Source organism: Pseudoduganella aquatica, assembly GCF_020865585.1.
Lineage (GTDB): Bacteria > Pseudomonadota > Gammaproteobacteria > Burkholderiales > Burkholderiaceae_D > Rugamonas > Rugamonas aquatica_A.
Genome location: NZ_CP086370.1, coordinates 4,103,774 through 4,161,444, shown reverse-complemented (window position 1 = coordinate 4,161,444; position 57,671 = coordinate 4,103,774). Strand labels below are relative to the sequence as shown.

The 57,671-nt window shown below is 66.2% G+C and carries 40 protein-coding genes (2 of these 40 running past the window's edge); 17 read left to right on the top strand and 23 right to left on the bottom strand.

Annotated elements, in window-relative coordinates:
* Both KT882_RS18440 and KT882_RS18435 read right to left on the bottom strand, forming a co-directional pair.
* Window positions 1-362, bottom strand: partial view of a M20 metallopeptidase family protein gene (locus tag KT882_RS18440; RefSeq protein WP_228892962.1) — the 5' end (the start) only. The gene continues 1,009 nt to the left of window position 1, outside the view; 362 of the gene's 1,371 nt are visible here — the first part of the coding sequence; its start codon is at window positions 360-362; its stop codon lies off the left edge, out of view.
* Window positions 363-549: 187 nt separating this feature from the next.
* The gene (locus KT882_RS18435; RefSeq protein ID WP_228892961.1) at window positions 550-795 is read right to left on the bottom strand and encodes a type II toxin-antitoxin system prevent-host-death family antitoxin; all 246 of its coding nucleotides are present in this window, start codon (window positions 793-795) and stop codon (window positions 550-552) included.
* A gap of 194 nt (window positions 796-989) precedes the next feature.
* Here KT882_RS18435 and KT882_RS18430 point away from each other — a divergent pair, with 194 nt between their 5' ends.
* On the top strand, window positions 990-3,395 hold the full coding sequence (locus KT882_RS18430; protein ID WP_228892960.1) for a TonB-dependent receptor domain-containing protein: 2,406 nt from the start codon (window positions 990-992) through the stop codon (window positions 3,393-3,395).
* A 55-nt stretch (window positions 3,396-3,450) separates the two neighbouring features.
* Here the strand turns inward: KT882_RS18430 and KT882_RS18425 are convergent, their stop codons facing one another.
* The 4 genes from KT882_RS18425 to KT882_RS18410 form a co-directional block, all read right to left on the bottom strand.
* Window positions 3,451-6,201, bottom strand: coding sequence for a TonB-dependent receptor (locus tag KT882_RS18425; protein ID WP_228892959.1), 2,751 nt, complete (start codon window positions 6,199-6,201; stop codon window positions 3,451-3,453).
* A gap of 201 nt (window positions 6,202-6,402) precedes the next feature.
* Window positions 6,403-7,794 carry a right-handed parallel beta-helix repeat-containing protein gene (locus KT882_RS18420; protein ID WP_228892958.1) on the bottom strand — a complete coding sequence of 464 codons (1,392 nt, stop codon included), beginning with the start codon at window positions 7,792-7,794 and terminating at the stop codon, window positions 6,403-6,405.
* Window positions 7,795-7,997: 203 nt separating this feature from the next.
* Window positions 7,998-8,609, bottom strand: coding sequence for a hypothetical protein (locus KT882_RS18415; protein WP_228892957.1), 612 nt, complete (start codon window positions 8,607-8,609; stop codon window positions 7,998-8,000).
* Complete coding sequence (locus KT882_RS18410; RefSeq protein ID WP_161071133.1) at window positions 8,525-8,836, bottom strand: hypothetical protein; 312 nt, start codon at window positions 8,834-8,836, stop codon at window positions 8,525-8,527. Before KT882_RS18410 ends, KT882_RS18415 begins: the two co-directional genes overlap by 85 nt.
* Window positions 8,837-8,867: 31 nt before the next feature.
* Between KT882_RS18410 and KT882_RS18405 the strand changes: the two genes are divergently transcribed.
* On the top strand, window positions 8,868-9,065 hold the full coding sequence (locus tag KT882_RS18405; protein ID WP_161071134.1) for a hypothetical protein: 198 nt from the start codon (window positions 8,868-8,870) through the stop codon (window positions 9,063-9,065).
* Window positions 9,066-9,088: 23 nt separating this feature from the next.
* On the opposite strand, the gene KT882_RS18400 is transcribed toward KT882_RS18405, so the two are convergent.
* From KT882_RS18400 to KT882_RS18355, 10 genes are all read right to left on the bottom strand, one after another.
* On the bottom strand, window positions 9,089-10,525 hold the full coding sequence (locus KT882_RS18400) for a DUF3370 family protein (protein ID WP_161071135.1): 1,437 nt from the start codon (window positions 10,523-10,525) through the stop codon (window positions 9,089-9,091).
* 99 nt (window positions 10,526-10,624) lie between these two features.
* The gene (locus KT882_RS18395; RefSeq protein WP_161071136.1) at window positions 10,625-11,494 is read right to left on the bottom strand and encodes an aldose 1-epimerase family protein; all 870 of its coding nucleotides are present in this window, start codon (window positions 11,492-11,494) and stop codon (window positions 10,625-10,627) included.
* Window positions 11,494-12,588 (bottom strand): ABC transporter ATP-binding protein, encoded by a 1,095-nt coding sequence (locus KT882_RS18390; RefSeq protein ID WP_161071137.1) that lies wholly within the window; start codon window positions 12,586-12,588, stop codon window positions 11,494-11,496. The genes KT882_RS18395 and KT882_RS18390 overlap by 1 nt, the downstream gene beginning before the upstream one ends.
* Window positions 12,589-12,600: 12 nt before the next feature.
* Window positions 12,601-14,187: an FAD-dependent oxidoreductase gene (locus tag KT882_RS18385; protein WP_228892956.1), complete on the bottom strand. Its 1,587-nt coding sequence runs from the start codon at window positions 14,185-14,187 to the stop codon at window positions 12,601-12,603.
* On the bottom strand, window positions 14,184-15,677 hold the full coding sequence (locus KT882_RS18380) for a DUF4127 family protein (protein ID WP_228892955.1): 1,494 nt from the start codon (window positions 15,675-15,677) through the stop codon (window positions 14,184-14,186). Before KT882_RS18380 ends, KT882_RS18385 begins: the two co-directional genes overlap by 4 nt.
* Window positions 15,674-18,238: a glycoside hydrolase family 38 N-terminal domain-containing protein gene (locus KT882_RS18375; protein ID WP_161071140.1), complete on the bottom strand. Its 2,565-nt coding sequence runs from the start codon at window positions 18,236-18,238 to the stop codon at window positions 15,674-15,676. The genes KT882_RS18380 and KT882_RS18375 overlap by 4 nt, the downstream gene beginning before the upstream one ends.
* A gap of 5 nt (window positions 18,239-18,243) precedes the next feature.
* The gene (locus KT882_RS18370; RefSeq protein ID WP_161071141.1) at window positions 18,244-19,086 is read right to left on the bottom strand and encodes a carbohydrate ABC transporter permease; all 843 of its coding nucleotides are present in this window, start codon (window positions 19,084-19,086) and stop codon (window positions 18,244-18,246) included.
* Window position 19,087: 1 nt separating this feature from the next.
* Window positions 19,088-19,954: a carbohydrate ABC transporter permease gene (locus KT882_RS18365; RefSeq protein WP_228892954.1), complete on the bottom strand. Its 867-nt coding sequence runs from the start codon at window positions 19,952-19,954 to the stop codon at window positions 19,088-19,090.
* Window positions 19,951-20,877, bottom strand: a complete 927-nt coding sequence (locus KT882_RS18360; RefSeq protein WP_228892953.1) for an ROK family protein — start codon at window positions 20,875-20,877, stop codon at window positions 19,951-19,953. The genes KT882_RS18365 and KT882_RS18360 overlap by 4 nt, the downstream gene beginning before the upstream one ends.
* Window positions 20,874-22,121, bottom strand: a complete 1,248-nt coding sequence (locus KT882_RS18355) for an ABC transporter substrate-binding protein (protein WP_228892952.1) — start codon at window positions 22,119-22,121, stop codon at window positions 20,874-20,876. The genes KT882_RS18360 and KT882_RS18355 overlap by 4 nt, the downstream gene beginning before the upstream one ends.
* 203 nt (window positions 22,122-22,324) lie before the next feature.
* Here KT882_RS18355 and KT882_RS18350 point away from each other — a divergent pair, with 203 nt between their 5' ends.
* Both KT882_RS18350 and KT882_RS18345 read left to right on the top strand, forming a co-directional pair.
* Complete coding sequence (locus KT882_RS18350) at window positions 22,325-23,053, top strand: GntR family transcriptional regulator (RefSeq protein ID WP_161071145.1); 729 nt, start codon at window positions 22,325-22,327, stop codon at window positions 23,051-23,053.
* The gene (locus tag KT882_RS18345; protein ID WP_161071146.1) at window positions 23,050-23,745 is read left to right on the top strand and encodes an N-acetylmannosamine-6-phosphate 2-epimerase; all 696 of its coding nucleotides are present in this window, start codon (window positions 23,050-23,052) and stop codon (window positions 23,743-23,745) included. Before KT882_RS18350 ends, KT882_RS18345 begins: the two co-directional genes overlap by 4 nt.
* 76 nt (window positions 23,746-23,821) lie before the next feature.
* On the opposite strand, the gene KT882_RS18340 is transcribed toward KT882_RS18345, so the two are convergent.
* Complete coding sequence (locus KT882_RS18340) at window positions 23,822-28,345, bottom strand: phosphodiester glycosidase family protein (RefSeq protein ID WP_228892951.1); 4,524 nt, start codon at window positions 28,343-28,345, stop codon at window positions 23,822-23,824.
* A 54-nt stretch (window positions 28,346-28,399) separates the two neighbouring features.
* A complete protein-coding gene (locus KT882_RS18335) occupies window positions 28,400-29,362 on the bottom strand; it encodes a carbohydrate kinase family protein (RefSeq protein ID WP_228892950.1) in 963 nt (320 codons plus the stop codon).
* Window positions 29,363-29,563: 201 nt separating this feature from the next.
* Here KT882_RS18335 and KT882_RS18330 point away from each other — a divergent pair, with 201 nt between their 5' ends.
* The 4 genes from KT882_RS18330 (at window position 29,564) to KT882_RS18315 (ending at window position 36,111) form a co-directional block, all read left to right on the top strand.
* On the top strand, window positions 29,564-31,033 hold the full coding sequence (locus KT882_RS18330) for a glycoside hydrolase family 10 protein (RefSeq protein WP_161071149.1): 1,470 nt from the start codon (window positions 29,564-29,566) through the stop codon (window positions 31,031-31,033).
* 91 nt (window positions 31,034-31,124) lie between these two features.
* Complete coding sequence (locus KT882_RS18325) at window positions 31,125-33,950, top strand: TonB-dependent receptor (protein ID WP_161071150.1); 2,826 nt, start codon at window positions 31,125-31,127, stop codon at window positions 33,948-33,950.
* Between the two features lie 14 nt (window positions 33,951-33,964).
* Complete coding sequence (locus KT882_RS18320; protein WP_228892949.1) at window positions 33,965-35,176, top strand: DUF5009 domain-containing protein; 1,212 nt, start codon at window positions 33,965-33,967, stop codon at window positions 35,174-35,176.
* A 17-nt stretch (window positions 35,177-35,193) separates the two neighbouring features.
* Window positions 35,194-36,111 carry an alpha/beta hydrolase gene (locus KT882_RS18315; RefSeq protein WP_161071152.1) on the top strand — a complete coding sequence of 306 codons (918 nt, stop codon included), beginning with the start codon at window positions 35,194-35,196 and terminating at the stop codon, window positions 36,109-36,111.
* A 166-nt stretch (window positions 36,112-36,277) separates the two neighbouring features.
* Here the strand turns inward: KT882_RS18315 and KT882_RS18310 are convergent, their stop codons facing one another.
* Together KT882_RS18310 and KT882_RS18305 are read right to left on the bottom strand one after the other, a co-directional pair.
* On the bottom strand, window positions 36,278-37,663 hold the full coding sequence (locus tag KT882_RS18310) for a YfcC family protein (RefSeq protein WP_161071153.1): 1,386 nt from the start codon (window positions 37,661-37,663) through the stop codon (window positions 36,278-36,280).
* Between the two features lie 7 nt (window positions 37,664-37,670).
* Complete coding sequence (locus tag KT882_RS18305) at window positions 37,671-38,801, bottom strand: succinylglutamate desuccinylase/aspartoacylase family protein (RefSeq protein WP_161071154.1); 1,131 nt, start codon at window positions 38,799-38,801, stop codon at window positions 37,671-37,673.
* A gap of 161 nt (window positions 38,802-38,962) precedes the next feature.
* Here KT882_RS18305 and KT882_RS18300 point away from each other — a divergent pair, with 161 nt between their 5' ends.
* The 5 genes from KT882_RS18300 to KT882_RS18280 all read left to right on the top strand — a co-directional run bounded on the left by KT882_RS18300 (window position 38,963) and on the right by KT882_RS18280 (window position 48,799).
* Window positions 38,963-39,901, top strand: a complete 939-nt coding sequence (locus KT882_RS18300; protein ID WP_161071155.1) for a MurR/RpiR family transcriptional regulator — start codon at window positions 38,963-38,965, stop codon at window positions 39,899-39,901.
* A gap of 85 nt (window positions 39,902-39,986) precedes the next feature.
* Window positions 39,987-42,731 carry a TonB-dependent receptor gene (locus KT882_RS18295; protein ID WP_228892948.1) on the top strand — a complete coding sequence of 915 codons (2,745 nt, stop codon included), beginning with the start codon at window positions 39,987-39,989 and terminating at the stop codon, window positions 42,729-42,731.
* A gap of 54 nt (window positions 42,732-42,785) precedes the next feature.
* Complete coding sequence (locus tag KT882_RS18290) at window positions 42,786-44,072, top strand: cyanophycinase (protein WP_228892947.1); 1,287 nt, start codon at window positions 42,786-42,788, stop codon at window positions 44,070-44,072.
* Window positions 44,073-44,375: 303 nt separating this feature from the next.
* On the top strand, window positions 44,376-46,064 hold the full coding sequence (locus tag KT882_RS18285; protein WP_228892946.1) for a serine hydrolase: 1,689 nt from the start codon (window positions 44,376-44,378) through the stop codon (window positions 46,062-46,064).
* 149 nt (window positions 46,065-46,213) lie between these two features.
* Entirely contained in the window at window positions 46,214-48,799 is a 2,586-nt protein-coding gene (locus KT882_RS18280; RefSeq protein ID WP_161071158.1) for a bifunctional aconitate hydratase 2/2-methylisocitrate dehydratase, read from the top strand.
* Window positions 48,800-48,840: 41 nt separating this feature from the next.
* Here the strand turns inward: KT882_RS18280 and KT882_RS18275 are convergent, their stop codons facing one another.
* Complete coding sequence (locus KT882_RS18275; protein ID WP_267478618.1) at window positions 48,841-51,378, bottom strand: cation-translocating P-type ATPase; 2,538 nt, start codon at window positions 51,376-51,378, stop codon at window positions 48,841-48,843.
* Window positions 51,379-51,602: 224 nt separating this feature from the next.
* Here KT882_RS18275 and KT882_RS18270 point away from each other — a divergent pair, with 224 nt between their 5' ends.
* A complete protein-coding gene (locus KT882_RS18270; RefSeq protein WP_228892945.1) occupies window positions 51,603-52,685 on the top strand; it encodes a CBS domain-containing protein in 1,083 nt (360 codons plus the stop codon).
* Here KT882_RS18270 and KT882_RS18265 read toward each other — a convergent pair.
* A complete protein-coding gene (locus KT882_RS18265; protein WP_161071161.1) occupies window positions 52,682-53,527 on the bottom strand; it encodes a universal stress protein in 846 nt (281 codons plus the stop codon). The genes KT882_RS18270 and KT882_RS18265 overlap by 4 nt on opposite strands.
* Window positions 53,528-53,560: 33 nt before the next feature.
* On the bottom strand, window positions 53,561-54,403 hold the full coding sequence (locus KT882_RS18260) for a universal stress protein (RefSeq protein ID WP_161071162.1): 843 nt from the start codon (window positions 54,401-54,403) through the stop codon (window positions 53,561-53,563).
* Between the two features lie 245 nt (window positions 54,404-54,648).
* Here KT882_RS18260 and KT882_RS18255 point away from each other — a divergent pair, with 245 nt between their 5' ends.
* The 3 genes from KT882_RS18255 to KT882_RS18245 all read left to right on the top strand — a co-directional run.
* Window positions 54,649-56,010: an MBL fold metallo-hydrolase RNA specificity domain-containing protein gene (locus KT882_RS18255; RefSeq protein ID WP_161071163.1), complete on the top strand. Its 1,362-nt coding sequence runs from the start codon at window positions 54,649-54,651 to the stop codon at window positions 56,008-56,010.
* The gene (locus KT882_RS18250; protein WP_228892944.1) at window positions 56,007-57,524 is read left to right on the top strand and encodes a thymidine phosphorylase family protein; all 1,518 of its coding nucleotides are present in this window, start codon (window positions 56,007-56,009) and stop codon (window positions 57,522-57,524) included. The genes KT882_RS18255 and KT882_RS18250 overlap by 4 nt, the downstream gene beginning before the upstream one ends.
* Window positions 57,525-57,640: 116 nt before the next feature.
* Window positions 57,641-57,671, top strand: the 5' portion of a protein-coding gene (locus KT882_RS18245) for a PHA/PHB synthase family protein (RefSeq protein WP_228892943.1). 1,721 nt of this gene lie beyond the right edge of the window; 31 of the gene's 1,752 nt are visible here — the first part of the coding sequence; its start codon is at window positions 57,641-57,643; its stop codon lies off the right edge, out of view.

Below are 57,671 nucleotides of genomic sequence, written 5' to 3'. Positions count from 1 at the left end.
TGCGACCTGAAGAGCGCTGGATCACGGAAATCGCCAGGAAGCGCATCAAGCTCGGCTCGCCATGCAACCGTCTTTCCCGGATGCCCGCCGCGCAGTATTCCGATAACGCTGTGTCCGTATTGCCCAGCCTGAACTTCCAGTCCGATTGCACTTAAGTGCGCGGATATTGTCGCTGCAGTTCGAGATTCATGGCCCGCAACTTCAGGGTGCTGGTGGATATCTCGCCTGACGGCGACTAGCTTCTCAAAAAGGCCATCAGTCTGCACCTGAATCGCATCCGGGGCAGTGCGCTGGCTTGGGTTATGTTGGCATCCGCCGATTAGCAGTCCGAAGATACTTGAGAAAATTATTAGAAGTTTCATGGTGATGGGCTTCACGGGGATTAGGGCATAAGTGCATCTGGTGAATTGAGTATGTCAGGTCGTCAATTCACTTGGCAGCCCAACTGGGATGAATTGCAGCTCGGAGCCGATGAACTGCAGCTCGCGGCGATAAACCGCAGGCTTGCAGAAGCCATAACGGTATGGACCACAAGATGAGTGGGATTCTTTACGCGTGGTGATATCGGCAGGAAATGATGAGGAGCGCGTCCTCATGCACTTGGTACTCCAGCCGGTTTGACTCGTCGATGCGCCTGGACCAGCAACCGCTCAGGCTGGTGTAATGATCGAGAGACATGACTACCGCGTCCGCCGCATCTCTACGCGAGATGATGGTGACGTCCGCATCCTCAAGCACTTGGTCGATGACAGCGCGAAGGCTGTTGCGGGCATCAGAAAAGTTGATGATCCTCATTCGTTCCTCCCTTCTACCAAGTGGTCAACATACGGCACGTTGTACAGGTTTGAGTGTGCCGCGATTTTCGCAGATAGCGAGGGCGGAAGGCCTTCATCTGGTCCTACGGCAGTGTTGCCTTTTTACTAGCTTGCCGCCAAGGAAAATGGTATCGTTGCGAACTAATTTCCTATCGTCATTGCTGCCCTCCTCACATGCATACGTCCTCCCGTCCGTCCCTGTCCGTCCTTTCCTCCACCATCGCCGCGCTGCTTCTGAGTTGGCAAGCGCAGGCTCAGACAACCGAGGCCACGCCGCCGAAAGCCAAGGAAGAAGCGAAGCCGGCTGCGGCCAAGCTGGCCGCGCAGCCTGCGGCTCAGCCCGCGCCTGCAACCCAGGAGGTGCCGCCGGCAGCGGTTGTGAATGTGGTCAGCGAGCGGCAGAGCAACCGCATCGACCGCCAGGTGTACGACGTCAAGGCCGACGCCAGCACGGCGGGCGCCTCGGTGGGCGACGTGCTCAACAACGTGCCCTCCGTGAGCGTGGACCCCAACGGCACGGTGCGGCTGCGCGGCAGCGAGCGCGTCACGGTGCTGGTCGACGGCAAACCGACCGCCCAGATGCAGGGTGAGAACCGCGCCGCAGCCATCAATGCGCTGCCGGCCGAGAACTTCGAGTCGGTGCAGGTGATTAACAACCCGGGCGCGGAATTTGGCAACGAAGCGGGCGGCGGCCCCATCCTCAACCTGATCTCGCGCCGCTACACCAAGCCGGGCGGCAATGGCACCGTCGCCGGCAACGTCGGCCCGGCAGGGCGCAAGAACGCCTTCGCCAACGGCAGCTACAGCGCCGGTTATGCGTCGGTGAACGGCACGTTCAACTACCGCCGCGACGGCAATGAGACCGACACCGAGAGCACGCGCGAGCGCATCGATCCGGCGAACGGCAGCATCAGCCGTCTGCACCAGACCGCGCAGCGCAGCGGACTCACCGACTTCATCCAGGGTGGCGTAGGTGGCCGCTACAATTTCAACGAGCGCGACACGCTGACCGGCTCGCTGTCCTTGAACAAGCGCGGCAATGACTCCCGCAGCAGCGAGCACCTGACGGACTTCGGCACCGGCAGCGCGCCCCTGGTGGATTACCTGACCCGCCGCAGCGCCAGCGGCGACGCCCTCAACCACGAAGTGGTGGCCGGCTGGGAGCGCCGCTTTAGCACCGACGGTGAAAGCCTGAAGGCCGACCTGCGGCATTCGTCCAACACCAACAATGTGGACACGGCGGCCATGTACCAGCCTGTCCTGTTGCCAGTTGGCGGACCGGTGCTGCGCAACTACACCCAGAACGTGGAAACCCGCGTGCGCCTGACCGACCTGAGCACGGACTATTCGGGCAAGGCCGGCCCCGGCTTCCTGACTGCGGGCGCCCGCTGGCAGCGCACGCGCCAGTCCAGCGATTACCGCTACCTGTTCCTGGACAACGGCGCTGTGGACACCAAGCGCAGCAATCTGTTCGACCTGGAGCAGGATGTCACCGCCGCCTACTCGACCTATGAATTGCCGATCAACGCGCTATGGTCCTTCAAGGGCGGCCTGCGCGTGGAGCACACCGAACTGAACCTTGACCAGGTGACCACCAACGTCCAGGCCGGCAACAGCTACACCAACTACCTGCCCAGCCTGTTCCTGACCTACAAGCTGGACAAGTTCTCGAACCTGCGCTTCTCGTACTCGGACCGCATCTCGCGCCCGGCCTCGGGCGACCTGAACCCCTTCGTCAACTACGTCAACGAATACGCCGTCACGTCCGGCAATCCGCGCCTGCATCCGGTCAAGCTGCACTCGCTGGAGCTGGGCTACGAGACCAAGATCATGGGCCTGATGCCCGCCAGCCTGCGCGGCTACATGCGCCATGAGTCGGACGTCATTACCGAGCGCCGCACCTTCATCAGCCCCACCGCGCTGCTGACCACCAAGGCAAACGAGGGTGACCGCCAGGCGGGCGGCGTGGAGTTCTCCATCATGGCCATGGTGCCGCCGAACATGAAGTGGAACGGCATCTCGCTGCCCGCCATCCGCTTCATGTTCAACGGTAACTGGGGCTTCATTGAGCAGGACCGCCTGGGCACGCTCGGCCTGAGCGGCGAGAAGCGCCGCACGCCGTCCCTGCACCTGCAGGGAGGGGCGCAGTGGACGATCACGCCGGAAGACACGCTGACCTTCATGACTTTCCGCCAGGGCAAGCAGTTGTCGGGCGAAGGCTACCGCGAGCCGTTCAGCATCGTGAACCTGGCGCTGGAGCACAAGTTCTCGCCGCGCCTGTCGCTCAATATCCGCGCCAATGATGTGTTGCAGACCACCGACCAGCGCTTCCGCGTCGACACCGCCACCCTGCGCGAACGCACCGACGTGCAGGTGCACCAGCGGCGCCTCTACATGGGCCTGCGCTACACCTTCGGCGGCGTGACCGGCAACGATGCGGTACGCAATGCGATGCAGGCGGCCGGCATGAATCCGGACAGCCAGGCGGCGAAAGACGCGATGCGCATGATGCAAGGGCAGCAAAGCCAGCAGGACAAGCCGACCCAACCGGAGAAACCTGCGCCTGAGAAAAAGAATTAAGGGGAAGGGCAGCCCTGCCTGCCGGCTGGCAGGACAGGGCGCCATCAGGGAAGGCTCAGAACTTGTACTGCAGGTTGGCGAACATCGAGCGGCCGCGCGGGTCGCCGTAGGTCGGATCCCACGTCACTTCAAAGTAGCGCGACTGGTTGGTGAACGGCGGCGGCGTGTCGGCCAGGTTGATGACGCCTGCGCGCAGTTTGAGCTGCTTGGTGAACGCGTAGCTGCCCGTCAGATCCCACAGCGAATAAGGTTTCACCTTGCGGTCGTTCCAGCCCGGGTCGGCCAGGCCCGGCACGTTCTGGTCGGTATAGCTGGAAAAGAAGGTGTTGCCCAGGCTTAGGTTGACCGGACCCTGGGTCCAGTCCAGATTGACCTTGTGACGCCAGCGCTGCACGGCCTTGTCATCGCGGAATACGCCCAGGCCATCGGCCATCGGTGAGTTTGGATCGGACTGGAATTTGTACTGTGTGACCAGCGTGCCGTTCAGGCTGGCGCTGAAGCGGCCCATGGAGGTCGCATCGCCGCGCCAGTTCACCGCGATATCGAGGCCCGAGGTGTTGAGCTTGCCACGGTTTTCTTTCTTGAACTGCAGGTAGGAAACCAAACCGTCCTCGTCGCGCACCACGATTTTCGGATCGTTGTAGTAGACCGGGTTGTCGAACACGGTCTGCTCGCCGATTTCCGAAATGATGTCGGTTTTTCGGATGATCCAGTAGTCCAGGCTGGCGTTCCAGTTCTGGTTAGGTTCCACGACCAGGCCGGCCGAAAACTGCTTGGACTTTTCCGGCTTCAGCTTGGGATTGCCGTAGCGGTCCAGATCGAACTGGGCAACTTCGCCCGACACCGGGTCTTTCACGAAGCTGGCCGTGGTGCCGGAACGGACCGGCAGGAACAGTTCGGCAATCGACGGCGCGCGGAAGCCGGTGCCGTAGGAAGCGCGGCCCAGCACTTCCTTGTTCGGACGGTAGCTCACGGCGATTTTCGGATTGGTGGTGCTCAGTTGCGGCGCGGACAACTTGGTCAGCGGATCGTGCACGGCCTTGTAGCGGTCATGGCGGATCGCGAACTGGCCTTCCCATTCCTTGCTGAAGGGCGCATTGATCTCCGTGTAGACGCCGGCGATGTCGCGCGAGTTGGACGAATCGGCCAGCAATTCGTCGGAGCTGGCGCGGTCGCCCTGCACGTCGTTGGTGCGCAGCGCTTCGGTGGAGGTGAACGCGGTCTTCTCGCGCCGCAGTTCGGCGCCCACGGCCAGCATGACATCGCCGCCGGGCAGCGCCATCAGCGAGCGCGTCAGCTTGCCGTCCACGCTGTCGCTGGTGCCTTTGGAAATGCGCGCCGCGCCGTTGATCTTGATCGAATCCATGAACTTGCGGCCCGAGTCGTCCGTGGCCGGGACAAAGGGGTTGTACTTGCCGCTGGCGATGCCTGCCAGCATCTTGGTGCGCGACACCCAGCCGTCGATATCCAGGTCGGTGGCCTTGTTCACGCTGTGGTTGTAGGCCGCGTCGTATTCCCAGTCGCCTGCCTTGCCGGTCGCGCCCACCACGAATCGCGACGCTTTGCTCGTCACCTCCGAGGTGCGGCGGCCGGCGTCCGACAGGCGGAAGCGGAAGGTGACGGGGGTGGTGATGCCGGTCTTGGCTTGCAGATCGGCTGGCAGGAGGATGCCGTTGCTGGCGCTGATGCTGCTGGAGGTGGCGGGCGAGGCGGCGTAGCTGGTCTCGGCTTTGCTCAGCAAAACTTCCGCAAACACCTGGTGGTTGTCGCCCACCAGCGCGGTGGCGCGGCCGACGAAGCTCTGTTTTTTGGACTCCGGATAGACTTCCGAGTCGCCCATATAGTTGAACGAGCAGCCTTCCGAACCGCCGGGGCCGAGCGGACGCACCACGTTCGGACTGCCGTTCACGCAGCTGCTCCTGCCGAAATTGACGCGTCGCCCCTGCGATGGCACATAGGTGCCGCCGGGGCCGGCGCCCTTCAGGTAGCCCGACTTGTTCAGGGTCGCCAGCTGGGCGGCGGTCAGGTCGACGTTGGCCGGGAAGGAGTAGCTCGACAGCTGCGGCGACAAGCGGTCGGGCAGGCTGTATTCCTGCATGAATTCGCGTTGCGAGCTGGCCAGCCTGTCCGTCCGCTGCAGGTCCAGCGCGCCGAACACATTGAAACGGTCGGTGCTCAAGGCGCCAAAGCCGCCGGACAGCGACGCGGACTTTTTGCCGCCGCCGCCTTCGTCGGTGCCCAGCGCATACAGGCTGGCATCGCCGCCCTGGTAATCCTTGCGGGTGATGAAGTTGATCACGCCGCCCATGGCGTCGGTGCCGTAGATCGCCGACGCGCCGTCCTTGAGCACTTCCACGCGCTGGATGGCGCCGGCCGGGATGTTATTCAGGTCGACCCCGGAATTGTCGCCGGGGCTGGCGAAGTTGGCCATGCGGCGGCCGTTCAGCAGCACCAGCGTGCTCGAGACGCCCAGGCCGCGCAGGTTGGCGCCGTTAAAGCCACGCTGGCCGCCCATGACGTCGCTGACGCTGGCGCCGTCGGTGAGGCCGCCCACATTCGAGGAGATCTTTTGCAGCAGTTCGGCTGCAGTGGTCACGCCGGACTTGTCGATATCTTCGCGCTTGATGATTTCGACCGGCAGCGCCGCCTCGCCCTCGATGCGCTTGATACTGGAGCCGGTAATTTCCACGCGCGGCATGGTTTGCGCGTAAACGCTCAAGCCCATGCTGCCGAGCGCGAGCAATACGGCATGGGTGCAGCGGGAGCGGCGGAATGCAGACGCCTTGTGCGTGCCAGGTATTTTCATGCGATCAGTCCTCGTAAGTGGTTTCAGTGTCTGAGCGTTGTGCGGCGCGCGGGCGCCAGGGCCTGCGCGGCTGGCTCAGTGTAAAAGCCGCGTCACATTGTTGCAAAAAAAGCAGTTGGCATGTGTTGCGGACTTTCCACAATGTGGGTGTTCTGTCGGTCCGCTACGCCGTCGTGGTGAGGGCAGCGGCAAGTATCAGTTTCATTTCCGCTCCATGGAGGAAGCTTGCGGGGGGAAGCTGGCGCCGCTGCGGCGGCCGGCGCTGTCGATGGCAGGGCTGCCCGGCAGCAGCGAGAAATCGCCGTCCTTGCGGTTGGTGGACGGCAGCGCGAGCAGCGGGTCGGCGAAACGGTCGTTGGGGCCTTTGGCCTCCACCTGCGGGCTGCCGAAATACAGGTTGTGGTCGTAGCGCACGCCGGCCATCGGCTTGCCGTTCACCTGGCGGTACTTGTCGGCCACCACGATGTTGTTGAGGATGTTGATATTGGTCGCATCGTGCGCGCCGATATCGTACAGCCGCCACATCTGCTGGTTGCGCCACACCGTGTTGTTCACAATGTCGATGCGGGCCTTGTGCGAACGGAATACGTGGATGCCGGCGCCGCCGTTGTTGTAGGAAAGGTTCTCGACCAGGGTGGCGCCTGCATAGTCGTACAGGCTGTCGAGGATGATGCCGTTGCCGTCGCTGAACAGGTCCAGGTAGTACAAGCGCACCAGGCACTTGTTGTTGTAGACGCGGTTGTTGCGGATGATATTGTGGTAGCCGCTGGCCTGGTCGAAGTCGCGGCCGCGCAGCTGCGAGATGCCGGATCCGCCGTAGGGGCTGTACCAGGCGTTGTTGTAGACCTCGGAGTTCTCGATGGTGTAGTAGTCGATGTCCATCATATTGATGCCGCCGGTGCCGAAGTCGCGCACCACCAGGTTGCTCAGCACGTAGTGGTGGTGGAACTCCTTCTTGCCCCGGAAGTCGGCGCTGATGCCGTTTGCGCTGCACAGGGGGCTGATGCGCTGGTAGGCCTTCGGCAAGCTCCGTGGCTTGGCCTGGGGCTTTTTCGGCGCGCTGGCCGCGCCCGGTCCCTGGTCCGGTGTGGCGTCGTCCATCGCGGCGTTCATTTCGCCCTCGGCCTTCCACGCGGCCAGGCTGGCCTTGAGGTCCATCTCGCCGTTCGCTTCCGCATCGGCCTGGCGCACGTTGCCGTTGTTGCCGGTCAGCGTCAGGCCATCGATCTTGATGTAGGACGCGTTCAGCAGGATCGCGTGCCACACGCCCTGCGCCACCAGTTCCGGCCTGGCGCCGGGATAGGCGCGCCAGGTGATCCACGCATCGGGCTTGCCCGAGCTGCGGATTTCCAGCAGGGCGGTGGCGTCCTTTTCGCTCCTGGCGCTGCGGTAGGTGCCGGCCATGACCCAGACCGTGTCGCCCGGCTTGAGCGCGCCGTCCGCGTGCTGCAAGGTCAGGAAGGGCGTGTTGGGGCTTTTGCCGTCGTTCTTGTCGTTGCCGTTTTCGGAAACGTAGAAATCGGCGCTGTGGGCGAGACTGCAGGCGAACAGGCTGCCCAGCAGGAGGGGCAGCAGGCGGATGGAGGTCTTCATGTCGGCATTCGGGAAAAGGTTGAGCGGCGCGGGGAGACTGGTGCGGGCATCGCGAATTCTAATTGCGGCCCAAGCCGCTGTGCGGGAAGTGCGCTTAGAAAGCAAGGAAACATAAAGGCGTCTGTCAAGTTTCATAATTTGAGGGGCGGCTGCCCCGCAGCCTGCATGCCTTCCACGCGCGCGGCAGCACTGCGCCGCCCGCGCTAGTCCGCTGCGCGCAGCAGGCCGGCGCGCCAGCGGGGCTGGCCGGGAGGGTAGGCGCCCACGTAGTCCTTGGCCAGCGGCGCGCCTTTCAGGCGGTAGTCGCCTGCCGCCGGGTTGACAAAGCTTGGCGCCGCCACCGTCTCGGAAGGAAGCAGCGGCTGCCCCAGCACGGTGTCCATGCCGCCGTTGATGCTGTAGTACTGGTTGCCTTCGCGCGTGCCCGGCGCAATGCCCAGCTTGCGGTCCGGTCCCTTGCACAGGCGCTGGCTTGCATCCACCACGAACAGGTTGCGGCTGACGTGGAACTCGTCGTCGCCCTTGTCATTGAAGCTCCAGAACACGGTGGACAAGGGGAATTCGGCTTCCTTGCGGATATGCGGCAGGCGGGTACGCCGCACGGTGTTGTTGCGGATTTCGATATTCTTTACGCGGGAAGCGCCGACGAATTTATCCACGTCGTCGCTGACGTTATGGTCTATCAGCACGTCATTGCTCCTGCCCACCGCGATCTCCAGGAAGCCGCCTTTCACATTGCGCGACTGGTTGTGGTGGATATGGATGTGGTGGTCGCGGAATGCGGCCCGACGATGGCGATGGCGATCGCGCCCCATTGCTCCGTGATCTTGGCCGCGTCGTGGAAGTAGTTGTGCGTCACCACCGAGTGGCTGCCGCGCACGCGCACGCCGACCGCCGCGTTGGAAAACTCGTTGTTGCGTATCAGGACATGGGACGCGTCCTTGTCCACGAACAGCGCCGCCAGCTGGGTGACGTTCTTGTGCTGCTGGCTGCCCAGCACTTCGATGGAGCGGCCGTAGCTCTCCGCGAAATAGGGGTTCATCAGGCGCGGCGCGCAGCCCTTGCCGTAGGCCGTGACTGAGATGGGCGCGGCCTCGGTGCCGGAACTGCGCAGTGTCAGCGTGCCGGTGAAGGCGTCGCCGCGCGCCAGCCGCAGCGTGTCGCCGGGCGCCAGGGGCGCGGCGCTGGCCCGTTCCAGGGTGCGCCAGGGCTTGGCGCGGGTGCCGGGACTGGCGTCGTCGCCTGCCGCGCTGAGGGGCGGGCCGGATTAAGGCCCGCCGCTTCCCCGCTTTCTTTAGAGCGCCTCCACCACCAACTGCTGGTTGGTCACGCCCAGGCCGGCGATATAGACCAGCAGCCGCGCGTCAAAGTAGCTGTTGGCCGGCACCGTGTAGGTGCCGATCACCTGGCGCGGCTGGGTGGGCGTGGTCCACAAGTCCAGCTTGACGCCGTTGAAGCTGGCCGGCGAACTGAAGGTGAACGACGGCGTGTTGGTCGCCGCCGTGTAGCTCGATGCGAAGGAGATGCGCACATCGCGCGCGGCGCTGGTGGTGTTGAACAGGCGCAGCGTGGTGTCGAATTTGTGGCCGTAGTTGCCGAAGGTGCGGGTAGCCGAATCGGACAGCCGCGTGTCGGCAGCCACGGTCTGCTCATGCAGATGGCTGTTGTACTTGGCCGTGGTGTCGAAGGAGAAACCGATGTACTGGCCGCTGCCGGCCGGCAGCACCACATTGGTCAGCCCCGTCATTTCGGACGCGGCATACACGCCGCCTTCGCGGCCATAGGTATTGGGACCGGTAGAGTAGATGTCGCCCGGCGCCGCCGCGCCCTGGCTCTTGTTGATGGCGTCGGACGTGGTGCCGGTGGTGGTGACCACGGTGTAGAGGTAGACGCCGCCGGTGGTGCAGATTTCAAAGCGGCCGTCCGCCATGTTGTTGGCCGACATGGCCACCTTGGCGATCTCCGTGGCCTGCAGCGAGGCCACGGCGCGGTTGCTGAAGTTGACCGCGTAGCTGCCGTCGCGCCAGTCCTTGGACACGTAGTAACTCTGGCCCGTGCCCTTGCCGTTCAGCGGCTTGGTGGCGTTGGTGTAGGCCGAACCTTTCGCCGAGAGCGTTACGCCGCCCGCTTGCGGATTGGAGGCCAGCAGGTGCACATAGGCGGTGCCTCCGGTCTGGTTGATGTGGAAGAAGTAGGCGCTGCTGCAGCCGGTGAGCTGGTTGGCCTGGCCGCCGCGCGTGGCGTCGGTGCGGCTGTTCTGCATCAGCCAGCCGGTGCCGGTGAAGATTTCGGGGTTGTTACTCTTCCAGAATTTGTTTCCGCCCGCTGCGATGGTCAGTGGCGCGAGCTGGTCGTCCGCCACCTTGGCATTCGTGCCCAGCGTCCCGAAGTACCATACCTGCGCAGGGTCCTGGGCCGGCGGAGCCACCGGGTCCTGCACCCAGGCCACGTGCGGCGCGAAGAAGTAGCCGGTGCTGAAGGCGCAGCCTGCGAGCGGTGTGTCCAGCGTGGCGGCGTAGTGGTTGGCGACAACCGGGGAGGCGCTGCCCGCGCCCAGCATGCTGCCGGCGTTGACCCAGCATTTGTCCGCCGCCGCCAGCGTGGACGAGTCGGCGGTGGTGCGCTTGAACCAGGTGGACGTGTCGACCCGCACCACGTCCGCCATGGCGGGGATGGCTGCCAGGCCGAGGCAGGCCGCCAGCATTGCTATGTATCGCTGCGTTTTCTTCATACCTTCTCCAATCTGCTGAACATCAGACGTCAAAGGGCCGGACCCGGCATCCGGCCGATGGAACGCGTGGTCGCCCGCCGGCACGCGCTTGCAGCGCCCTCACGTGCTGGGATGCACGGTGATGGCGTAATGAGTGGAAAAGGTGGCGCCGGCGGCCAGTTCGACTATGCCGGGCTTGTCGCGCAGTTCGCCGGAGACGGCGGCGCTGTCGTCATAGCCATGCCAGGGTTCGATGCAGATGTAGGAGGCGCCGGGCCGGGACCATATGCCCAGGTCGGGGGCGCCGCCGGTGTCGAGCACCAGCCGGGTGGCGCCGTCCGCGCGCGCCAGCGCCACATGCCGCGCATGCATCTGCGTGAAGATCAGGGCGTCGTCGTCGAACAGTCCGGGGGACAGCGGCAGGCTGTTGCCGGGGCCAAGGGAATAGGGGCGGGATGCAGCGCCCAGCAAGGGGCCATCGAGCTGGCGCACTTGCTGTGGCGATTCGGAAAACAGCAGGCGCCAGCTGGCGCCGCCATCCTGGGGTAGCCTGAATCCCGGATGCGAGCCGAGAGAGAAGTACATGTTTTCGGCGCCGGTGTTGTGGACGTTGTAGACCACGCGCAGGCAGTTCTTTTCGAGCGTGAAGCGCACGGTCAATGTGAACGCAAACGGATAGCAGGCCAGCGTGGCCGGCGTACTTTGCAGTTCCAGCAGCACGCTGTCTGCTTGCGTCTCCCGTACTGCAAAGCGGCAGTGGCGCGCAAAGCCGTGTATGGGCAGCTCGTAGCGCTTGCCTGCGTGGCGGTAGCCGCCGTCCTTCAAGCGGCCCACCACAGGGAACAGGATGGGCGCGCTGTCCTCCCACACGGCGGGATCGCGCTGCCACAGATATTCCTCGCCGCCGGCGTCGGCCAGGCTGCGCAGCTCCGCGCCGCGCAGCGCCACGACACAGTGCAGCAGGCCGTTCGCGAGACTTACCTGGTCCATCAGCGCGTGCCTGCCGCTTTGGGCGCGGAGATGGTGCGGCCCGCGTCGTCAAACAGGTAGACCATGCCGGGCAAGGGCGTGAGCGATATGCTGTCTCCCGCCAACGGCGCATGGGCGGCGCGCGTTTCCACGCACAGCGTGTGCTGGCCGCAAACCGCGTGGATATAGCTGCTTGCACCCAGCCGTTCAACCACGGTCACGGTTGCCAGGAGCAGGCCGTCGCCGCCTATCTGCCAGTGTTCGGGGCGCACGCCGGCCTTGCAGGCGCCGCCCGCCGCCGCGCCTTGCGCTGCCAGCGCGCAGTCCAGCAGCGCGCCGCCGTCCAACGTGATGGCGGCGTTCGCGCCTTCCGCGCGGTACTGGCCCGCCAGCATATTCATCGCGGGCGCACCGACGAAACCTGCGACGAATTCGTTGCAGGGATTGGCGTACAGGTCGAGCGGATGGCCCACCTGTTCTATCCGGCCCGCGCGCAGCACCACCATTTTGTCGGCCAAGGTCATGGCTTCCACCTGGTCGTGCGTGACGTAGACCATGGTTTTGCCCAGCTCGCGGTGCAGCGCACTGATCTCGATGCGCATGCGCAGGCGCAGCTCGGCGTCCAGGTTGGACAGCGGCTCGTCGAACAGGAACACGGAGGGCTCCTGCACCAGGGCGCGGCCGATGGCCACGCGCTGGCACTGGCCGCCTGACAGTTCGGCGGGCTTGCGCTCCATGTAGGGCTGCAGCTGCAGGATGGCGGCGGCGCGTTCCAGCTTGGCGGCGATGACGGCTCTGTCCACCTTGCGCATGCGCATGCCGAAGCTCAGGTTCTGGCGCACCGTCATGTGCGGGTAAAGCGCGTAGGACTGGAACACCATGGCCACGTCGCGCGCGCTCGGGGCGGAGCGGGTAACGTCCATGCCGCCGATGCGGATGCTGCCTTCGGATACGTCCTCCAGGCCTGCGATCATGCGCAGCAGCGTGGACTTGCCGCAGCCCGAGGGGCCGACGAAGACGACGAATTCGCCCGCTTCCACCTCGAGGTCCACGCCGTGGATGGTCTGGTGCGCGCCGAAGCGCTTCTTGATGCCTTGCAGAGAAAGTGTAGACATGCGTAGTTCGTATCAGTGTTGAATATCGGGCAGGCGGGCCAGCAGCGCGCGGTCCCATTCCAGCGGAATCCCGGCTGCGCGCAGCTGCTGGCGGAAGGCGGCCCGCAGTTCGGCGCTGCCGTGGATGGCGGCGAGCGGCTGGCCGCAGCCGAGCGCAAACACGGCGAGCAGGCCCGCCACTTCACCGATCAGCCATTCGGCCGGGTGGACGCGGGTGCAGGCGTTCACCAGGTGGGTCACGCTGATGTTCTTGCACGCCGGGATCAGGTTGTTGCAATCGGCCGGAATGAAGCTGCCAAGCGGCAGCTCGAACGGGCGCACGCGGGCGTTCACGCCGTGGCCGGACACCACCGTTGGGTGGATGTCCATGTTGTACCAGGCGACGCCGACGTTGTGCGAGTCCGCATCGCTGCCAGGCGTTGCAGTCGCGCCGCCGGGCAGGATGTCAGCCTGCGACAGGCAGGCCAGGCCGATGATGCGGCGCGATTCGCGCACATACACTTGCTGCGCCAGGCCGTCCGGCGTGGCCAGCACGTCGGGCGCCAGCGCCAGTTCCGGGTAGCCGGCGCCGCCGTCCGGACGCGGCGCCTCGGTGCGCAGCCAGTGCAGCAGGCAAAGCGACAGCTCGCGCGCGGCGGCCACCACGTCTGCTTCATCCATGCCGCCGTCCAGCAGCGGATGCAGCGCGTAGTCGTTCTGCGCCCAGTTCACCAGCGACACCTCGCTGCGCGGCGGCTGCCAGTTGGCGGCGCTGACCACGCGGCGGTAGCGCCACAGGTCCAGCGTGGCGCCGCTGCCGAACAGCGGCAGGCGCACGGCTTGCCCGCGCCCGCTGCCGGGGATGTACTCGCTGAACTGCGCGTAGCCGTAGTGCGGCACCAGGTAGCGCGACCAGAAGGCGTAGCCCGGCGGCGCTTCGGCTGCTGCGGCCGAGGCGCTTGCCTCCCGGCGCAGGGCCATGACCACGGTGACGGGCTGCTGGTCGTTGCGGTCCGCCGTCTCCGGCGCGTCCGGTTCGCCGAACTCGCTGCGCGCTTCCTTGCCCAGGCGGTAGGGCAGGCCGGCTGCCTTGATCAGTGCGCCGGTATCGGTTCCGTCCAGGAACCAGGGCGCGTGGATATCGGTGCGCAGTCCCTCGCCGTCGATGACGGTGGCGCTGACGATGGTGCGGCCCGCACGCTGCGCGCTGCACAGGCGCACGCCGCGCAGTATGCGCATGCGGCCTGACGCGATGTGCGGGGCCAGCAGCTGCTCTATATACTCCGCCGCGACGGCGGGTTCCACGCAAAGCCGGCTCACCCAGCCGTCGCCCGGATTGCAGCCTTCCGTCATGGCCGTGTTGTCGCGGAACCCGGGCTGGGCCAGATAGTGCGCGCGCAGCGCGGTGCGCATGGCCATGTAGCTGGCGCTGGCGCCGCCGGATTCAATCAGCGGATGCTCGTCCGGCGGCACGCCCTGGCTGGTCAATTGCCCGCCCAGCCATGCATATTCGGCTGCCAGCAGCACCCGGCGGCCCTGCTGCGCCGCCTGCCATGCAGCGAGCACGCCACCCAGGCTGGCGCCGATCACGGCGATTTCGGTATCGATGCGCGCTATCATGCCGATGCCTCCGCCGCTTGCAGGCGCAGGCCGATTTCGAATGTGCGGTCCCACGGCAGATAGACTTCACGCACCTGCCAACCCAGGCCTTGTGCGCTTGCCCAGGCGTTGGCGTGGCTGGTGTAAGTCAATTCAACAAGGCTGCGCAGGTGTTCTGCACTGCACGCGTCTTCGTCGATGGCTGTGCGCACGGTCTGGCGCAACACGGATTGGTACAGCACATCTTCCAGCAGCCGCAGCGCAAGTACTTCGCGGTTGGCGGCGGTGTGGCGGCGCCCGCGCGCAAGCACGCATTGCGCCACCAGGCTGCCTATGCTGTTGCTGGCCGTGTTCCAGGCCGCGTAGGCCGCGAGCGTGTTCAAGGGCAGCGCCTGCGGCAGCTGGGCGATGAGCATCGGGTCGCCGCCGTTGGCGTAGGCCAGGTCGGCCACCGCAACCGGCTTGGCTTGCGCGTGCCAAGCGGCCAGCTGCTCCAGCCAGCCAGAGGCAAGCGGCTGCGGATCGGGCAGTGGCTTGCGCATGGCCCAGTCACCTTGCTGTCCGCCGCGTGTGTGCACGGCCAGGATCACGTCCGCCTCGGCGCTGCTGTCCACCTGGCGCGCGCCGGCTGCGGCTATCTGGCTGGCGACGGCATCGAGCACTGGCCGGTCTTCGTACAGCGCGCGCAGGCTGCCCACGTGCTGCGGGTCGCTGCAATGCACGTAGAAGGACAGCGGCGGTTCTGCGCTCTGCGCCGCCACCATGTGCGCGCACAGCGTATGCATGACTTCATCCGCACCCGGATAGACCAGCACCTTGCCGGACAGGCCCAGCTCCGCAATGCGCCGCTCCAGCAGGCGCCGTTCGGCGATATTGAAGCCGTATTCGGCGGTGTCGTCTTGCGGCAGCACGAGGCGGTCTATCAGGCCGCTTGCCGCCATGTCCAGCGCGCGCAGCGTGAGCTGCAGGTTGCGTTCGCGCGTGGCCAGGTAGTCGCTGCGGATCGCGTCCGGAATGGCGGCGGCGGCCGCCAGCGCAGCTTCGATGCTGGCGCCGAGCTGGTTGGCCTGGTCCGTTGTATAGGACCAGTTCCAGATCAGCTGCCCGTACTCGGACCAGTAATCCTTTTCTTCCTGGTTGACGTTGTTGTTCGAGATGCGCATGGTGGCGGCAAACGCATACACCGGCTTGCCGGGGGCGGCGGCTTTCAGGCGCGGCACCAGGTCCAGCCAGGCTTCCAGCTCGGCCAGCGTGTCCGGGATGAAGCGGGACGGCACCAGGCCGCCGTAGGCCAGCATGTCCAGCGACAGGACGAAGCCATCGGCGTGCGGCGCCTGCGCCAGCAGCCAGTCGGCCAGTTGCTGCCGGTCCGCCGGGCGCTTCAGGTGGCCGAGCTGATTCACTTCAGGCATGGCCAGCTGCCAGCCCGCCAGGGCCGCCAGCATTTGTACCTGCTCGCGCACGGCGGGGCGGCCGTCAACCGGCAGGGCGGCGATGCGGCGCGGGCTCATGCAGGCCTCCGGAAGGTGGCGATGGCGTGCGGCGCGACGACGTTGCCGCCTTCTGCCGGTGTGCCGTCTGCGCGCACGCGGCGCCAGGCTGTGCCTGCGGTGCGCAGTTCCTGCGGGACGCCAGTGGGGTTCCAGATCCGCAGCTCCAGCTCGGCATCGCCGCTCGCCGGAACCTGCATGCGGCGCAGGGCGGCGTTCTGCAGGGCGGGATTGCCTAGCTCGAAGGGCTGGCGCCATTGCTGGCTGTGGCCGCGTAGCAGCACTGGCGCGCGCCGCAGGCGGAGCGCCTGGGCCAGTACCTGCTGCGGCGACTCGGCGGCATCGGCCACGCGGCTGAAGCTGAATTCGTAGCGTTCGGCGCCAAGGCATTGGGCGCCCGGCGTGGCGAGGTCTGGACCCGCGCCCACGCCACGCGTCACCAGGTCGCGGCGAGACAGCCAGCCTACACTGCGCACCAGCGTGACGCCGAGCCAGCGGCGTCCGCCGGCCTGCAGCACTTCGTATTCCTGCATGGCGCGGTGCGCGAAGGCCAGGTCGCCTGCGGCGATGGCGCTGTAGCTTGGATAAACGCATACCGGCATTTCGCGGCGCGATGGCTGCGCGGGGTAGTCCGCCAGCACCACGGGGCGCTGCTCCCAGCTGAAGGCGCTGTCGCTGGCGGTGTGGGCCAGCGTGTCCGCTACCGGCAGCAGCAAACGGGTGCGTTGGTCGCATGCCTGATTGGTCCAGTCCAGCAGGCACTCGATGGCCGTGCTGTCTTCCCACAGGCGCAGGCGCAGGGTTCCGGTGTTCTCAGTCTGGCCGGACGGGCCGCTGCGGTCCTCCGCCAGGCGCGCGGGCACAGTCATGCGGATGGCCAGCGTCATCTCCTGAACGGGGCCGTTGCTGCGGACGCCCAGCAGTTCGAAGCGGTCTTGCAGGACGGTGCTTTGCTGCGGCGGAGGGGAGTAGTTGTAGCTGTCGCCCGCGTCCAATTCATGCAGCAGCGCCAGCGGATCGGAGGTGGTGGCGCCGCTGCGCTTGTCGGTCCAGTACAGGCGGCCGTCGGCGAAACGCAGTTCGGTAGCGGCGTGTTCGATGCTGGCCGCACTGGTTGCCAGGCCTTCCGCCGCGCGCCCCTCGGCTGCGGGCTGCGCGGTGCAGGCGAGGGCGCCCATGCCGGGCAGCTCGCAGCGTATCGCCACGCGGTAGAGATGGCCGTGGAGCTTGTCCGGGAAGTCGTCCAGCGGCGAGCGCAGGATGCTGTGCGGCGTCACATCCAGGATGGCGTGGCTGATGGCGCCCTCGGGGCCGCGCAGATCGAGCGCGCCGGCCGCATCGCCCGCCAGGAACAGCGTGTGCTTCTGCCAGCCGCTGAAGGGATGCGGCTGCGGGTTGAACAGCGTGAAGCTGCCGTCGTCGGCAAACGGGTTGCCCGAATGGGCGTGCGCGGCAAGGGCTATCATGCCGGCGCCTGCCGCTGCGCGTTCGGTGAGCGCGTCCAGCTTCTGGCTCAGCAGCACGTAGCGGCCTTCCATTTCAGTGTGCACTTCGTCCACGCTGCAGCCGCAGATGGAATCGTGCGCCTGCTGCTGGATCAGCAGCCGCCAGCATTGCTCCAGGTAGCGCGCCGGATGCGCGCCCGGCAGCGCGAGCTGCGCATACAGCGGCTCGACCACGCCCAGCAGGCGGTCTTCCGCTTCCTGGTTCAGGCGCTTGAGGTAGCGCCGGGTGGACAGCACGTCCGGCAGCACGAAGGCCTGCGCGTTCTGGCGTAGCTCGCCGTGCACCGCGATGCGGTCGGGATGGGCCGCCAGGGCCGCGTCCACATAGCCCGCCAGCGTGTCCTGTTTCAGCAGGTACTGCGGCTGCGCGGCGTTGTATTGGGCGATGCGTTCGGCCAGGTGGCTGGTCGATACCAGGTGGTCGCCGCCCTGCGTGAGCAGCAGCGGCGCGCCCTGGCTGCGCGGGCCGATCTGGCCCAGGTAGGTGTCCAGCGCCGCTTGCCAGTTCTCCACGTTGAACGGATGCTGGTAGTAGCCTTGGGTCAAAAACACCGAAGGCACGACGGTGCCGTCCGGCGCATGCCAGTCGAATTCGGAGGCGGAAATGTCCACGCCGCGCCACATGACGGCGGAGTGGATGCCGAAGGAAGCCAGTATCTGTGGCATCTGGCTGATATGGCCGAATGTGTCCGGCAGGTAGCCCACGCGCTGGCAATTGCCCAGCGCCTCGGCGTCGGCAATGCCGATTTCAAGGTTGCGCAGCAGCGCTTCGCCCGCGCACAGGAACTGGTCCGCCATCACGTACCACGGTCCCAGTACGATGCGCTGCTCGCGCACCAGCTTGCGCACGCGCCCGGCCAGCTCGGGCTCGCAGTGCCCCAGCAGGTCTTCCATGGCGGCGGTCTGGCCGTCGAACAGGAAGCTTTGCAGCGCGCCGGATTCCAGCTGCCCTGCCACCTGGTCCATCACGTGGATCAGCCGCGCGATAAAAGTCTGATGCGGCAGATACCATTCGCGGTCCCAGTGCGTTTGCACCACCACGCTGACGCCGGTGCGGCTGCTTGTGCTTGTGTCCATACTGCTCATCCCTTTACCGCTCCTTTTAATGCACCTTCAATGAAATAACGTTGTGTGAAGCCGAAGAACAGCAGGATCGGCAGCACCGAGAAGACAGCGCCGGCGGCCACCAGGCGCCAGTCCAGCGAGAAAGTACTGGACAGCCGGTTCACGCCCAGCGGCAGCGTGAACAGCGCGGGCTGGTCGACAATAATCAGCGGCCACAGGAAGTCGCCCCACACGCCGATGAAGCTGAACACGGCCAGCGTTGCCAGCGAGGGCTTCACCAGCGGCAGCAGCACGTACCACCAGATCTTCAGCCGCGATACGCCTTCCATCAGCGCGGATTCTTCCAGCGCATCCGGCAGCGTGGAGAACGCCTGGCGCATGAAAAAGATGCCGAAGGCGGTGCAGGCGTGCGGCAGCACCAGGCCCAGATAGCTGTTTTGCAGGCCAAGCCAGATTGCCAGCTGGTAGACGGGGATCATCAGCAGCTGGAAGGGAATCATCATGGACGCCAGCAGCACGCCGAAGACCAGGCCCTTGCCCCTGAAGCGCATGCGCGCCAGCGGGTAGGCGGCCAGCGACGAGAACAGCAGGTTGCATACAACGGCCAGCACGGCGACGATGATGCTGTTCTTCAGGTATTGCAGGAAGGGCTGCGTATCGAGCACGCGGCGGTAGTTGTCCAGAGTCGGCTGTGCGGGAAGCAGTTGCGGCGGGTAGGCGAAGATATTCTCTGCGCCGGACTTCAGCGAGGTGGACAGCAGCCACAGGAAAGGTCCGATGGTGAGCAGCGTCAGGAGCGTGAGCGCAAGGTAGCGCAGCGCGTTGCCCAGCAAGCGCTGGCGGCGGAAGGACGTTGCCATATCAGGCTTTCCTTCCCAGCAGGCGCAGATTAATCAGCGAGAACACGAGCGTGATCCCGAACAGCACCACGCCGATGGCCGATGCGTAGCCCATGTCGAATTCCTCGAATGCGGATTGATAGATGTAGTAGACCAGCGTCTTGCTCGAATCCAGCGGGCCGCCCTGCGTCATGACGTACACTTCCTCGAACACCTTCATGGCGGAGATGGAGGACATGACGGTGACCACCGCCACCGAGGGCTTGAGCAGCGGTATGGTGATGTGCAGCGTCTGCTGCCATTTGCTCACGCCTTCCACCTCGGCCACTTCGTACAGGTGGCGCGGGATTGATTGCAGGCCCGCCAGGTAGATCACCATGTAATAGCCCATGCCGCCCCAGACCGTGACCGCCATGACGCTGAACAGCGCATGCGCGGGATCGGTCAGGAAGGCAACCGGGTTGTCCGTCAGGCCCGTGGCCAGCAGGAAGTAGTTCAGGATGCCTTTTTCTTCATACACCCACTTCCATATCAGGCCGCTGATCACCAGCGAGGTGATGGCGGGCAGGTAGAGCGCGGCGCGGAACAGCGTGATGCCGGGCAGCGCGCGGTTCACCAGCATGGCCAGGAAGATGGGCAGCGTCACCAGCACCGGCACCACCAGCGCCAGGTAGAGCAATGTGTTGCGCAAGGCTGACCAGAAGAAGGGGTCTTGCCACAGCGTGCGGTAGTTGGCCAGGCCGGCAAAGGCGGGCGGCGTGATCATATTGAAGCTGGTGAAGCTCAGCGCGATCGCCTGCAAGGCCGGGTAGATGACGAACATGCCCACGATGCCGCAAGCGGGCAGCAGGAACAGATAGGGCAGTAAAGGGTGGTCCAGTTTTCTCATAGCTTTTCGTCGGCATTCCAAACCAGTTTGGCGGCGCCGGCAATGCCGGCGCGGTTGCCCAGAGCGGCGGGCTGGATATCGAGGCTGGCTCCCAGCGCGGCGACGCGTTCAAGCAGCGTGTCCCACCAGAGCTGGCGCGTGTCGGTTACGCCGCCGCCCAGCAGCAGCACTTCTGGGTCGCAGGTCCAGTAAATGTTGTGCAGCTGGAGGGCGAGGTGGTCCAGCCAGGTGGACAGCGCGGACGATGCAGCAACGTCGCCACTGGCCGCCAGGCGCATGATTGCCGCGCCGTCCTGTCCGGCCTGCGCGCTGTGCCCGCGCCTGTAAAGGTTCTGTAATCCGGTGCCGGATACCAGCGATTCCACCGGCACGGCCTTGCCGCTGCTGGCGTCGTAGACCAGCGCCCGGCCGAAGTGGCCGGCCAGGAAGTGTTTGCCCGCCTGGATGCGGCCCTGGACCGCGATGGCGCCGCCCAGGCCCGTACCCAGCGCCAGCATCGCAACCGTGCCCTGGCGGCCCGCCAGCGCGGGGTTGAGCCACAGTTCTCCCAGCAGCGCGCAGTGCACGTCGTTGGCTGCATACACAGGCATTCCGTAGCGCTGGCTGAACCACGCGCCCAGCTCCGTGCCTTTCCAGCCCGGCATGGCATCCGTCGCGTCGGCCACTGCTGCACGCACCGGATCGATCACGCCGGCGGCGGAGATGCCTATGCCCGCTACGGTGTAGCCTTGCCCGGCATGCCCTGCGGCCAGTGTCGCCGACAGCTCGTCGATGCAAGCCGCCATGGCTTCCAGCACGGCTGCTCCGCCTTGCGCGGCATTGGTAGGGCGGCGGCAGGCCGCCAGTTCGCGTCCGGTTTCGTCAACCAGCGCGGCGGCGATCTTGGTGCCGCCCACGTCAACGGCGTAGCAGGCGCGCGTCATGCTCCGCACCCCAGGACGGCGCGCCATTCCTTGTCCAGCGCGCGCATGGCCTGCGGCGTGGTCTGCTTGCCCAGCATGACGGCCTGCAGATTGCGCGCATAGCTCACGCGCAGCTTGCTGTATTTGCGCACCGGCGGCACCAGCACAGCGCCGGTCTTCACCTGCTGAACGGACAGTGCGCGCGCCGCCTCCATCAGAGGATCGCCCAGCGGAGCGCTGAAGAAGGCGTCGCTGTAGCTGGCCGTGGTGGACGGCAGCACCGGCACGCGCTTGGCGAACTCGGTCTGGTTGGCGGCGCTGGTGAGGAACTGCGCGAAGGCGAAGGCGGCGTGCTTGGCGCCGGAACTCTCCAGCACCGCGATATTCATGGCCGCAATGCTGGCCGGCGCGCTGCCCGAGCCGATCTGCGGCGCCACGCCTATCTGTCCGTAGATGCCGGGGTTGGTGTTCTTTATATAGCCAAGGAACTGCATGCCGGTGCTCACCATGGCCACTTCGCCGGACAGGAACATCTCGACGGCCTTGCGGTGGCCTTCGGTGACCACGTTCCTGGGCACCAGGCCGTCCTGGTACAGCATGCGGTAGGTCTCGAACAGGCGCGATCCGCCTGCATTGGTATAGCCTGGACTGCAGCCGTCCGCGCTGAGCAGGGGATTGCCGGCTGCGACCAGCGCCTCCAGCGGCGTGCTGGCGTCCAGCGCGGGGAAGTAGGCGTAGCTGCCGGTGCGCTGCTTGATGGCGCGCGCGGCGGGAGCCAGTTGCTCCATGGTGGCCGGCAGGGCGGAACCGGAACGGGCCAGCATGTCCTTGTTGTACAGCGTGACGTTGGTGTTCAAATACCAGGGCATGGCGAAGGTCTTGCCGTCCAGCCGGTTGGCGCGCCACACGGCGGGCAGGAAGGCCTGCACCTGCTCCGGCGACAGATAGGCTTCCGGATTGGCCAGCGCGCCGAATTCAGCCAGCTTGGCGGCGAATTGCGGATTCAGATTGACCACGTCCGGCGCGGAGCGCGCAGCCAATGCCGCCAGCGTCTTGCGTTCCATCTCGGCCCAGGGCACGTCGATCCATTTGATGGACACGCCGGGATGGCTGCGTTCGAATGCGCCGATCACGCCTTGTATATAGGCGTCGTTGTGGGGCGAGAGCTGCATGGTCCAGAATTGCACCTGCTGCGCCGCCATGGCGGCCTGGCTGCACAGCAGTGCGCAGGCGGCCAGGGCGGGGCGTATCAGCTTGTTGGGCATAGTTGTAGTGGTTCACAAGGTCAGTTCATCAATAATATACCAATGGTATAGAAAAATGCTGGAAATATCGATATTCGTCTAAAAATAATCCACTGGTCTACTTTTGTGTGTTTTCTGATGCTAAAATGTACCAATCCGACCTACCTTCATGGAGAATGCCTTTGGAAAAAGCCGAGAAATTGGACCGCGCCCAAAAGCGCGACATGCTCAAACAGAACCTGCTGAACCTGATACAGCAGAACGGCGAGGGCGTCCGCCTGCCGTCTGAAAGGGAACTGGCCGAGCGCCTGGGCGTGGCGCGCGAGACGCTGCGCCGCAGCCTGCGCGACCTGGAGAAGGATGGCCTGTTGCAGCGCAAGCAGGGCGCCGGCACTTTTGTGTCGGGCCAGGCGCTGGTCAAGCAGCTGCAGTTGATTTCGTTTTCCGAGGACATGCGCGAGCGCGGCCTCACGCCGTCCAGCGAGGTGCTCTCCACCCGCGTGATGCGCGCAGGCGCCAAGCTGGCGCAGAAGCTCAAGATGATGCCGGGCGCGGAGGCGATCGAGATTCGCCGCCTGCGTTTCGCCAACGACGAGCCGATGGCGCTGGAGACCGTGTACCTGGTGCGCGAATCGGTGCCGGACTTCGATCCCACGCTGCTGGCCACGCACTCGCTGTATGAACTCATCGAGCGCAACTACCAGCTGCACATCAAGTCGGCCACGCAGCAGATCCACGCCACGGTGCTTAACGAGGACGAGGCTGACCTGCTCGACGTGGCGCCGTTCAGCCCCGCGCTGCTGGTGGAGCGCCAGGTTATCACCAGCAGCGGCAAGATCTTCGAGTACGGCAAGAGCTTGTATCGCGCCGACCGCTACCGCTTCGAAGTCAACGTGCTGCGCCCTGCATCCGCCGACGGTGCTGCGGACGGCGCGGAGGATGGTGCGGCATGAGCGTGGACAAGCAGCGCCGCCTGCGCAGGCTGGACGAGGTGATGGCCGGCAGGCTTGTGGTTTCTTGCCAGCCAGTCGATGACGGCCCGCTGGACAGCCACGACGTGGTAAGCCGCTTCGCCATGGCGGCGGTGATGGGCGGCGCCGGCGCCGTGCGCATCGAGGGCGCGGCCCGCGTGGCTGCGGTGCGGCCGTTCATTTCCGTGCCCGTTATCGGCATCGTGAAATATGACCTGGACGACTCGCCAGTGCGCATCACGCCTTTCCTTGACGATGTGGCCGCGCTGATCGCTGCGGGCGCCGACATTGTGGCGGTGGACGCCACGGCGCGTGCGCGTCCGGTGCCTGTGGCGGACCTGCTGGCGGCCATCCACGCCGGCGGCGCCTGGGCCATGGCCGACTGCTCCAGCAGTGAGGACGCGCTGGCCGCGCATGCGCTGGGTTTCGACATTGTCGGCACCACCTTGTCCGGCTACACCGGCGGCGAAGTGCCGCAGGAGCCGGACTATGCGCTGATCTCCACGCTGGCCGCCACGCTGCCGCGCGTCATGGCCGAGGGCCGCATCCATACTCCGGAGCAGGTGGTGCAGGCACGCCAGGCCGGTGCCTGGGCTGTCACGGTGGGTACGGCCATCACTCGCACGGAGCTGGTCACGCAATGGTTTGCAGAGGCCATGGCGCCGCAAGCCTAGTACAGCGGCGCCTGAGCACCGTCTCTTCCCCGCAGCAGCCGCCACGCGCCGCTTTATGCGGCGCGTGGCGTTTTTATCAGCGCGATTTCCTGGGCGCCAGCGTTGCCTGGTCGATGACCTTGCCGTAGATATTGCGCGTGAGGATATTCATGCGGTTGCCCTGCACGTGCAGCGTGGTGTAGGTCTGGATATCGTCGTCGTACAGCACGTCGGCGATGGCGGGCATGCCGGTGCGGCTGCTGGCGTTGTAGAACTTGGCGGAATCCGATCCGGCGATCAGGTAGGTGACGCCCCGGCCGTCCGGTTTCCCGGCCGTGACGGGAACGCTGCGCGCATACTGGTGGTCGTGCCCGGCGATGACCAGGTCTATGCCGGCGCGGTCGGCCGCCTCCGGCACAAAGCGGCGGGAGAATTCATTGCCCGAGTCGGCATTGCCTTCGTAGGCGGGCCTGTGCATCATCAGCACTCTCCACGTCCTGGATGAGGCCTGCATGTCCGCAGCCAGCCAGTCCATCATGGTCTTCCATTCGGCGTCCGTGAACAGCTCCGTCGTAATCACCGCAATGTGCATATTGCCGTAGTCGAAGCTGTAGATGGCCTGTTTGTCGGCGGCGAGGGGGCCGTTGGCCGGCGTGCGGAACAGCGACTGGAACTTGCTGCGCCCCTCGTTGTACACCTCGTGGTTGCCCTGCGCGGGCACGAACAGCGCCGATCCCATGCGGCCGCCGCCTTCCAGCGCCTCGAAGAACTGTCGCTGCATCTGGTAGTCGCTGCCGTCGTCGGTCATGTCGCCCACATGCAGGATCAGGTCCGGGTTGGGCAGCTGCGCCTGCATCTTGGCATACAGTTCGCTGACCAGCGGGGCGCCGTCGCGGATATTGCCGTCGGTATTGGTCTGCGTGTCGCCGAACAGGTAGAGGCGCACCTCGTCGTCGCGGTCATCCGTGCGGAAGCTCATCACCTCTCCCGCCGCGCTCTCGTTGCCCGCCTGGTAGTAGTAGACGGTGCCGGGCTTCAGGTTCGGCAGGCTGGCGTGGCTGACGCGCACCACGCCGGATTCGGCGCCGTAGAAGTAGGGCAGCACTTCGGTTTCGGATGCGTCCAGCACGCGTTCCAGCGCGGGGGATTCGCCGTAGCGTATCCAGTTGCTGCGCGCGCTGGTGGCCGTCATCCAGCTGACGTTGACGGCGTCCTGGCGAGCTGCAGGGCTGAGCCGCACATAACGCGGCGCCGCGCCCAGGCGCTCGGGTACGACGATCACGGGCGAGAGCAGCGAGGCGCCCGGGGAGCCTGCCGCGTCGAACACACGGAAGTAGACCTGTGCGCTCGCGGTGCCAGCAGCCGGCGAATAGGCGATTTCACCCTTGTCGTTGGTCACGCCCAGCCTGGTCTGCTTTGACACGGCGCCGGAAGCCGCGTTGTACTCCAGCTGCTCCACGGTCACGCCTGCGGCGGGACGGCCGCTGCTGTCCACGATTTGCAGCGTGCCGGGCTTGCCCAGCTGCGCCAGCTTGGTCAGCACGCGGTATTTGCCTGTGATGTCCTTGCGAATGACGGGCGCAACGTAAGGCTTGCCGTTCACCGTGCCGCCCACTACCACGGACACCGCGCCGCCGGCCACGTAGTCGAACACGTTCAGCCGTATCAAGGCCAGCGTGGACAGGTCGCCCTTGAAGTTGCTGAACGTTCCTTCCCAGTAGCCGGCCCGGCTGGTCACGCCGGCCGGACTGGCGTCGGCCGGCACCACCTCCAGGCTGGCCTTGGTGCTGTCGTACTGCAGCGTCAGTGTCAGGCTGTCCGCCGGGGCGCCTTTGACTGCTTTCAAGGGGAAATCGAAGCGGCCGGACGGATAGACCGTGTCGATCTTGTCCTCCACGTAGAAGCGGGTGGCGCCGGTATCGACGTTGAACAGCGATTCGCCGGCGCCCACATTGCCATTGATGTCGAACGTGCGGTAGCTGATCTTGTGCCAGCCGTCGGCCAGGCCGGGCAGGGCCACCTTGAAGGCGTCGCGGCCGTTGTTGCTGATGGGGGCGGCAATGTCCACGCCGTCGAGCTTGAGCTCAAGGCGGGTCATGTCGATGCCGGAGACGTCCTGTGCCTGCAGCTCGATATTGACGGTGCTGGCGTTGACCGTGGCGCGGTTCGCCGGCGTGACCTGCACGGCGGGGCCTTGCAAGTCCGTGTCGGCGCTGTAGATGGCGGTGAAGTTGTCGAGGTAGACGAAACTGTCGATGCGCTCCGGTGTGTTGAGCACGAGGAAGCGGAAGGGCTGGTCGAAGCGGAAGGGGGCGCGGAAGCCTTCCGGTATCGCCGCGCGCATGAAGGTCCAGCCGGTTTGTGGCAGCGCGTCGCCCGAGTTGTTGTAGTCGATGGTGACGGCCTTGTTGTCCGCGTCGCGCAGCTGGCCGCGCACCCACCAGTTTTTGCCGGCCAGCGCGGGCGGAATGAACACGTTCACGCCCAGGGCTTTGGGATAGCCTTTGAGCGTGGTCGCTTTTGCCGGATCGGCCAGGTAGGCGCCGAACGTGCCCGGCTGGGCGGGATCGGCAACCCAGCTCAGTTTGAGCGAATTTTTCCCGGCAAACGACTCGGCGCCGGCCAGCCCCAGCGTGGCCGACTTCTGCCGCGCGCCGCTGGCCGCATAGGCGCCGGCGCCCGCTTCAAAATCTTCGACGATGGCCGGCGGCACGCCGATGCTGACCGTCGTCGATGCGCTCAAGGCGCCGTATCGGACGGTGATGGTCAGCTGTTTGCCGAATACCTTGGCGGCGGTGAACACGCCGGTCTTGCTGTCCAATTCGCCCAGGCCCTGGGTGCTGAGCTGATACTGCAAAACGGATGGGCTGTACTGCACCGGTGTGCCGTCCTTGAGCATGACTGGCAGCACAGCCAGCTGCTCGCCGCCGTTCAGCGACACGTCGCTGCGGTCGAAAATCAGCGTGTCCGGGCTTTTGGTGATCCTGAGCCGCGCGGCGCCTTTGTCCTCGCCCAGTGCGGCGACCATATAGCCTTCGTCCTCCACCTCGCTGGCGCGGAACTGGCCGGTGGCTGCGACGACTTGCCCCAGCGTGGCCTTGCTGGTGCCGAAACTCAGGCTGCCGGGTGTGGAAAAGTAGCTGTCGCCGTTATAGCCGACCGCTTTGAAGCGGTAATCGGAGCCCGCCAGCAGCGTCACGTCCCTGGGCATCACGTTCACGCCGTTCGGATAGCGCACCTTGCTGCCCTTGATGACCAGGCCCCACTTGTTCCCCACCGGGCGCTCGATGCCGTCGGAGGGCTGGTTGATCGCGTGGGTGTATTTTTCGCCGGGGGCGCGCATTGCGATTTCGGAGGAGCCGCCGCCATCGAGGTTGATGGCCTTGACCGCGCCGTAGGCGAGGGCGATCTGCCCCAGTTTCCTGAACGTGACGCCGTCGGTGGGCGAGCCGGCCGGCTTGTCCACCACGGCAAGGAAGGCGGAGCCGTCCGCGCGCAGGCCGAACATGGTGCGGCTACTGACCAGCACTTCATTGGCTGCGCCGTCGGCCAGCTTGCCGTCCTTGACCAGCAGCTGCGCCGTGGCGGCGCCGCTGCCCGGCGTCGAGCCCGCGCCCAGCGCGTACTTGACATTGTTCCACTCGGCGTCGGTGGTCTGGTAGTCCACGGCGATCTCGTCGCCGGCCTTCCACGGGGCCGTTCCTGCCGGGCCATCGAGCACGAGCAGCGCGCTGCCCGATGGCACGATGTAGGCCGCGCTTTGCGGCGCCTGTGCCGTCAGCTTGCCCTTGAATGGCGCAAACTGCACCAGTGGCTTGCCGTCCGGGTTGGCCACCACGGTGACGTTGTTGACCTCGGGCGCCAGCAGATAGGCGGACTTGCCGCGCAAATCGACAGCGCCGCGGAAGTTGTCGCCGGGGTAGATGGATACGGTGCCGCCGGCCTGGCGCACCGCGTTATTGCGCGCGTTTTCGCGGTCGAAGTAGGAGACCTCTTTCACCAGGCCGGACTCGCCCTGGTTGCGCGTCCAGCGCAGCGAGAAGTCGGGCAGCTTGTCCACAATGTCGATGCTGCCGTCGTTCTTCACCAGCACGGCGCCCTCGGCCTTGGGCGATGCGCCGCCGTAGGTGACGCCGTTGAGCTTCATCATGCCGACGTTCCAGCCGTTGAAGGTATTGAAGAAGTCGGCATTGACGGCGGCCAGCACCGGCACGCCCTTGTCGATCTGGCGGTTGGCCGAGGCCGACACCGTCTCCATGCTGAACTGCCCGGTCGAACGTTCTATCGGAACCAGCTCCACGCCGCTGCTGTCGCCGGTCTTGAAGCTGAGGACGTTGATGGCGGCGCCCTTGGTGTGGTTCAGCTGCCCTGAAAAGAGCTGGACGTCCTGGTTGATCTGGTAGGCCTGGTAGCCAGATATGGCGGTTTTAACCGTTTCAGTGGCTGTGGTTCCGTCGATGACAGGAGGCGGCACGCTGGCGAACAGCTTGTCCACGCCGGGCGGCGGCGCGATGACGTAGGTGGCCAGTGCATCGCTGCCCGGCTGGTCCACGTAGCCGTGGTGGGGGGATGAGCACGCGGCCAGCGCCAGTGCCAGTAGTATCGGTTTGAAGCACTTCATCAATGTTCCTCAAGCTGTTGTACAACATATGGCACCGGCGCGGTTGCGCCGGCTCTATTCGGTCTTGTGGTATTGCGCCAGCGTGGGCAGGGCGCTGAAAGCGCCGTAGCGCGTGCAGGCGAGCGATGCGCAGCGTACTGCGAAGGCGATCTGCACGGCCAGCCAGGTTGGACTCTCCAGCCGCTTGCGCAGCTGGTCCGGTTCGATGTCGTGGCAGGCCAGCTGGCGCAGCAGCGCTGCGACAAAGGCATCGCCTGCGGCCGTCGTGTCGACCACCGCCAGCGGCGGCACACGGTGGTACGCGCTGCCCTTGCGCGTCACCGTGCGCACCGCCTGGCCGCCGTCGGTGATGACGATCAGCTCCGTGGCGCCGGCGAAGCAGTGCGCCTCCAGCGCCTCCTGAGGCGCGTCTCCGCACAGCCAGGCCCACTCGCCGGCGCTGAACTTCAGCAGGTGGGCGCGCGGCATAACCTCGCGTATCATGCGGGCCGCGCCGCCGTCGCCACCGTCCTGCGGCCACAGCGCGGGCCGCCAGTTGACATCGAAACTGGTCAGGCAGCCGTTCTCCTCGGCCAGTTCCAGTGCGCGCCAGGTGGCGCTGCGCGCCGGCTCGTGCGTCAGGCTGTTGGAGCAGAAGTGGAAATAGGGCTTGGGGATGAAGGCGGCCGGATCGAGATCGTCCGCTGTAAACAGCAGGTCGGCGGAGGGCGGGCGGTAGAAGCTGAAGCTGCGGTCTCCGCCCGCATCCAGCGCCACCACCGCCAGCGCTGTGGTGGCGGCGGCGGTGCGGCGCACATAGCGCGTGTCGACGTCGTAGTGCTGCAGCTGCGCCAGCAGGAACTTGCCGAAATCATCTGCGCCCAGCATGCCGATGAAGAAGGATTGGCCGCGCAGGCGCGCAAAGCCCACCGCGACATTGGCGGGCGCACCGCCGGCGTTACGGTGGTACAGATCCAGGCCGGACGGGTCTTGCAGCAATTCGATCAGCGCTTCGCCGAAAGTGAGCAGGGCTTTCATCGCGCGCCTTCGGCGGGCCGGCAGCTATCGCGTTCGCCCTGCAGCACGGTGTGGTGAAAGTAGGCCGAAATTGCGCTAGTGGTATGGAAATTCGTGGTTTTTGTCATGATTTTGTAGTCTTGGACAATTCTTGAACAAAATGTCGTGTGCCAATGGTACTATTAATTAAAAGAATAGGTCTAGTTTAATCTCGGAGATGTCATGACAAAACCCGCTTTCCCCCGTTTTTCCTCCTGGCGCCTGGCGGCGCCGTTGCTGATGCTGGCTGCGGCCGGTGCCGGTGCCGCTGCAGCGGAGGCCACGCCGCAGGCCGAGGTGCGCGGCACCTGGCTTACCACCACGGCCAACAGCGCGCTGCGCACTCCGGCCGATACGGAGGCCACCATGGCGCGCCTGCGTGCCATCGGCATGAACACGGTCTATGTGGAATCCTGGAAGAACGGCTACGCGCAGTTTCCGTCCGATGTGCTGGAGCGGACCGTAGGCGTGCGCCAGCGGCCAGCGCTCATGGCGCAGGATCCGAGCGACAGCCCGGCGGCACGCCAGGCGCCGCCGCGCGACCTGCTGCAGGAGGCGCTGATTTCGGCCCACCGCAATGGATTGGTCTACATTGCCTGGTTTGAATACGGCTTTATGGCGGCCTACAAGGACACCATTAACGACCTGCGCCGCAAAAAGCCCGAGTGGCTGAGCCGCGACAAGGACGGCGGCGAAGTGGCGCCGAACGGCTTTGTGTGGCTTAACCCGCTGCATCCGGAAGCGCAGCGTTTCCTGCTCGACTTGGTGCTGGAGGCGGTCGAGAAGTACGACCTGGACGGCGTGCAGCTGGACGACCACGTGGTCTGGCCCTACGTCACCATGGGCTACGACGAGTACACCCAGCAAGCCTACGCGGCCGATCACGGCGGCCAGCGTCCGCCGGCAGACCATCTGGACAAGGAGTGGGTGCGCTGGCGTGCCGAGAAGGTGAACGAGTTCGGCAAGCGCTTCGTGCAGGAACTGCGGGCGCGCCGTCCGGGCCTGCTGGTCTCGCTCAGCCCCGCCACGCACCCCTGGGCGCGCGACCACTACATGCTGGACTGGCCGGCGTGGGCGCGCTGGTCCAAGGGCTGGGACGAATTTGTACCGCAGGTCTACCGCGTCGGCTACGAGGCTTATGAAAAAACCTGGCACGAGCAAGTGGCCGCCATGCGGGATGAGGGCGGCGGGCGCCTGCGCGACATGTTGGCCGGCATACGCATCGTCGGCGAAGGTCCGGACTCGAGCTGGGACCAGCTGCGCCGTTCCATCGAGCTGGCGCGCAGCACCGGCAGCGGCGGCCATGTGCTGTGGTACAGCAGGGGCGTGCTGGACCTGTACGAGGCCCAGCTGACGGACTTCTACAAGCAGAGCGGTCCGGCTGTTTCGCCCCGTTTCGGCGCGGGCTGGCGCCAGCATTCGGTGGCGCTGCGGCACGCGGGCAAGCCGGTGGGCGGGCTGCAGCGCTGGCCGGTGCCGCGCCTGCCGGCGGGCGCCTACCGCGCCATAGGCCACGACGGCGTTACTTGGCGCTACCTGGACGCGCCGGTGGTGGCAGGCCGCATTTTGTCCGCACCAGTGGTCTACAAACGGGTGGAAGTGCTGCTGGATCGCCGCAAAGAACTGCTGCAGACGCAACAGCTTTCCAAATAAATACCAATGTGGTCTATTTTGTATTTGCAAAAATAGACCACATGGATTAAGTTTGAGTCTCGTAGAAAAATAACTCCTGGGAGAATGGTGGATGAATTTGAAGAAGACCCCGATTGCAGCTTCGGTTTCCATAGCGTTGCTGGGGCTGGCCATGCCGGTCCATGCGCAGACGCAGGCGCCCGCTGCGGCCGTACAGTCGGTCGAAGTAACCGGCATACGCGCTTCGCTGGAAAAGTCGATCAACGTCAAGAAGAACGCGGACAGCAATATTGAAGTGGTGACGGCCGAGGACATCGGCAAAATGCCGGACAAGAATATCGCGGACTCGCTGTCCCGCCTGGCCGGGGTCAACATCACCTACAACTCGGCACTGGCCTTCGACGAAGCGGAACGCATCGCCATTCGCGGCACGCCGCCGTTCCTGAACCTGACCACGCTGAACGGCCACTCCCTCAGCTCCGGCGACTGGTACATCGGCGACCAGAACACCAACACGCGCGGCATCAGCTTCGGCATGCTGCCTTCGCAGCTGATCGGCCAGGCCATCGTCTACAAGAACGGCCGCGCAGACATCGTTGAAGGCGGCATCGCCGGCAACGTGGACATCATCACGCGCCGTCCGCTGGACCAGAAGAAGCGACTGGTGGGCGAAGTGTCGCTCGGCATGGCCCATTCCACGCTGGCCGGCACCACCGACCCCCAGCTGAGCGGCCTGCTGAACTGGAAGAACGAAGCCGGCACCATGGGCGTGCTGGTACAGGCCTTCAAGGAAGAGCGTCATCTGCGCCGCGACGGCCAGGAAAACTTCGGCCAGGGCCAATACCTGAGCACCCAGGCTGCGGCCGATCCGACCAAGGGCGGCGACGCGGCGCTGAAAGGCAAGCGCCTGCCCAACCAGCTGAACTCCGCCTTCTTTGAAGGCGTGCGCGAGCGGCAGGGCGGCTATGTGGGCCTGCAGTTCAAGCCGAACAGCGCGCTGGACGTGAACCTGAACGTGTTCAAGTCCTCGCTGTCCGCGGACAACTACAACACCTCGGCCTTCGCCGAACTGGCCACCATCGTCAACAACGGCGGCTTGATCAAGGACTACACCATCGTCGGCGACGTCATTACCGCCGCGACCATCCTGCCCAACCCGGCCCGCAAGGACGGCAACACGCTGCAGTTCGCGCACCAGGCGCGCACCGGCGCCAAGTCCACCGCCGGCTATTACGATATCGACGTGAAGTGGAAGCCGACCAGCACGCTGACCGTGAGCGGCAAGGCCGGCTCCACCAAGGGCACCGGCGAAACCGCAGGCCAGCCCGGCGCGCTGTACGAAATCTTCGACAAGGGCGTGACCTACAAGCTCAATGACGACGGCCGCGCGCCGGCCGACTGGGCGGTGACCGGCACCGACTTGTCCAATATGAAGAACTACCGCCTGCTGCCCAACGTGGGCGCGGCCATCTACACGGTGGACAAGGAAGACTACGGCCACCTGGACGCCGCGCTGCGCCTGGACACGGGCGTGCTGACCACGGCCAAATTCGGCCTGCGCGGCAGCTCGCACATCAACGACAAGGTCAGCGTCTCCGGCCTGTACAACAAGCCCGGCGTGGGCAACGGCGGCGCGTCGCAAGCCAATATGGACGCCAACTATCCATACGCCACCTGGGCTCTGCCGACGCAGACCTTCCCCGGCGACTACGCCAGTGAACTGAGCGGCAACTTCCCGCGCAACCTGCCGCGCTACGACACGCAGACGCTGATCGACTGGGGCAATGCCAACCTCAATTACGATCCGGTGCTGAACAAGAACTGGGGTTCCAGCGCCACCATCAAGGAAGGCAACCGCGCCGCTTACGCGATGCAGGAATTCGAGATGGGCAGCGTCAGCGGCAACGCGGGCCTGCGCTGGGTGCGCACCGAGGTCAAGTCCGACTTCTACCGCTCGCTGAACAACAACGCCCAAGCCTGTCCAGCGCTGTCCACTGCCTGCACGCCGGGCACGGGCACGCTGGTGTCGGCAGGCGCCATCACCTCGTCGCGCCTGACCGGCTACCTGCCCGGCACGGTGGAGAACACCTACACCAACCTGCTGCCCAGCCTGAACCTGCGCTGGGACGTGGCGCACAACCTGATCGGCCGCTTCTCCGCGTCGCGCACGCTGGGCCGCCCGAACTTCAGCCAGCTGGCCGGTTCGCTGTCCGGCGTGAACGACACCACGCTGACCGCGTCGGCGGGCAATCCTTACCTGAAGCCGATCACGTCCAACAACGTGGACGCTTCGCTGGGCTGGTACTACGCGCCGCGCGCCTACGTGGCGGGCAGCATCTTCACGCAGCACATCCACGACTACGTGAAGCCGGGCACCTCCATCCAGCGCCTGTTCGATATCACCAAGTTCGCCAACACCAAGGACGCGGCGACCTCGTATTCGGACTACACGGTGTCCTCCTTCAGCGGCAAGAAGGCCAAGCTGAACGGCGTCGAGCTGTCGGCGGAACATCCCATCGGCGCCGGCTTCGGCTTGCTGGGCAACGTCACCTACGTGAGCAGCAAGGATGAAGCGGGCATCCCGCTGGTGTACACCTCGAAGTACACCTACAACCTGCGCGCCATCTACGAGGACAACAAGTTCAGCGCCAGCCTGGCGTGGAACTACCGCACCAGGTACTCGATCGGCTTCTCAGGCAACGGCGTGGACACCGTCAACCCGACCACGCTGGTGCGCACCGGCGCCAATTACGCCGCCGCGCAAGGCTCGCTGTCCGCATCGGTCAGCTACAAGCTGAACGACACGCTGTCGCTCACGCTGGACGGCAGCAACCTGCTCAATCCGGTGCGCCGCTACTACGCCATCACCGAGGAGATGCCGCTGGGCTTCTATGCCAACGGCCGCCAGTTCTACCTCAGCCTGAAGGCGCGCTACTAAGGCGGGGCAAGGGGATGGCTGCCGACCGCAACCCTGCCCTCGATGCGCTGCGCGGCCTGGCGATGGCGGGCATGGTGCTTTCCGGCCTGCTGCCGTCCGGGGTTCTGCCATGGTGGATGTACCATGCGCAGAACCCGCCGCCCAGCCATGTTTTTGTGCCCACGGTATTGGGGATCACCTGGGTCGACCTGATCTTTCCCCTGTTCCTGTTTGCCATGGGCGTGGCGTTGCCGCTCGCGCTGGACGCGCAGGCCCTTAAAGGCCTGTCGTGCCGCCAGCTGGCGGCAGGCGTGGTGCAGCGTGCCGCGATGATGGCGGCCTTCGCCATCTACGTGCGCCATATCGCGCCCCATATCGTCCATTTCCCCGAGCCCTGGCAGGGCGCGCTGTTCGCGCTGGCCGGCTTTTCCTTGCTGTTCCCGCTGCTGGCCCGCCTGCCGCGCCACTGGAGCCGTGCCGCGCAGCTGGGCGTGCGCGCCGCCGGCCTTGCCGGCGCCGCCGCGCTGATGGCGCTGTTCCGCGACGCGCACGGCGCTCCGTTCTCCATCGCCCGCAGCGACATCATCATGCTGGTGCTGGCCAATGTCGCGCTGGCCGCAGGCTTGCTGTGGCTGGCCACGCGCACGCGGCCCGAGCTGCGGCTGCTGTTCCTGGCCCTGCTGCTTGCGCTGCGCCTGGGGCACGGTGAGCCGGGCTGGGCGCACTGGCTCTGGCAGGCGTCGCCCTGGCCTGAGCTGATGCAGACGTCCTTCCTGCAGTATCTGTTCATCGTTATCCCCGGCACCCTGGCGGGCGACATGCTGCTCAAGCTGCGGCAGGACGAGGCGCCGTGGCGCATGCTGGCGCAATGGGGCTGCTGGGCGCTGCTGCTGGCCTTTGCGCTCAACCCGTACGAAGGCGGCATCCAGAAGGGCAGGGCCACGCTGAGCTATTACGCGGGCGGCGTTGCGGCCGGGGCGCTGCTGCTGGCCGCCTTGTCGCTGCTGGTGGAGCGGCTGGACTGGAAGGCGCGGATCGCCGCCGGCGCAGGCCGCAATCCGCTGCTGGTGTATGCCGGCGTGCAGGCGCTGCTCAAGCCCTTGCTGCTGCTCACCGGCCTGGGCGCCTTGATACAGGAGTGGACCATGGCGCCATGGGTGGGGGTGGGCAGGGCGCTGGTCTACACGCTGGCCTTGTGCTGGTTTGCCGCCTGGTGCGCGCGTCGCGGCCTCGAACTGAAACTGTAATTTCAACGGAGAAGAGCATGCGCAAGGAGATGCGCCGCCGGGTGGCGGCATGGGCGTTGCTGTCTGCGTTGGTTCCCGGCCAGGGCACCGCGCAGGAAAGCGCGGGTTTTGCCGAATACGCCGGCTATGCCTACGGCGTCAAGCCGGACCTGGTCTACCGGGTGGCGTCCGGCACGGAGCTGAAGCTGGACCTGTATCTGCCCCGCGCCCCAGCGGTGAAGCCCGGCCTGGTGGTCTACTTCCACGGCGGCGGATGGGTATCGGGCCGCAAGGAGCAGGCCGCGCTGCTGCTGCTTCCCTGGCTCGCGCGCGGCTACGCGGTGGCCAATGTCGATTACCGCACGGCCGCCGTTGCGCCGGCGCCCGCTGCCGTGGAGGATGCGCGCTGCGCCGTGAAGTGGCTGGCGCGCCAGGGTGGCGGCTATGGCATAGACACATCATCCATCGTGTTGTCGGGCGATTCCGCCGGCGGGCATCTGGCGCTGATCGCCGCCATGCTGCCTGCCGAGTCGCCCCTGGACCGCGCCTGCGCCGGGGGAGATTCGGTGCGCTGGAACGGCGGCGCCGAGGCAGCTCCACGGATAGCGGCGGTGGTGAACTGGTTTGGCGTCAGCGACGTGGCGGCGCTGTTGAGTGGCGAAGGGAAGCGCAATTTCGCAGTCGAGTGGCTGGGCGGCGCGGCGGACCGTGAAGGGCTCGCCGCCAGCGTATCGCCACTGCGCCATGTTCGGCCAGGCCTGCCGCCGGTGTTCACGATACACGGCACGGCGGACCCGGTTGTGCCGTTTGCGCAATCGGCGGCGCTGCATGAAGCGCTGTCGCGCGCCGGCGTGCGCAATGTGCTCTTGCCGCTGCCCGGCGCCAATCACGGCCAGTTCACCGCGCGGGACGTGGGGCGCGCCTGGGATGGCATGTGGCGCTTTCTTGAACGGTAAAAAAAACGCCAGGCTGTGCCTGGCGCGGAACACGCCTGAGTTAGAGGTTACTCAGGCGTCAGAGAAGATACGAACGGATTGAAGTATGCCTGCCGCGCGGGGTGCGCGTTGTTGCGATTTTTTGCAAAGGCGCTTATGAAAAAGCCATGCGCAGGCAGACACCGCCTCAGCTCCAGGACGATAGGCTCGGTGGAATCAGCAGCAGCAAGGCCATGGCCACGTAGGCCAGCTGCAGCGGCAGCAGCCACCTGGCCCAGGTAATCCAGGGCACGCGCGCCAGCGCAAGCACGCCGACGGTGATGCCGGACGTGGGGATGATGGCGGTGGTCAGCTCGCCGAACTGGAAGGCCAGGACGGCGGTCTGTCGCGTGATGCCCACCAGGTCCGCCAGCGGCGCCATGATGGGCATGGTCAGCGAGGCCTGGCCGGTGCCGGAGTGGATGAAGAAGTTGATCACGGTCTGGATGCCGAACATTTTCTGCGCGGCGAACACGGGGCTGGAGGACTGCACCAGCGGCATCAGGCCGTGCAGCATGGTGTCGATAATATTGGCGTCGCGTGCCAGTATCATGGTGCCGCGAGCCAGCGCGATGATCAGCGCAGTGCCCACCAGGTCGCGCGCGCCGTGCACGAAGGCCGCCACCAGCCCGTCCGAATCCAGGCCGCCGATTACGCCGATGACAATGCCCATCACCAGGAACAGCGCGGCGATCTGTTCTATATACCAGCCGAACTGCACCACTCCCAGCACCATGCCCGCGAGCGATGCGGCAAATACCCACAGTACCAGCTTGTGTTTGGCCGTCATTCCTTCCAGGCTGGCCAGGCCGCCCTGGTTTTCGGCGCGTTTTTCCAGGTCGAGCAGGTAGGTGGGGCTGAGTTGCGGGTGGCGCTTGATGCGGGCCGCGTACCACATAAGGAAGAGCGCGGTGATGGCCGTCGCCGCCAGCCAGCAGATCAGCCGGTAGTGCAGGCCGGAGAACACCGGCACGCCGGCGATACCTTGTGCGATGCCGACGTTGAACGGGTTAAGGAAGGCGGCCCCGAAGCCAACCTGCGAACCGAGGAAGGGAATCGATACGCCGGTGATGGTGTCGTAGCCCAGCGCGAGCGCCAGCGGAACGAAGATGAGGATGAAGGGAATCGCTTCCTCGTTCATGCCGAATGTCGCCCCGCCCAGCGAGAACAGGGTGATGAAGACCGGGATCAGCGCTGCGCGCACAAAGCGCGAGTGCTCGTGCGCGCGGGCGATGGATTTGATCAGCGCGTCGATGGCTTCGGTCTTTTGCAGAACGGCGAAGGCGCCGCCGACGATGAGGATGAAGCCGATGATCAGGCCCGCTTCGGCAAAGCCCCTGATGGGCGCCATCAGCAGCGCGGGCAGGCCTTGAGGGTTGCTGTCAATGTAGTGGAAGGTGGCCGGGTTGATCAGCTGCTTGCCGTTGACCAGGTGGGTGTCGTATTTGCCGCCCGGGATAATCCAGGTGGACAGGGCGATCAGCGCCAGGATGGCGAAGACCAGTACGTAGGTGTTGGGGAGGCGCAGTTTCATGGCATTCCTATTGGCTGAGCAGGTCGCCGGAGCGGAAGGCCTGTGCGCCCGCCACCTTGCCGATGTTCCAGCCGCGCAGCACATGGCGGTGCGCGCTGCGGGCGAAGAACACGCCGTCCACGGTGCAGCGCACGGTAGTGGCGGCGCCGCTGGCGGGGTCGATGATGTCCGCCAGCGCGTCCCCTGCGCGCACCCGTTCCCCCAGGGCGCGCGTGTACACAAGCACGCCCGCGTGCGGCGCCAGCAGGGGCTCAACGCCTTCCAGCGGCGTGGCGGCGCACAATGCCAAAGGCAGCGGCAGGGGCAGGGCGTCCGGTTCGCCGGCCAGCACGTCCGCGCCCGCGAGGAAGCGCAGAAGCGCGTTTGCGTCCTGTTGCGCCAGTTCGTAGCCCACGTCCATCTCTCCGCGCAGTTCCACCGTGGCGGCCATGCAGGCCGGCGGAATGGGGGTGGCGTCGCCGAAGTGGGCCTGCAAGTCCCACCACAGGCGGCTGCATGCTTCATCGAACGGGTCGCCTCCGGCGGCGGTGGACAGCAGCACGGCGTGCGCGCCCATCAGGCGCGCTAGCGGCGCCACCGGGTCCGCCAGCGGCGTGCCGGCGTAGATATGGAGCACGGCCTCGTTGTCGCAATGCAGGTCCAGCACAATGTCCGCGTCGATGGCCATTTCCAGCAGCAGCTTCTTGTGCGCCTCGCCGTCCGAGCGCGGCTGCCATGCCGCCACCGACTCCAGCGCGGCCCGGCGTATTGCGCGCACATTGTCTTCTGCGTCCGCGCCGAGCCGGCCATGCAGCGCGACTTTCAGCTCCTCCGCCACATGCTTGTAGGCCCGGTTGAAGTTGACGCCCGTGCCCAGGTCGAAGCGGCCGAACGGCGCGCCGTGGATAGCTTGCGACAGGCCGATGGGATTGGCCGCCGGCACCAGGATGATTTCGCCGCGCACCTTGCCCTCCGCCTCCAGCGCCTCCAGCTGCTTGCGCAGGAACTGCGCCACCAGCATGCCGGGCACTTCGTCCGCATGCAGCGCCGCCTGGATGTAGGCCTTCCTGCCGCTGCCCGGCGTGCCGAAGCGGTAAGCGGTGAGCTCGAACCGGGCGCTGCTCTGGGGCGCCGAAATAATGTGTTTTTCTGTTCGCATGGTGTGCCTTTTTTGTGGACCTGAGTGTTGAAGTGCGGCCGATTATGTAGCAATTTTTTCACAAAGTAAATTCATGTAAATAAATTTACAGAAAATGTTTGAGTTTTGTTTTTGTTATGCGTACAGTTGCGCTATCGATGATCGCAACAGGAATACGCCGTATGAAAAAGTCCGCCCACGAATCGCAGTCGCCCGAAGTGGCCTTCGCCCATTCTGAGCTGGGCCAGGCGCTGATACGCGTGCTTGGCGAGGGGTCGTCCTCCTACCGGACCATTGCGGACTACCTGCTGCGCAACCAGGTGCGCGTGACGGCGCTGGGCATTGAAGAACTGGCCGAGAGCTGCCAGGTGTCCACCGCCACCATCAGCCGCTTTGCGCGCGACATCGGCTTCAAGAACTACGCGGCCATGCGCGGCGCGGTGGCCGAGGTTCTGCAGGGCGTGCTGCAGCCGGTGGAAAAGCTGCGCAACAATATAGAGCGGCGCGAAGGCGCGGCGTCGCCCGCCACCGAGAGCCTGGAATTCGCCGCCGCCAATATCGGCGCCACCGGCAAGGGCCTGGCGCTGAGCGAAATGGACAAGGTGGTGCACAAGCTGACGCGCGCAGGCACGGTCTATGTGATGGGCTTCGGCCTGTCCACCCACCTGGCCGGCCTGCTGGCCATGCATTTGCAGCCTTTCTGTCCGCACGTGGTGGAAGTGGCGGGGCATGGCGGCACCGAAGTGGCGGCCGGCCACCTGGCCACCATCACCGCCAAGGATGTGCTGATCGTGATTTCTTTCCCGCGCTATGCGCTGGACGTGATAAGGCTGGCCAATTTCGCGCGCAGCCGCCAGGCCAGCATTGTTTCGCTGACGGACTCGCCGGCCTCGCCGCTGGCTGAGCTGGCGGACCACGTGCTGTACGCGCAGAGCAGCCATCCGGTGCTGCCCAGCAGCTCGACGGCGGCAGTGGCGCTGATCGAAGCGCTGGTGGTGTCGCTCATGGTTTCAAACAAGGACAATGTGGAGAAGGCCGCCCGCCTGACCGAAGCAATTTCGGCCTACCTCTACGGCGCCGACGCGGCCTTGCCCGCGCGGCCAAAAAAGAACGCCAGATAAGAGGCGCAAGCGGTTCCAACAGCGGTATCCACAACTAAAATCCAAGGGAGTTGCAATGAGTCTGTGTCACGAGACGGGCGGAGCCATGCCCAAAGCAAATGTGCTGTCCTGTTCCATACGCCTGGCGCTGGCCGTCGGCCTGGGTGCGGCTGCCGCCGGCGCCCATGCGCAGAGCGCCGCGCCGGCCCAGGCGATCCAGCGGGTGGAAATCACCGGCTCCTCCATCAAGCGCATCGACGCCGAAACGGCGCTGCCGGTGCAGGTGATCAAGCGCGAAGACATCGACAAGTCCGGCGTGACCACGGCCGCCGAGCTGCTGAAGAACATCAGCGCCAACACGGCGCCGCTGTCGGACGGCGCCAGTATCACGGACGGCACCTCGGGCCAGCGCGGCTTCAACGGCGCCAACCTGCGCGGCATCGGCGTGTCCTCCACGCTGGTGCTGTTGAACGGCCGCCGACTGGCCAACTTTGCCTCGCCCGGCGACAACGCGGGCGTGGACCTGAACAACATCCCGGCCGGGGCCATCCAGCGCGTGGAAGTGCTGAAGGACGGCGCTTCGGCCATCTACGGCACCGACGCCATCGGCGGCGTGATCAATTTCATCACCCGTAAGGACTACACTGGCCTGGACCTGAACGCCTCGGCGGCAGGCACGCAGGAAGGCGGCGCGGGCAAGCGCACGGCCAGCGTCAGCGGCGGCTTCGGCAGCCTGGCCACGGACCGCTTCAACGTGTTCGGCGTGCTGGACGTGCAGAAGCTGGACTCGCTGCGCTCCGGCCAGCGCGACTTCATCAAGGAGCGTCCGCTGGCGGCCAATCTGCCCGCGCTCATGTCCAGCAACACCTATCCGGCCAATATCGACATCTCGTCCGCGCAGCGCAATGCGCTGATCAAGGCCGGTGTGCTGGCTTTGGGCAGCACCGCCACCCGCATCAACCCGGCCGCGCCGGACTGCGCGCCGCCGGCCACGGTGTACGCGCCTTCCGGCCCGGGCGGCAAGCTAGGTTGCAGCTACGACTACATGGAAGACACCGAGATATACCCGGAAGCGAGCAAGATCGGCTTCGTCGGCCGCGCCACCTTGCAGCTGGATGCGGACAACCAGCTGTTCTTCGAACTGGTGCAGTCGCAGGCCGAGAGCCGTTATGTGCTCAGCCCCAATCCGCAGCGCATCCGCAATCTGCCGGTCAGCCTGCTGCCGGAAAAATACCGTGCCGCGCTGACCGGATCGGGCCTGCCGACGACCTTCAGCGGCATCCGCTACCGCATGACGGAGGCGGGCAACCGCAGCAACGAAGTGACCAGCGACGCGCAGCGCCTGGTGCTGGGCGCGAACGGCACGCTGGGCGGCTGGGACTACGACGCAGGCCTGTCCCGCGCCGAGAACAAGGCGGTGGACAAATACGTGGACGGCTATGTGCTCTACGACCGCTTCGAGGCGGGCGTGCGCTCCGGCGCCATCAACCCCTTCGGCCCGTCCAGCCAGGCGGGGCGCGACCTGATCAACAGCATCAAGGTCAATGACGAGGCGCGCAAATCCAGGGGCACGTCGACTGCGCTGGACGGCAAGATGTCCAAAGCCCTGATGGCGCTGGAGGGCGGCGACCTGGCCCTGGCGCTGGGCGCAGAACTGCGGCGCGAGCACACCACGTTCACGCCGTCCAAGCTGCTGCTGTCGAATAACATCGCAGGCGACCGCGATTCCGGCCTGGCTGCGGGATCGACCACCGACCTGAAAGCCACGGACGACAGCCGCACCGTGCGCTCGGCCTACGCCGAAATCAACGCGCCGCTCACCAAGCAGCTCGAAGTGCAGGCCGCGCTGCGCCACGACCGCTACAGCGAAGTGGGCTCCACCACCAATCCCAAGCTGGGCGTGCGCTGGCAGCCTGCGCGCCAACTTGTGCTGCGCGGTTCGGCCGGCACCGGCTTCCGCGCGCCGTCGCTGGCGGACCTGAAGCGTCCCACCACCTACGGCAGCGCGTCCAGCTTCCTGACCGACCCGCAGTGCGTGAAGCAGGGCCTGGACAGCATAGACGGCTGTACCGACCAATGGCCGGTGGAGCGCCGCTCCAACCCCAACCTGAAGCCGGAAAAGTCGCGCCAGTTCTCGCTGGGCGCGGTGCTGGACGCGGGCGCGGGCCTGTCCTTCAGCGCCGACTACTGGAACATCCGCAAGTCCGACGTCATCAGCACGCTGGGCGAGCAGATCATCGTCGACAATCCGGCCAAGTACAACGGCAAGTACATCCAGCGCGATGCGGACGGCTTTATCACCAACATCCTGCTGCAGAAGGAAAACCAGGGCAAGCTCAATACCGCCGGGTTGGACCTGGGCTATGACTACAAGGGCGCGCAGACCGGCGTGGGCCGTTTCAGCAGCAATTTGAGCGGTACGCTGATCGTCAAATACGACCGCCAGTTCGGCCCCCTGGAGGCCACCCGCAGCAATCTGGGCCTGTTCCTGAACGACCAGGTGATACAGCGCTGGCGCCACCGCATCAGCTTCGGCTGGGACCAGGGACCGGCGAGCGTAACGCTGGCGAACCAGTTCTCGTCCGGCTACCAGGACCAGAACACCACGTATGACCCGGCCAGCGACAAGGTGCTGCCGTCGCGCCGCGTGAAGGCCTATTCGCTGTGGGACCTGACCGCCAGCTGGAGCCTGAGCAAGCAGCTCAAGCTGCGCGCCGGCGTGCTGAACCTGGCGGACACCGCGCCCCCGTATTCCAACCAGGCTTATTACTTCCTGGCTGGCTATGATCCGACCTATACGGACCCGCGCGGACGCAGCGCTTTTGCCAGCGTGAGTTACAGCTTCCGCTAGAATGGCAGACCGCGCCGGCGGCTCCGTCGGCGCGGCTTAATCTAGGAGAACCGGATGGTTATCAAGTTTGCCGGCCGTGCGGTGCCGGCTATTGCGGCCATGGCGGCATGCATGCTGCTGCCGGGCGCTGCGTTCGGGGTGGAAGCCGCTGCCGCTGCCGCTGCCACTGCCGTTGCCGCTGCATCGTCGGAGCCGGCCGCCGCCCCGGCAGGCACGCTGGTCATCGTGGGCGGCGCACTGCGCGCCGACAATGCCGACGTCTGGTCCCGCATCGTGGCGCTGTCCGGCGGACCGGGCGCGCGCATCGCCGTGCTGCCCACCGCCGCAGGCAACCCCGCGCGTTCCGGCGAGCAGATTGCAGCTGCGCTGCGCCGCTACGGCGCCGATCCGTTCATCGCCCCCATTGCGCCGCGCATGGCGGGAAGCGACTACCGCCAGGCCGCCGAGGACGCGGCGCTGGCGCAGCGCATACGCCAAGCCGGCGGCGTGTATTTCGCCGGCGGCGACCAGGGCCGCATCACGCAAGCGCTGCTGCGCGCGGACGGCAGCAGGACGGCTGCGCTGAAGGCCATGTGGGACATGTACCGCCGTGGCGGCATGGTGGCAGGCACCAGCGCCGGCGCAGCCATCATGAGCACCACCATGTTCGACGACGCGCCGCCGGTGTGGGACGCGCTGCGGCGCGGCCTGCAGCCTGAAAAATCGCTGTCGCCGGGCCTGGGCTTCATCGGCGGCGGCGTTTTCATCGACCAGCATTTCCTGATCCGTGGACGGCTGGCGCGCATGGTGCCGGCCATGATGAACAAGGGCTACCGTGTGGGCTTCGGCGTGGACGAGAACAGCGCGCTGGTGGTGCGGCAGCAGCGCCAGGCCGAGGTGATAGGCTACAAGGGCGTGCTGATGGTGGACCTGTCGGAAGCGGCGGCTGCGCCGGTGGCCGGCGCATTCGGCGCGCGCGCGGTCAAGCTGAGCTACCTCGATCACGGCGACCAGCTGGACCTGGCCACGGGCGTGCACAAGCCCGGGCCGGACAAGGAAGCCGCCATCGCAGCCGGCGATCCGCCCTCGAACAAGGGGCCGCTGTACAGCAATGACATCCTGGGCAACAACGCAGTGCTGGACCTGATGGAGCGCCTGGTCGATAGCGACCAGCAGGAAGCCTTTGGCCTGGCCAGCGGCGATCCGCGCAGCACCGCACCCGAAACCGCCTTCGGCTTCCGCTTCACGCGCACGCCGCAGACGCTCGCCTATCCTTCATCCACTTCCTCCGCATACTCCATCCGCGACGTGCGGCTGGACATCGTGCCGCTGCCCATGCGGCGCGAGCTGCAGACGCGTTGACCTGGATAAGACTGAACGATATACGAGGAGTGACTTGATGTTTGAGCAGATCTTTTCGGGGACGTGCCGGCCCCCGCTCCCCGTGTCCGCCAGCCCCGCGCGCACGGTGCGGCGCCGAAGTACCCGTGGGCGGCCTGGGTGGCGTGCACAGGCTGCGCACGGTGCTGGGCTGCGCCATGGCGGACCAGGGTTTCAAGCTGGTTCGTCGCATTGCCCGCTGGTCACGGCTTGCAAAAAATATATTATGATTCCCGGGCCTTCCGCATAGTGCGGCCGCCACTTCAATCCAAGGAGTCAAAATACATGTTCAAGCCTTCGGCCATCTTCGTCGCCACGCTGATCCTGCTGCAAACGCCCTACCTCGCCGCGCAGGAGGCGCCAGTGGCCGCGGCCGCGGCTGACCCATCGTTCGCTGAGCGCTTCGACGCCGTCATCGGTTCCAACTACAAGGCCACCGATCCCGGCATCACCGTGCTGGTGGCGCGTGATGGCAAGCCGCTGCTGCGCAAGGCCTACGGCATGGCCAATATCGAGAAGAAGCAGGCCATGACGCCGGAGATGTCGCTGCGCCTGGGATCGATCACCAAGCAGTTCACCGCCGTGTCCATCCTGATGCTGGCCGACGAGGGCAAGCTGTCGGTCCAGGATGACATCACCAAGCACCTGCCGGACTATCCGACGAAGGGCAAGAAGATCACGATCGAACACCTGCTGACGCATACCTCGGGCATCGTCAGCTACACCAGCAAGCCCGGTTTCATGGCCGCCATGAACACCGATCTGACGGTGGCGCAGATGATAGACACCTTCAAGAACGACCCGCTGGAGTTCGAGCCGGGCTCGCGCTACGCCTACAACAACTCGGGCTATTTCCTGCTCGGCGCGATTATCGAAAAGATTTCGGGCCAGAGCTACGCCAAGTTTGTCGAACAGCGCATCTTCGTCCCGCTGGGCATGACCCAGACCGCCTACGAAGGCTACGAGCGTACGCCGCCGCTGCGCGCGGCCGGCTACAGCAAGAAGGGCGACGCCTTCGAGCCTTCCGCTCCGCTGAGCATGGCGCTGCCGTATGCGGCGGGCTCCCTGGTGTCGACTGTGGACGACTTGAACCGCTGGGACCAGGCGATCGCGCAGGGCAAGCTGCTCAAGCCGGCCAGCTGGAAAATGGCGTTTACCCCGTACACGCTGGCGGACGGCAAATCCACCAACTATGGCTATGGCTGGGCCATCGGCAACCTGAAGGGCAGCCCGATGATAGGGCACGGCGGCGGCATCAACGGTTTCGCCACTTACGCCCTGCGCCTGCCGCAGGAGAAGGTGTATGTCGTTGTGCTGGGCAATGCCGATTCCGGCAACGTGGCGCCGGAAATGATGGCCATGAAGGCGGCCGCGCTGGCCATCGGCAAACCCTACACCGAATACAAGGAGATCACGCTGGACGCCAAGGCGCTGGCGGCCTTCGCCGGCGTGTACGGCGGCCCCGGCCCTGAAACGCGCACCGTCCGCGTCGAAAACGGGCGGCTGTCGATGGCGCGCAGCGGCGGCAACACCATGCTGCTGCGGGCGCATTCGGAGAATGGCTTCTTCGTCGGCAAATCGTTGATCACCGCCGATTTTGCGCGCGACGCCAAGGGCGCCGTCACGCAACTGACTGTGTCCCGGGACGGCAATTCGACCGTCTATCCGCGCACCGGTGACGCCGCCGTGCTGCCGGCGCGGGTTGAAGTCAAGGTCGCGCCGGCGGTGCTGGACAGCTACGTCGGCAAATACCAGCTGGCGCCCAACTTCATTATCGAGGTGCGGCGCGAGGGAGAGAAGTTCATCGCCCAGGCCACCAACCAGCCGCCGTTCGAATTGTTTGCCACCAGCGACACTAACTTTTTTGTCAAGGTTGTCGATGCCCAGGTCAATTTCACCAAGAACCCGGACGGCAGCCATGTGCTGGTGCTGAACCAGGGCGGGCGCACCATGCCGGCGCCGCTGGTCAAGTAGCGCGGCGCCGGCCGGCGGCTGTGAGGAAAAAAGTACACCTTTAGTTTGTCTTATGTCTTATAGAAGAGTTGTTGAGGTACAATAGCGTACAGAACTGGCGGATGCGTCCCGGCGTCCGCCGCTATTAACCAAAACTGAAGGAGTTTTTCATGCTAGCTGCCTACCGCGACCACGTCGCCGAACGTGCTTCCCTCGGCATTCCCGCGCTGCCGCTTTCCGCTGCCCAGACCTCGGAACTGGTCGAACTCCTGAAAAACCCGCCGGCCGGCGAAGAAGCCTTCCTGGTCGACCTGATCACCTACCGCGTGCCGGCCGGCGTGGACGACGCCGCCAAGGTCAAATGCGCCTTCCTGGCCGCCGTTGCCAAGGGCAGCGAAACCAGCCCGCTGGTGTCGCGCGAACTGGCGACCCGCCTGCTGGGCACCATGCTGGGCGGCTTCAACATCAAGCCCATGATCGACCTGCTGGACGACGCCGTGGTTGGCCAGGTCGCGGCCGAAGGCCTGAAAAAGACCCTGCTGATGTTCGACTACTTCCACGACGTGAAAGAGTTGGCCGACCAGGGCAGCGCACGCGCCAAGGAAGTGATCCAGTCCTGGGCCGACGCCGAGTGGTTCACCTCGCGTCCTGAAGTACCGCAAAGCCTGACCCTGACCGTGTTCAAGGTCTCCGGCGAAACCAACACCGACGACCTGTCGCCAGCGCCGGACGCCACCACCCGTCCGGACATCCCGCTGCACGCGCTGGCCATGCTGAAAAACCCGCGTCCAGGCATCAATCCTGAAGAACCGGGCAAAATCGGCCCGCTGAAGCAGCTGGAAGCGCTGAAAGCCAAGGGCAACCTGGTCGCCTACGTGGGCGACGTGGTCGGCACCGGCTCGTCCCGCAAGTCCGCCACCAACTCGGTGCTGTGGTTCACCGGCGAAGACATTCCTTTCATCCCGAACAAGCGTTTCGGCGGCGTGTGCCTGGGCGCCAAGATCGCCCCGATCTTCTACAACACCATGGAAGACGCAGGCGCACTGCCTATCGAACTGGACGTGTCGCAGATGGAAATGGGCGACGTGATCGAACTGCGTCCATATGACGGCAAAGCGCTGAAAAACGGCGTCGTCATCGCCGAATTCACCGTCAAGTCCGACGTGCTGTTCGACGAAGTGCGCGCCGGCGGCCGCATTCCGCTGATCATCGGCCGTGGCCTGACCACCAAGGCCCGCGAAGCGCTGGGCCTGGCGCCGTCGACCCTGTTCCGCCTGCCGCAAAACCCGGTCGACACCGGCCGCGGCTACTCGCTGGCGCAGAAAATGGTTGGCCGCGCATGCGGCATGCCGGAAGGCCAGGGCATCCGCCCAGGCACCTACTGCGAACCGAAGATGACCACCGTCGGCTCCCAGGACACCACCGGCCCGATGACCCGCGACGAGCTGAAAGACCTGGCCTGCCTGGGCTTCTCGGCCGACCTGGTGATGCAGTCCTTCTGCCACACCGCCGCCTACCCGAAAGTGGTGGACGTCAAGACCCACCGCGAACTGCCGGCCTTCATTGAAAACCGTGGCGGCGTGGCCCTGCGTCCGGGCGACGGCGTGATCCACTCGTGGCTGAACCGCCTGCTGCTGCCGGACACCGTGGGCACTGGCGGCGACTCGCACACCCGTTTCCCTATCGGTATCTCCTTCCCTGCGGGTTCCGGCCTGGTGGCCTTCGCCGCCGCCACCGGCGTGATGCCGCTGGATATGCCTGAATCCGTGCTGGTGCGCTTCAAGGGCGAGATGCAGCCCGGCGTCACCCTGCGCGACCTGGTCAACGCCATTCCGCTGTACGCCATCCGCCAGGGCATGCTGACCGTGGACAAAAAGGGCAAGAAGAACATCTTCTCCGGCCGCATCCTGGAAATCGAAGGCCTGCCCAAGCTGAAGGTCGAGCAGGCGTTCGAACTGTCCGACGCGTCGGCAGAGCGTTCCGCCGCCGGCTGCACGGTGCACCTGGATAAAGAGCCTATCATCGAGTACATGAACTCGAACATCACGCTGATGAAGTGGATGATCGCGACCGGCTACCTGGACAAGCGCACCCTGGAGCGCCGCATCAAGGCCATGGAAGCATGGCTGGCCAACCCTGAGCTGCTGGCGCCGGACGCGGATGCGGAATACGCCGCCGTGATCGAAATCGACCTGGCCGACATCCACGAGCCGGTGGTGGCCTGCCCGAACGACCCGGACGATGTGAAGACCCTGGGCGACGTGGCCGGCGCGAAGATCGACGACGTGTTCGTTGGTTCCTGCATGACCAACATCGGCCACTTCCGCGCCGCCTCCAAGGTACTGGAAGGGAAGTCCGATATTCCAGTGCGCCTGTGGATCGCTCCGCCGACCAAGATGGACGCGCAAGTGCTGACCTCCGAAGGCCACTACGGCACCCTGGGCCGCACCGGCGCGCGCATGGAAATGCCGGGCTGCTCGCTGTGCATGGGTAACCAGGCGCAGATCCGCAAGGGCGCCACCGTGATGTCGACTTCGACCCGCAACTTCCCGAACCGCCTGGGCATCGACACCAACGTCTACCTCGGCTCGGCCGAACTGGCAGCGGTGTGCTCGGCCCTGGGCCGCATTCCGACCAAGGCGGAATACATGTCGCACATCGGCGTGATCGCCGACAACGCGGACGACATCTACCGTTACATGAACTTCGACCAGATCGAAGAATTCCGTAACGTGGCCGATTCCGTGCGAGTGTAAGACTAGCTTCTTCGCTACAAGAGCCCCTGAAGCCCCTGGCTTCAGGGGCTTTTTTTATTTCGCGGCAGCGAAAGCACTGCCAGCTGGACCGCGCCTATGCCGGCCACGGCGGCCAGCGCACCTGGCCCCAGCGGCGCCAGGCGGAACAGCCCGGCCAAAGGCGGCACATAGATGGCCGCCGCCAGCAGCACCACTGCGGCGCCGCACAAGGTCCAGAGCATGCGGTTCTCGCCGCGCAGCAGCAGGCGGCGCTCCGATCCGCTGTTACGGCTGGCCAGCATCAGCAGCAGGTTGCCTGTCACTAGCACTGCAAAGCCGATGGTGCGCGCGCTTTCGGGCGGCATGGCGGACAAGGCCAAAGCGTAGGCCGCCACGGTCAGCGCCAGCGTGTACAGGCCCTGCCGCATCGCCAGCCAGAGTTCCTTGCGGCCGAAGATAGGCGCGCCGGCCTGGCGCGGCGGGCGCTGCATCAAGTCAGGATCAGGCGGCTCGTTTTCAAACGCCAGCGAGCAGGCCGGGTCGATAATCAGCTCCAGGAATACGATGTGCATGGGGTAGAGCACGATGGGCCAGCCCAGCAGCACCGGTAACAGCGCCATGCCGGCTATCGGCGCATGGACTGCCATCACATAGGCCAGCGACTTTCGCATATTGGCATAGATGCGCCGGCCCGCCGCTATGGCCTGCACAATGGAGGCAAAGCGGTCGTCCAGCAGCACCATGGCGGCCGCTTCGCGCGCCACGTCGGTGCCGCGCCCGCCCATGGCGATGCCGACGTGGGCGGCGCGCAGGGCGGGCGCGTCGTTCACGCCGTCGCCGGTCATGGCCACGATCTCGCCGCCGGCCTGCAGGGCGCGCACGATGCGCAGTTTCTGCTCGGGCGCAATGCGGGCGCAGATGCTGACGCTGCGCAGGCGCGCGGCCAGGTCCGCGTCGTCCAGCTGCGCCATCTCGTCGCCGGACAGTATGCCGCCGGCTTCCATGCCGGCCTGGCGGCCCACCGCGGCCGCCGTGGCGGGATAGTCGCCGGTCACCATCACCAGCCGCACGCCGGCCGCGCGGCAAGCCTGTACCGCTGCGGGCACATCGGCGCACAAGGGGTCGCGCAGGGCGATCAGGCCGGCGTATTGCAGGTCCAGGCTGGCCGCGCTGGCGGGCCAGCCCGCCGCCGGCATCGCTTCGGTCCGCGAGCCGGCGAGCGCCAGCACGCGCAAGCCGCTGGCTGCCATGGCCTCGGCGGCGTGCTGCATGGCGCGCGTTTCCGGCCCGTTCATGCGGCAGAGCGCGGCGATCGCTTCCGGCGCGCCCTTGGCGGCCATCACATAGCCGCTGCCGCTGTGCCAGACATGGCAAACACAGCGCGTGGCCGGCGAGAAGCCGTATTCATGCGTCAATTTCCAGTCCGGGTGCAAGTGGACGCTGCCGGCCAGGGCCGCCGCGCCCAGGCGGTGGATGGCCTGTTCCATCGGGTCGGCGGCGCCGGCACTGCTGGCGAGCACGGCGCATTCAGCCGTCAGGTGGAATGCTTCGGGCAGGGCTGGCGCCGAGCCTGGCGCAGCGAGGTCCAGGCGCTGTCCATCGGCAGTTTGCAGGGCCGCCACCGCCATGCGGTTTTCGGTCAGTGTGCCGGTCTTGTCCATGCACAGCACGGTGGCTGCGCCCAGGGTGTCGAGCGCGGCCAGGCGCCGGGTCAGCACCTTGGCGTGCGCCAGCCGCCAGGCGCCCAGCGCCGGAAACACGGTTAGCACCACGGGAAACTCCTCGGGCAAGGCGGACATGGCCAGGGCGATGCCGGCCAAGAGCGCTTCCAGCCACTGCCCATGCTTGAAACCGGCCAGCAGCACCAGCAGCACGCTCAGGCCCATGCCGAGCACGGCGAAACGGCCCGCGAGCTGCTGGACCTGGCGCTGCAGCGGCGCGACCTCGGGCTCCAGCCCATGCAGGGCGGCGCCTATGCCGCCGACCGCGCTGCGCGGGCCGGTGGCGGTCACGCGCACCATGCCGTGGCCCTGGACCACCAGGCTCCCGGCGTAGACGAAAGGCAGGCCGTCGCCGCCGGGCGGGGCGGGCGGCAGCGGCTCGGCCACCGGCTGCTTGGGCACGCTCACTGCTTCCCCGGTCAGCAGCGACTCGTCGGCCAGCAGACCGGGGCCGGAGAGGAGCTGGCCGTCGGCGGGCACGCGGTCGCCTTCGGACAGCAGGAGCAGGTCGCCTTCCACCAGCCCGTTGCTGTCGATTTGCCGGCGTTGCCCGTCGCGCAGCACCAGGGCCTGCGGATTGCTCAGCTTGCGCAGGCTTTCTAGCGCGCGCGCCGTCTTGCCTTCCTGGTACAAGGTCATGCCCAGCGTGGCGGCGAACATGGCCAGCAGCACCATGCCTTCGGCCGGCTCGCCCAGTATCAGGTACAGCATGGCCGCCGCCAGCAGAAGCACAAACATGGGTTCGCGCGCGGTCCGGCCCAGGATGCGCTTCCAGCCTGCGCCGTCCGTGGGCATGGCGTTGGGGCCGTCGCGCAGCAGGCGGCGGGCCGCTTCCGCGCTGGCCAGGCCTGCATGCTGCTGTTCGGACGTTTGGCTCATGGAGTTCACGCGGGAGGGGCGGGGAATTCATGGTAGCAAGGCGGACATGGCGGTTTGTTGATCTAAATCAAATTCGGCCAATGCCGCCGGAAGCCGCCTCGCGGCGGCGGCACGCGGAAATTTGATCCAGATCATGGATGCGGGCGCGGTCAGCGGTCATAGTGGACAACGATTATTCACCTGCAGGAGTCAAGCATGCACAGCACTTCCCCCTGGAGGCGGCCATGATAGCCGCCGATGTCATGGCCCGCCTGCTGGTGACGGTGGGGCCGGAGGCCACGCTGCACCGTGTGGTCGGCCTGATGCTCAAGCACCGCATCAGCGGACTGCCGGTGGTGGATGCGGACGGCAAGCTGCTGGGAATATTGACCGAGAGCGACCTGTTGCGCCGCGCCGGGAAGGGCGGCTGGACCGCGGCGGACTGCCTGGCCGGGGACGCGATGAGCACGGCCGTGATCTGCGTGGCGCCGGATACGCCGCTGGAGCAGGTGTCGGCGCTGATGGAGGCGCATGACCTCAAGCGCCTGCCGGTGGTGAGCGGCGGCCGCCTGGATGGCATGGTCAGCCGTGCCAATCTGATCCAGGCCTTGCTGCGGCAACTGCCGGTTGCCGGGCCGGCGCCGCGGCACGGCCACGAAGGCGCCGCCGCTGCGGAGGACGCCGCGCAGGGCGGTTCGCTGAGCCTGGTGGGCGCGAAGGCATTCGAGCTGGACGCGGACATCGGACCGCTGGGCATCGCCCTGGTCGATATGCTCAATATGCGCAAGTCGCAGCGCCTGTTCAGTTCCAGGGACTTGTCGCGCTACCGGCTGTCGCGGCTGCTGTGGTCGGCGTTCGGCATCAACCGGCCCGCCGAGCGCTGCCGCACGGCGCCGTCGGTGTCCAACGCCCAGGAGATCGACGTCTACGTGGCGATGGCCAGCGGCTGGTACCGCTACGACGCGGCCGCGCCCAGCCTCATCCTTTGCGGCCGGGAGGATATCCGCGCCGCGACCGGGAAGCAGGACTTCGTCGCCAGCGCACCCGTCAATCTGCTCTACGTGGCCAATCTGGAGCGGCTGGCCAGCGAAGACCACGCCGAACGCCTGCTGCACGCCGGCATAGACGCGGGCCATATCAGCCAGAACGTGTATCTGTTCTGCGCGGCGGAAGGCATGGCGACGGTGGCGCGCGCCTGGTTCGACCAGGCGGAGCTGGCCAGCGTCATGGGGCTGCTGCCGGCGCAGCGCGTCATCCTGGCGCAGACCGTAGGTTATCCGGCCACGCAGCCCGCCGGGCCGGCGCTGCCGGAAAGCACGATCGGCTAGTGCGAAATCAGGACAGGAAGCGGCACGCGGCCGAGCACTGTCCTGGTGACGCCGCCCAGCAGGGTCTCGGTGAGCCGGCGGTGTCCGTAGCCGCCCATCACCAGCAGGCCGCAGCCGGATTCCTTGGCGATGGCTGCCAGGGCGTCGCCCACCGGCCCGCTGGTGTGTTCGCAGCGCACGTCGGCACGGACGCCGTGCCGCGCCAGGTAGTGCGCCATGGCCGGGGCGGGCGCCGGTTCGTCCCCGCGCGCGGAATGCGGATCGTTGAGCTGGAGCAGCGTCGCGGTCTGCGCCATTTTCAGCAAAGGCAAGGCGTCGCTGATGGCACGCGCCGCTTCACGGCTGCCGTCCCAGGCCAGCAGCGGGTGGCGGAAGGGCAGCCCGGCCATTCCGGCGGCGTCCTGGCCGGGCACCAGCAGCAGCGGACGGCCGCAGCGCAGCAGCAGATTCTGGGGCAGATCGCGGATGACGCCATGCGGATCCTCGTCGGGGCCGCTGGCGCCCAGGATGAGCAAGTCGTGGAATGCCGCCTGGTGCAGCAGCGCTTCCTCCGCCGTATCTTCCGCCAGGCGCGGCGCATATTGCATCAGTCCGCAATGGCTTGCGGCGGCTTCAAACGCCGCCAGGCCGGCGTGAGCGTCGGCACGCCACAACGCCAGCCGTTCGGCGGCCTGCGGCGGCAGCCGCGCGACGTCGCCGGCGTGCGCGTAGCGGGACAGGCCCGTGCAGGCCAGGCCTGTCAGGTGCGCATCGCAGGCCAGCGCGAGCCGCGCCGCCAGCGCCATGCGCCCGGCCGCCGGCAAGGACTGGCCGGCGTGCACCAGGATGCTCTTATAGGCCATGGAAATTCCTTGCCGGGATGGGACGAACGCCGCTCAGTGCGACATCAGCACGGGCAGCGTCATCGATTGCAGGATACGGCGCGTCACGCCGCCCAGTATGATCTCGCTCCAGCGCTGGTGGCCGTAGGCGCCCATCACCAGCAGGTCGGCGCCGAGGTCGGCGGCCAGCGACAGCAGCGCGCCGCCGATGTCGATGCCGCCCGCCGTGGCGTGCTGCTGCACCTCCACCTTGACCCCGTGCCGCGCGAGGAACAGCGCGATATCGGCGCCGGGCAGGTCGCCGTGGACGCCGTACTGCCGCTCCGCGTCGAACACCGCCAGCGTGACCTGGCCGCTGCGCTGCAGCAGCGGCAACGCGTCCGTGATGGCGCGCGTGGCCGCGCGGCTGCCGTCCCAGGCCACCAGCGCGTGCCGGTCCAGGTGCCGGAATGTGCCCGAGTAGGGCACCATCAGCACCGGCCTGCCGCCGTTCAGCGCCACGTATTCGGGCAGGGTGTGCAGCATGCGCGGGCCGCCGGAGTCCGGGTCGCTCTGGCTCAGCACCACCAGGTCGGCGTAGTGCGCCTGCTGCACCAGGCCGAAATCGGGATCGTCGTCGGTGTAGCGCCTTTCGTAGCTGATGGCGGCCGCCTGGGCCAGCTTCTCGAACAGCGCCAGCGCCTGCAGGTTGTCCTCCTTGACCGTGTCGAATACGTCCTGCGGCACCGGCGCGCCCCAGGTCATGCCGCCGCTGCGGTAGATGTCCATGGCCAGGCCGGTGAGCGCCGCGCCTGTCAGGTGCGCCTCATGGGTGCGGGCCAGCTCGGCGGCGAACTCGATGCGCGCGCTGGCGTGGGGGGATTGATCAACGTGGACCAGTATGGATTTATACGACATGGCAAGCTCCTTGAAATTCGCCGCATGCAATCGATGGGAGAGTACTTCAGACTACCAAATGCAATCCGCAGCTTTCATGATGCAGATCAAATTCGCCTTCATCAGCCGTGCCAATTGGGTGGGGCGTGCGCCTGGCCGGCGTTTTTGGCGCTAGTCTTGATCTGCATCAAATTTTGCTACTGACGCGCCCACTGGCGCCCGATAAAGTGATGTGGCTGCTTCAGCGCGCGTTGGAGGGAGTGACCATGCAACTGCAATTCCTGGGGGCGACCGGCACAGTGACCGGCTCGAAATACCTGCTCACGTCTGGCCGCGCCAGCATGCTGCTGGACTGCGGCCTGTTCCAGGGCTACAAGCAGTTGCGCCTGCGCAATTGGAACAAGCTGCCGGTGGCGCCGGCGGACGTCGGCGCGGTGGTGCTGACCCACGCCCATCTCGACCATAGCGGCTATCTGCCGCTGCTGGTGCGGGACGGATTCCGGGGCAGGATATATTGCAGCGAGGCCACCTACGATCTGTGCAAGCTGCTGCTGCCGGACAGCGGCCGCCTGCTGGAGGAGGAGGCCAACCACGCCAACCGGCACAGCTATTCCCGCCACACGCCAGCCTTGCCGCTCTACACCGAACGCGACGCGCTGAACGCGCTCAGACATTTTTCGCCGGTGCCGTTTGGCCGCCCGTTTGAAATTTGCGGCAAGCTGTGCGGGCAGCTGGCGCTGGGCGGGCATATCCTCGGCGCCGCCATTGCGACCGTGACCGACGGCAGCCGCACCGTCACATTTTCCGGCGACCTGGGCCGCCTGCACGACGCCATCATGGTCGAGCCCAGCCATATCGCCGGCTGCGACTACCTGGTGCTGGAATCGACCTATGGCGACCGGCTGCACGACGCAGCCGATCCGGCCCTGCGACTGGGCCAGGTCATCCGCGAGACCGCAGCGCGCGGCGGCGTCACCGTCATTCCCGCGTTCGCGGTGGGCCGCGCCCAGTCGGTGCTGTACGCGATCCACCAGCTCAAGCAGCGGGGGCTGCTGCCGCCGGCGCTGCCGGTGTACCTGAACAGTCCCATGGCCACCGACGCCACGGCGCTGTACCAGAAGCACCGCCGGCTGCACCGCCTGGACCATGCCGAATGCGAGGCCATGTGCCATGCGGCGCGCATCGTCAACAGCGTGGAGGAGTCGATAGCGCTCAACCAGCGCCGGATGCCCATGGTGATCATCGCGGCCAGTGGCATGGCCACCGGGGGCAGGGTGCTGCACCACCTGCGCGCATTTGCCGGGGACCCGCGCAACACCGTGCTGTTCGTTGGCTTCCAGGCCGGCGGCACGCGCGGCGCGGCCATGCTGGCGGGCGTGCCGGAGATTAAAATCTACGGGGAATACACGCCGCTGCGGGCCAGCGTGCACCAGATCGACAATCTGTCGGCGCACGCAGACGCCGGCGAGATCCTGAGCTGGCTGGGCCATTTCCAGCGGCCGCCGAAGCGCACCTTCATCACCCACGGCGAGCCGGCCGCAGCGGACGCGCTGCGCCACCGCATCAAGGAGCAGCTGCACTGGGACTGCCTGGTGCCCGACTATCTGGAACGGCAGGAGCTGGCATGACGCCCGGCGACGCCCCCGCAGGCGGCCTGCTGCTGCGCCGGCTCGGCATCGACACCTACCAGGAGCCGGTGGTCTACCTGCACCGGGACAGCGCCATTTGCAAGGCCGAGGGCTTCGAGGCGCGCGCGCGCATCGAGGTCTGGCGCGGCGCGACGCACATCCTGGCCACGCTCAACGTGGTGTACGACAGCCTGATCGGGATACAGCAGCTGGGCTTGTCGGAGGCGGCCTGGCGCGCGCTGGGCGGCATCGACGGCGACGTGCTGCGGGTGGCGCACGCGCGTCCGCTGCAGTCGCTGTCGGCGGTGCGGGCCAAGATCTACGGCCGGCCGCTGGGCGCCGAGGCGGCCGCGGCCATCGTGCGCGACGTGGCCGAGGGCCGCTACTCGGACATCGAACTGGCGGCGCTGATCACCGCCTGCTCCGGCGACCGCATGGACGTGGCCGAAACCATCGCGTTGACCCGCGCCATGGTGGCGGCCGGCCAGCGGCTGCGCTGGGACAGCGGGACCGTGCTGGACAAGCACTGCGTGGGCGGCCTGCCGGGCAACCGCACCACCTTGCTGGTGGTGCCCATCGTGGCCGCCTGCGGCCTGACCATACCCAAGACCTCCTCGCGCGCCATCACCTCGCCGGCCGGCACCGCCGACACCATGGAGACGCTGGCGCCGGTCGCGCTGGACCTGCCCACCATGCGGCGCGTGGTGGAAAGCGAGGGCGGCTGCATCGCCTGGGGCGGCGCCGTGTCGCTCAGCCCTGCGGACGACATGCTGATACGGGTCGAACGCCCGCTGGGGCTGGACAGCGACGGCCTGATGGTGGCCTCGGTGCTGTCGAAGAAGATCGCCGCCGGCTCCACCCACGTGGTAATCGACATGCCGGTCGGGCGTAGCGCCAAGGTGCGCTCGGCGCAGGCGGCGCGCGCGCTGGCGCAGCGCTTCCATAGCGTGGGCGGCGCGCTGGGCATAGGCGTGAGCGTGATTGCCAGCGACGGTAGCCAGCCGGTGGGGCGGGGCATCGGTCCGGCGCTGGAGGCGTGGGACGTGCTGGCGGTGCTGCAAAACCTGCCCGATGCGCCGGCCGACCTGCGCCAGCGCGCGCTGGCGCTGGCCGCCAGCCTGCTGGAACTGGGCGGCAAGGCCGGCGCCGGCCAGGGCCGGGCGCTGGCCGCCGGCGTGCTCGACAGCGGCGCGGCCTGGACCAAGCTGCAAGCCATCTGCGCCGCGCAAGGGGGCATGCGCGAGCCGCCCCGCGCGGCCCACACCCTTGTGCTGGGCGCGCTGCACCGGGGAAGGCTCACCGCCATCGACAACCGCCGCCTGGCGCAACTGGCCAAGCTGGCCGGCGCGCCCAGGGCGCCCGCCGCCGGCCTGGAACTGCACGCGCCGCTGGGTACGCTGCTGCGGCCGGGTCAGCCGCTGTTGACGCTGCACGCCGAGTCGCCCGGCGAACTGGCCTATGCCCTGGCTTACGCGGAGGCCCAGGACACGATATTTACGATACAGCAGGCATGAACAAGGCCATCGCGGCGCAAAGGGGCGGCGATGGACAAGGACTTGACGTGGATCAAACCCTGGTCCCGCCTTGGTCAACCATAATCGCCGCAGTACCGACAATGGAGGGGACGCCGATGAATACACTGCCGCAAGGTAGCGCGAATC

Coding starts and splice junctions, on each gene's coding strand:
- KT882_RS18335 (WP_228892950.1), bottom strand. CDS start 29,362: ATGAAAGCCCTGCTCACTTTCGGCGAAGCGCTGATCGAATTGCTGCAA.
- KT882_RS18370 (WP_161071141.1), bottom strand. CDS start 19,086: ATGGCAACGTCCTTCCGCCGCCAGCGCTTGCTGGGCAACGCGCTGCGC.
- KT882_RS18300 (WP_161071155.1), top strand. CDS start 38,963: ATGAAAAAGTCCGCCCACGAATCGCAGTCGCCCGAAGTGGCCTTCGCC.
- KT882_RS18355 (WP_228892952.1), bottom strand. CDS start 22,121: ATGCCCAACAAGCTGATACGCCCCGCCCTGGCCGCCTGCGCACTGCTG.
- KT882_RS18270 (WP_228892945.1), top strand. CDS start 51,603: ATGATAGCCGCCGATGTCATGGCCCGCCTGCTGGTGACGGTGGGGCCG.
- KT882_RS18250 (WP_228892944.1), top strand. CDS start 56,007: ATGACGCCCGGCGACGCCCCCGCAGGCGGCCTGCTGCTGCGCCGGCTC.
- KT882_RS18390 (WP_161071137.1), bottom strand. CDS start 12,588: ATGTCTACACTTTCTCTGCAAGGCATCAAGAAGCGCTTCGGCGCGCAC.
- KT882_RS18285 (WP_228892946.1), top strand. CDS start 44,376: ATGTTCAAGCCTTCGGCCATCTTCGTCGCCACGCTGATCCTGCTGCAA.
- KT882_RS18375 (WP_161071140.1), bottom strand. CDS start 18,238: ATGGACACAAGCACAAGCAGCCGCACCGGCGTCAGCGTGGTGGTGCAA.
- KT882_RS18420 (WP_228892958.1), bottom strand. CDS start 7,794: ATGAAGACCTCCATCCGCCTGCTGCCCCTCCTGCTGGGCAGCCTGTTC.
- KT882_RS18425 (WP_228892959.1), bottom strand. CDS start 6,201: ATGAAAATACCTGGCACGCACAAGGCGTCTGCATTCCGCCGCTCCCGC.
- KT882_RS18320 (WP_228892949.1), top strand. CDS start 33,965: ATGGCTGCCGACCGCAACCCTGCCCTCGATGCGCTGCGCGGCCTGGCG.
- KT882_RS18295 (WP_228892948.1), top strand. CDS start 39,987: ATGCCCAAAGCAAATGTGCTGTCCTGTTCCATACGCCTGGCGCTGGCC.
- KT882_RS18430 (WP_228892960.1), top strand. CDS start 990: ATGCATACGTCCTCCCGTCCGTCCCTGTCCGTCCTTTCCTCCACCATC.
- KT882_RS18385 (WP_228892956.1), bottom strand. CDS start 14,187: ATGATAGCGCGCATCGATACCGAAATCGCCGTGATCGGCGCCAGCCTG.
- KT882_RS18350 (WP_161071145.1), top strand. CDS start 22,325: ATGCTCAAACAGAACCTGCTGAACCTGATACAGCAGAACGGCGAGGGC.
- KT882_RS18400 (WP_161071135.1), bottom strand. CDS start 10,525: ATGAAGAAAACGCAGCGATACATAGCAATGCTGGCGGCCTGCCTCGGC.
- KT882_RS18410 (WP_161071133.1), bottom strand. CDS start 8,836: ATGAACCCCTATTTCGCGGAGAGCTACGGCCGCTCCATCGAAGTGCTG.
- KT882_RS18380 (WP_228892955.1), bottom strand. CDS start 15,677: ATGAGCCCGCGCCGCATCGCCGCCCTGCCGGTTGACGGCCGCCCCGCC.
- KT882_RS18265 (WP_161071161.1), bottom strand. CDS start 53,527: ATGGCCTATAAGAGCATCCTGGTGCACGCCGGCCAGTCCTTGCCGGCG.
- KT882_RS18330 (WP_161071149.1), top strand. CDS start 29,564: ATGACAAAACCCGCTTTCCCCCGTTTTTCCTCCTGGCGCCTGGCGGCG.
- KT882_RS18305 (WP_161071154.1), bottom strand. CDS start 38,801: ATGCGAACAGAAAAACACATTATTTCGGCGCCCCAGAGCAGCGCCCGG.
- KT882_RS18315 (WP_161071152.1), top strand. CDS start 35,194: ATGCGCAAGGAGATGCGCCGCCGGGTGGCGGCATGGGCGTTGCTGTCT.
- KT882_RS18345 (WP_161071146.1), top strand. CDS start 23,050: ATGAGCGTGGACAAGCAGCGCCGCCTGCGCAGGCTGGACGAGGTGATG.
- KT882_RS18310 (WP_161071153.1), bottom strand. CDS start 37,663: ATGAAACTGCGCCTCCCCAACACCTACGTACTGGTCTTCGCCATCCTG.
- KT882_RS18255 (WP_161071163.1), top strand. CDS start 54,649: ATGCAACTGCAATTCCTGGGGGCGACCGGCACAGTGACCGGCTCGAAA.
- KT882_RS18415 (WP_228892957.1), bottom strand. CDS start 8,609: ATGGGGCGCGATCGCCATCGCCATCGTCGGGCCGCATTCCGCGACCAC.
- KT882_RS18275 (WP_267478618.1), bottom strand. CDS start 51,378: ATGAGCCAAACGTCCGAACAGCAGCATGCAGGCCTGGCCAGCGCGGAA.
- KT882_RS18395 (WP_161071136.1), bottom strand. CDS start 11,494: ATGGACCAGGTAAGTCTCGCGAACGGCCTGCTGCACTGTGTCGTGGCG.
- KT882_RS18290 (WP_228892947.1), top strand. CDS start 42,786: ATGGTTATCAAGTTTGCCGGCCGTGCGGTGCCGGCTATTGCGGCCATG.
- KT882_RS18260 (WP_161071162.1), bottom strand. CDS start 54,403: ATGTCGTATAAATCCATACTGGTCCACGTTGATCAATCCCCCCACGCC.
- KT882_RS18435 (WP_228892961.1), bottom strand. CDS start 795: ATGAGGATCATCAACTTTTCTGATGCCCGCAACAGCCTTCGCGCTGTC.
- KT882_RS18340 (WP_228892951.1), bottom strand. CDS start 28,345: ATGAAGTGCTTCAAACCGATACTACTGGCACTGGCGCTGGCCGCGTGC.
- KT882_RS18360 (WP_228892953.1), bottom strand. CDS start 20,877: ATGACGCGCGCCTGCTACGCCGTTGACGTGGGCGGCACCAAGATCGCC.
- KT882_RS18280 (WP_161071158.1), top strand. CDS start 46,214: ATGCTAGCTGCCTACCGCGACCACGTCGCCGAACGTGCTTCCCTCGGC.
- KT882_RS18325 (WP_161071150.1), top strand. CDS start 31,125: ATGAATTTGAAGAAGACCCCGATTGCAGCTTCGGTTTCCATAGCGTTG.
- KT882_RS18365 (WP_228892954.1), bottom strand. CDS start 19,954: ATGAGAAAACTGGACCACCCTTTACTGCCCTATCTGTTCCTGCTGCCC.